50 protein-coding genes and 2 pseudogenes (2 of these 52 running past the window's edge) are annotated in these 57,671 nt (G+C 70.4%); 22 read left to right on the top strand and 30 right to left on the bottom strand.

Annotated elements, in window-relative coordinates; translation table 11 throughout:
- The 6 genes from DJ476_RS18350 to DJ476_RS18325 form a co-directional block, all read left to right on the top strand.
- Window positions 1-1,184, top strand: partial view of a helix-turn-helix domain-containing protein gene (locus DJ476_RS18350; protein WP_112491059.1) — the 3' portion only. 46 nt of this gene lie to the left of the window's left edge; the window shows 1,184 of its 1,230 coding nt (coding positions 47-1,230); the start codon falls outside the window, past its left edge; its stop codon occupies window positions 1,182-1,184.
- Between the two features lie 283 nt (window positions 1,185-1,467).
- A complete protein-coding gene (locus DJ476_RS18345) occupies window positions 1,468-1,686 on the top strand; it encodes a hypothetical protein (protein WP_112492562.1) in 219 nt (72 codons plus the stop codon).
- Complete coding sequence (locus DJ476_RS18340) at window positions 1,683-1,892, top strand: hypothetical protein (RefSeq protein WP_318294735.1); 210 nt, start codon at window positions 1,683-1,685, stop codon at window positions 1,890-1,892. The genes DJ476_RS18345 and DJ476_RS18340 overlap by 4 nt, the downstream gene beginning before the upstream one ends.
- 97 nt (window positions 1,893-1,989) lie before the next feature.
- Window positions 1,990-3,222 (top strand): SIR2 family protein, encoded by a 1,233-nt coding sequence (locus DJ476_RS18335; RefSeq protein ID WP_112492561.1) that lies wholly within the window; start codon window positions 1,990-1,992, stop codon window positions 3,220-3,222.
- Window positions 3,223-3,329: 107 nt separating this feature from the next.
- Window positions 3,330-4,652: a UDP-glucose dehydrogenase family protein gene (locus DJ476_RS18330; RefSeq protein WP_112491057.1), complete on the top strand. Its 1,323-nt coding sequence runs from the start codon at window positions 3,330-3,332 to the stop codon at window positions 4,650-4,652.
- Window positions 4,653-4,678: 26 nt separating this feature from the next.
- Window positions 4,679-5,008, top strand: coding sequence for a MazG-like family protein (locus DJ476_RS18325; RefSeq protein ID WP_112491056.1), 330 nt, complete (start codon window positions 4,679-4,681; stop codon window positions 5,006-5,008).
- Between the two features lie 412 nt (window positions 5,009-5,420).
- On the opposite strand, the gene DJ476_RS34570 is transcribed toward DJ476_RS18325, so the two are convergent.
- Window positions 5,421-6,893 carry a P-loop ATPase, Sll1717 family gene (locus DJ476_RS34570; RefSeq protein WP_162638749.1) on the bottom strand — a complete coding sequence of 491 codons (1,473 nt, stop codon included), beginning with the start codon at window positions 6,891-6,893 and terminating at the stop codon, window positions 5,421-5,423.
- Between the two features lie 452 nt (window positions 6,894-7,345).
- On the opposite strand from DJ476_RS34570, the gene DJ476_RS18320 reads away from it, so the two are divergent.
- Together DJ476_RS18320 and DJ476_RS18310 are read left to right on the top strand one after the other, a co-directional pair.
- Window positions 7,346-8,428: a hypothetical protein gene (locus DJ476_RS18320; protein ID WP_162638747.1), complete on the top strand. Its 1,083-nt coding sequence runs from the start codon at window positions 7,346-7,348 to the stop codon at window positions 8,426-8,428.
- Window positions 8,429-10,408: 1,980 nt separating this feature from the next.
- Window positions 10,409-11,089, top strand: coding sequence for a hypothetical protein (locus DJ476_RS18310; protein ID WP_112491053.1), 681 nt, complete (start codon window positions 10,409-10,411; stop codon window positions 11,087-11,089).
- 165 nt (window positions 11,090-11,254) lie between these two features.
- Here the strand turns inward: DJ476_RS18310 and DJ476_RS18305 are convergent, their stop codons facing one another.
- Window positions 11,255-11,950: a hypothetical protein gene (locus DJ476_RS18305; RefSeq protein ID WP_318294734.1), complete on the bottom strand. Its 696-nt coding sequence runs from the start codon at window positions 11,948-11,950 to the stop codon at window positions 11,255-11,257.
- A 77-nt stretch (window positions 11,951-12,027) separates the two neighbouring features.
- Window positions 12,028-12,303, bottom strand: a complete 276-nt coding sequence (locus DJ476_RS18300) for a hypothetical protein (protein WP_030595208.1) — start codon at window positions 12,301-12,303, stop codon at window positions 12,028-12,030.
- A gap of 988 nt (window positions 12,304-13,291) precedes the next feature.
- On the opposite strand from DJ476_RS18300, the gene DJ476_RS18295 reads away from it, so the two are divergent.
- The 7 genes from DJ476_RS18295 (at window position 13,292) to DJ476_RS18265 (ending at window position 22,784) form a co-directional block, all read left to right on the top strand.
- Window positions 13,292-14,419, top strand: coding sequence for an ABC transporter permease (locus tag DJ476_RS18295; protein WP_112491051.1), 1,128 nt, complete (start codon window positions 13,292-13,294; stop codon window positions 14,417-14,419).
- Entirely contained in the window at window positions 14,416-15,132 is a 717-nt protein-coding gene (locus tag DJ476_RS18290; protein ID WP_112491050.1) for an ABC transporter ATP-binding protein, read from the top strand. Before DJ476_RS18295 ends, DJ476_RS18290 begins: the two co-directional genes overlap by 4 nt.
- Window positions 15,133-15,192: 60 nt before the next feature.
- Window positions 15,193-15,804: a TetR/AcrR family transcriptional regulator gene (locus DJ476_RS18285; RefSeq protein ID WP_112491049.1), complete on the top strand. Its 612-nt coding sequence runs from the start codon at window positions 15,193-15,195 to the stop codon at window positions 15,802-15,804.
- A 384-nt stretch (window positions 15,805-16,188) separates the two neighbouring features.
- A complete protein-coding gene (locus tag DJ476_RS18280; RefSeq protein WP_103419353.1) occupies window positions 16,189-16,620 on the top strand; it encodes a hypothetical protein in 432 nt (143 codons plus the stop codon).
- Window positions 16,617-17,264, top strand: coding sequence for a hypothetical protein (locus tag DJ476_RS18275; RefSeq protein ID WP_103419354.1), 648 nt, complete (start codon window positions 16,617-16,619; stop codon window positions 17,262-17,264). The genes DJ476_RS18280 and DJ476_RS18275 overlap by 4 nt, the downstream gene beginning before the upstream one ends.
- 3 nt (window positions 17,265-17,267) lie before the next feature.
- Complete coding sequence (locus tag DJ476_RS18270; protein ID WP_112491048.1) at window positions 17,268-22,016, top strand: putative T7SS-secreted protein; 4,749 nt, start codon at window positions 17,268-17,270, stop codon at window positions 22,014-22,016.
- Between the two features lie 12 nt (window positions 22,017-22,028).
- Window positions 22,029-22,784 carry a hypothetical protein gene (locus tag DJ476_RS18265; protein WP_318294733.1) on the top strand — a complete coding sequence of 252 codons (756 nt, stop codon included), beginning with the start codon at window positions 22,029-22,031 and terminating at the stop codon, window positions 22,782-22,784.
- Window positions 22,785-23,074: 290 nt separating this feature from the next.
- On the opposite strand, the pseudogene DJ476_RS18260 reads toward DJ476_RS18265, so the two are convergent.
- Window positions 23,075-23,760 (bottom strand): annotated as a pseudogene (locus tag DJ476_RS18260) (DUF1932 domain-containing protein).
- A gap of 204 nt (window positions 23,761-23,964) precedes the next feature.
- On the opposite strand from DJ476_RS18260, the pseudogene DJ476_RS35650 reads away from it, so the two are divergent.
- Window positions 23,965-24,246, top strand: a pseudogene (locus DJ476_RS35650) (hypothetical protein); the annotation flags it as partial.
- Here DJ476_RS35650 and DJ476_RS18250 read toward each other — a convergent pair.
- Complete coding sequence (locus DJ476_RS18250; protein WP_318294732.1) at window positions 24,128-24,676, bottom strand: ATP-binding cassette domain-containing protein; 549 nt, start codon at window positions 24,674-24,676, stop codon at window positions 24,128-24,130. The pseudogene DJ476_RS35650 and the gene DJ476_RS18250 overlap by 119 nt on opposite strands.
- Window positions 24,677-24,726: 50 nt before the next feature.
- On the bottom strand, window positions 24,727-25,542 hold the full coding sequence (locus tag DJ476_RS18245) for a response regulator transcription factor (RefSeq protein ID WP_318294731.1): 816 nt from the start codon (window positions 25,540-25,542) through the stop codon (window positions 24,727-24,729).
- Between the two features lie 238 nt (window positions 25,543-25,780).
- On the opposite strand from DJ476_RS18245, the gene DJ476_RS18240 reads away from it, so the two are divergent.
- Both DJ476_RS18240 and DJ476_RS18235 read left to right on the top strand, forming a co-directional pair.
- Window positions 25,781-26,365 carry a TetR/AcrR family transcriptional regulator gene (locus DJ476_RS18240; RefSeq protein ID WP_103419362.1) on the top strand — a complete coding sequence of 195 codons (585 nt, stop codon included), beginning with the start codon at window positions 25,781-25,783 and terminating at the stop codon, window positions 26,363-26,365.
- An 89-nt stretch (window positions 26,366-26,454) separates the two neighbouring features.
- Window positions 26,455-27,213 (top strand): SDR family NAD(P)-dependent oxidoreductase, encoded by a 759-nt coding sequence (locus DJ476_RS18235; RefSeq protein ID WP_103419363.1) that lies wholly within the window; start codon window positions 26,455-26,457, stop codon window positions 27,211-27,213.
- Between the two features lie 28 nt (window positions 27,214-27,241).
- On the opposite strand, the gene DJ476_RS18230 is transcribed toward DJ476_RS18235, so the two are convergent.
- A complete protein-coding gene (locus DJ476_RS18230; RefSeq protein WP_318294730.1) occupies window positions 27,242-29,362 on the bottom strand; it encodes an AfsR/SARP family transcriptional regulator in 2,121 nt (706 codons plus the stop codon).
- A gap of 153 nt (window positions 29,363-29,515) precedes the next feature.
- On the opposite strand from DJ476_RS18230, the gene DJ476_RS18225 reads away from it, so the two are divergent.
- The 3 genes from DJ476_RS18225 (at window position 29,516) to DJ476_RS18215 (ending at window position 32,435) form a co-directional block, all read left to right on the top strand.
- On the top strand, window positions 29,516-30,460 hold the full coding sequence (locus DJ476_RS18225) for a UbiA prenyltransferase family protein (RefSeq protein WP_162638743.1): 945 nt from the start codon (window positions 29,516-29,518) through the stop codon (window positions 30,458-30,460).
- Between the two features lie 206 nt (window positions 30,461-30,666).
- Window positions 30,667-31,770 (top strand): sensor histidine kinase, encoded by a 1,104-nt coding sequence (locus DJ476_RS18220; RefSeq protein ID WP_112491044.1) that lies wholly within the window; start codon window positions 30,667-30,669, stop codon window positions 31,768-31,770.
- Window positions 31,767-32,435, top strand: coding sequence for a response regulator (locus DJ476_RS18215; RefSeq protein ID WP_112491043.1), 669 nt, complete (start codon window positions 31,767-31,769; stop codon window positions 32,433-32,435). The genes DJ476_RS18220 and DJ476_RS18215 overlap by 4 nt, the downstream gene beginning before the upstream one ends.
- A gap of 35 nt (window positions 32,436-32,470) precedes the next feature.
- On the opposite strand, the gene DJ476_RS18210 is transcribed toward DJ476_RS18215, so the two are convergent.
- The 23 genes from DJ476_RS18210 to DJ476_RS18100 form a co-directional block, all read right to left on the bottom strand.
- Window positions 32,471-34,027, bottom strand: a complete 1,557-nt coding sequence (locus DJ476_RS18210; RefSeq protein WP_112491042.1) for an MFS transporter — start codon at window positions 34,025-34,027, stop codon at window positions 32,471-32,473.
- Between the two features lie 95 nt (window positions 34,028-34,122).
- Window positions 34,123-35,301 (bottom strand): hypothetical protein, encoded by a 1,179-nt coding sequence (locus tag DJ476_RS18205; RefSeq protein WP_112492559.1) that lies wholly within the window; start codon window positions 35,299-35,301, stop codon window positions 34,123-34,125.
- Entirely contained in the window at window positions 35,298-35,450 is a 153-nt protein-coding gene (locus DJ476_RS34565) for a hypothetical protein (RefSeq protein ID WP_162638553.1), read from the bottom strand. The genes DJ476_RS18205 and DJ476_RS34565 overlap by 4 nt, the downstream gene beginning before the upstream one ends.
- Window positions 35,447-36,136, bottom strand: a complete 690-nt coding sequence (locus DJ476_RS18200) for a hypothetical protein (RefSeq protein ID WP_208853511.1) — start codon at window positions 36,134-36,136, stop codon at window positions 35,447-35,449. The genes DJ476_RS34565 and DJ476_RS18200 overlap by 4 nt, the downstream gene beginning before the upstream one ends.
- Window positions 36,136-38,517, bottom strand: a complete 2,382-nt coding sequence (locus DJ476_RS18195; RefSeq protein WP_112491041.1) for a beta-ketoacyl synthase N-terminal-like domain-containing protein — start codon at window positions 38,515-38,517, stop codon at window positions 36,136-36,138. The genes DJ476_RS18200 and DJ476_RS18195 overlap by 1 nt, the downstream gene beginning before the upstream one ends.
- Window positions 38,518-38,531: 14 nt before the next feature.
- Entirely contained in the window at window positions 38,532-39,569 is a 1,038-nt protein-coding gene (locus DJ476_RS18190) for an aminomethyltransferase family protein (RefSeq protein WP_112491040.1), read from the bottom strand.
- 28 nt (window positions 39,570-39,597) lie between these two features.
- Window positions 39,598-41,691: a GNAT family N-acetyltransferase gene (locus DJ476_RS18185; protein ID WP_112491039.1), complete on the bottom strand. Its 2,094-nt coding sequence runs from the start codon at window positions 41,689-41,691 to the stop codon at window positions 39,598-39,600.
- 83 nt (window positions 41,692-41,774) lie between these two features.
- Entirely contained in the window at window positions 41,775-42,293 is a 519-nt protein-coding gene (gene fabZ / locus DJ476_RS18180; protein ID WP_112491038.1) for a 3-hydroxyacyl-ACP dehydratase FabZ, read from the bottom strand.
- Window positions 42,290-42,586 carry an acyl carrier protein gene (locus tag DJ476_RS18175; RefSeq protein WP_112491037.1) on the bottom strand — a complete coding sequence of 99 codons (297 nt, stop codon included), beginning with the start codon at window positions 42,584-42,586 and terminating at the stop codon, window positions 42,290-42,292. Before DJ476_RS18175 ends, fabZ begins: the two co-directional genes overlap by 4 nt.
- Before the next feature lie 59 nt (window positions 42,587-42,645).
- Entirely contained in the window at window positions 42,646-43,398 is a 753-nt protein-coding gene (gene fabG, locus DJ476_RS18170; protein ID WP_112491036.1) for a 3-oxoacyl-ACP reductase FabG, read from the bottom strand.
- Window positions 43,395-44,441 carry a 2,3-diaminopropionate biosynthesis protein SbnB gene (gene sbnB / locus DJ476_RS18165; protein ID WP_112491035.1) on the bottom strand — a complete coding sequence of 349 codons (1,047 nt, stop codon included), beginning with the start codon at window positions 44,439-44,441 and terminating at the stop codon, window positions 43,395-43,397. Before sbnB ends, fabG begins: the two co-directional genes overlap by 4 nt.
- An 84-nt stretch (window positions 44,442-44,525) precedes the next feature.
- The gene (gene sbnA / locus DJ476_RS18160; protein ID WP_162638741.1) at window positions 44,526-45,617 is read right to left on the bottom strand and encodes a 2,3-diaminopropionate biosynthesis protein SbnA; all 1,092 of its coding nucleotides are present in this window, start codon (window positions 45,615-45,617) and stop codon (window positions 44,526-44,528) included.
- Window positions 45,614-48,013: a lantibiotic dehydratase gene (locus tag DJ476_RS18150; protein WP_112492557.1), complete on the bottom strand. Its 2,400-nt coding sequence runs from the start codon at window positions 48,011-48,013 to the stop codon at window positions 45,614-45,616. Before DJ476_RS18150 ends, sbnA begins: the two co-directional genes overlap by 4 nt.
- Window positions 48,010-49,308, bottom strand: coding sequence for an aminotransferase-like domain-containing protein (locus DJ476_RS18145; protein ID WP_167480388.1), 1,299 nt, complete (start codon window positions 49,306-49,308; stop codon window positions 48,010-48,012). Before DJ476_RS18145 ends, DJ476_RS18150 begins: the two co-directional genes overlap by 4 nt.
- Window positions 49,309-49,313: 5 nt before the next feature.
- Entirely contained in the window at window positions 49,314-49,580 is a 267-nt protein-coding gene (locus DJ476_RS18140) for an acyl carrier protein (RefSeq protein ID WP_053560497.1), read from the bottom strand.
- Window positions 49,561-51,147: a class I adenylate-forming enzyme family protein gene (locus DJ476_RS18135; RefSeq protein WP_112491034.1), complete on the bottom strand. Its 1,587-nt coding sequence runs from the start codon at window positions 51,145-51,147 to the stop codon at window positions 49,561-49,563. Before DJ476_RS18135 ends, DJ476_RS18140 begins: the two co-directional genes overlap by 20 nt.
- Window positions 51,134-52,216, bottom strand: a complete 1,083-nt coding sequence (locus DJ476_RS18130) for an ACP S-malonyltransferase (RefSeq protein ID WP_112491033.1) — start codon at window positions 52,214-52,216, stop codon at window positions 51,134-51,136. The genes DJ476_RS18135 and DJ476_RS18130 overlap by 14 nt, the downstream gene beginning before the upstream one ends.
- 49 nt (window positions 52,217-52,265) lie before the next feature.
- Window positions 52,266-53,078, bottom strand: a complete 813-nt coding sequence (locus DJ476_RS18125) for an ABC transporter permease (protein WP_103419379.1) — start codon at window positions 53,076-53,078, stop codon at window positions 52,266-52,268.
- Window positions 53,075-54,037: an ABC transporter ATP-binding protein gene (locus tag DJ476_RS18120; RefSeq protein ID WP_206608341.1), complete on the bottom strand. Its 963-nt coding sequence runs from the start codon at window positions 54,035-54,037 to the stop codon at window positions 53,075-53,077. The genes DJ476_RS18125 and DJ476_RS18120 overlap by 4 nt, the downstream gene beginning before the upstream one ends.
- A 223-nt stretch (window positions 54,038-54,260) precedes the next feature.
- Complete coding sequence (locus DJ476_RS18115; RefSeq protein ID WP_103419380.1) at window positions 54,261-54,680, bottom strand: RNHCP domain-containing protein; 420 nt, start codon at window positions 54,678-54,680, stop codon at window positions 54,261-54,263.
- A 26-nt stretch (window positions 54,681-54,706) separates the two neighbouring features.
- Window positions 54,707-55,081: an RNHCP domain-containing protein gene (locus tag DJ476_RS18110; protein ID WP_112491032.1), complete on the bottom strand. Its 375-nt coding sequence runs from the start codon at window positions 55,079-55,081 to the stop codon at window positions 54,707-54,709.
- Window positions 55,082-55,420: 339 nt separating this feature from the next.
- Window positions 55,421-56,104: a response regulator gene (locus DJ476_RS18105; RefSeq protein ID WP_112491031.1), complete on the bottom strand. Its 684-nt coding sequence runs from the start codon at window positions 56,102-56,104 to the stop codon at window positions 55,421-55,423.
- Window positions 56,086-57,426 (bottom strand): sensor histidine kinase, encoded by a 1,341-nt coding sequence (locus DJ476_RS18100; RefSeq protein WP_112491030.1) that lies wholly within the window; start codon window positions 57,424-57,426, stop codon window positions 56,086-56,088. Before DJ476_RS18100 ends, DJ476_RS18105 begins: the two co-directional genes overlap by 19 nt.
- A gap of 198 nt (window positions 57,427-57,624) precedes the next feature.
- Here DJ476_RS18100 and DJ476_RS18095 point away from each other — a divergent pair, with 198 nt between their 5' ends.
- Window positions 57,625-57,671 carry the 5' portion of a VanZ family protein gene (locus tag DJ476_RS18095; protein WP_103419382.1) on the top strand. It continues 517 nt past the right edge of the window, so 47 of the gene's 564 nt are visible here — the first part of the coding sequence; the start codon lies at window positions 57,625-57,627; the stop codon falls past the right edge of the window.

Raw genomic sequence — 57,671 nt, 5'->3', positions numbered from 1 at the left:
GGCTGCGACTGGGCATGCCGCAGGCCGACCTGGCGACGGCCCTCGGGAAGTCCCAGGGCTGGGTGTCGAAGATGGAGCGTGGCCTGATCGAGCTGGACCGGGTCGGCCTGCTCAACCAGGTGGCCGCAGAGCTGCACGTCCATCCGAACGACCTGATCGGACGCCCGTACAGCAGCTCCCCCGACGACAGCCAGTGGCATATCGCCGCCTCGTCGATTCTGCGCGAGCTGCGTCGCTACGACCTCGTTCCCGTCTTCGACGGGGATCCCCGACCGGCGTCACAGCTATGGCGTGAGGTGACCCGGCTGCACCGCCTGCGGGACACCGCCTCCAACGTCGCGATTCTCCGAGTTCTCCCGGACCTGTTCCGGGAAGCGCGCGCCCTGGCGGAGGACTCGGACGGGCACGAGCGGGAAGAGGCGTACGCCATTTACGCCGTGTGCTGCAAGTTCGCGCACACCGCCGCGCACGCCCTCGGGCACCCGGAGCTGGTGGCCATGGCGTGCGAACGGGCCGCGTGGTCTGCCAGGTTGTCGGGAGACCCGGTGCTGCCTGCCGTCGCCGACTGGATGCGCGTCTGGGACATGTGGGCGACGGCTGACTGGGCCGACGCTCTGACCCTCTCGGACAAGGCGATCGCCTCAGTGCAACAGCCGTACGAGCACGGTGATCCGCTGGCCGTACGGGCTTGGGGCACGCTTCAGCTTCGAGCAGCCATCTCCGCTGCTCGGTCCAACCGCCCATCGGAAGCGGAGGACCGGATCGGACACGCGAAGGACGCGGCGGAACGCATGGACGCGTACGTCGGCACACCGGTGTACGACCGGCATTCGCTGACGTTCTCCGCCGGGAACGTGCAGATCCACGCGATCAGCGTGGCCCTGGAAATGGGCAAGCAGGGCAAGGCGCTAGAGATAAACCGCCGCACCAGCCCGAGCTTGATCGGTTCACTGCCCAACTCCCGTCAGGGACACCACCACATGGACGTGGCGCGGGCCTGGCTGTGGGATGGAAACCGGGCAAAGGCCCTCACCGAGCTGGAGACGGCTGAGCGGATCGCGCCGCAGCTCGTGCGGAACCATCCCATCGCCCGTTCAACGCTTCGCAGCATCGTCTACGCGGAACGAGCAGCCACGAGGGAGAAGCTGCGGCACATGTCCGACCGCTTTCACCTGGACGGATAGGGGTCGTATTCCTCCGGCTCATATTCGAGGCTCGTCCTGTCCCTAACTTCGGGGCATGACGCGACGACGTTCTTCTCATCTTCCTTCGCAGGGAACCGAGTTAGGCACGGCGGCACCTTTCCGTCCACTGCTCGGCGACCTCGCCACGGACAGCGCTCGCGATGGCCGTGTGGGTGTCGTAGTCGCTCTCCCTGGTGAGGGCTCTGCGACGACGTTCCACCTGCGTCCGCCTGGTGGCGGGGCCCCCTGGTCCGCGCCCGCCGACGGATCGACGCTCCGTCCCGTGCCGGTGAGGGCCACCCACGCCACGCTCTCGGCCGGACGGGACGCGGTCTACGACGCGCGGGCCAGGCAGGGATCGGTTCCCATCGAGTTCCACTTGGATGACGGCTCGACCCTCGATGGCGCGCTCATCCTCACCTCTGCCGAGGTGGAGTGGCTGCACCAGCAGATCAGCCGCCTCGTCGACGTACACGAACGCGCCATCGGCAACACCCCGTGACCGAGCCTCGGCGACGCCACGCCCGAAAGGCCGCGCCGCGCTCCGCACGCTCCGAAGGCGGAGGCATCGCGCTCACGCTTCTGGCCGTCGCCGGCCTGGTGGGACCGGCCTGGGCACTGCGTGAGCAGGCCGCCCCGCTCCTCAACGGCCTCGGTCATCAGCCCGCCGCCGTCTCGGCGGACGCGAGCTCGCCCTCCGACCACTGACTCCGCTCCGCTGTCCGGGACGTTCACCCCACGTTCCCGGCAAACGGAGCCTGCCATGCACCCGGAACATCCAGGCGTGATTCTCCAGGGAGAGATCGTGGACATCCCGTACATCGTCATCGACCAGCTCGCCCCCGACCAACAGCAGTTCTGGAAGACCTACTTCGGCGACGCCGACCGACCCCGCTACATCGAGGAAGGCATCTGGCGTCGTACGCAGGAGAAGGCCACGGCCGAACAGAGCGGCTGGACGGCCGCCGACGACGCCCGGCGGCGGATCATCCACTACCGCTACCGGTACGGCCTGGTCCCCACCACCGCCGCGCCGGCCATCGGCCTGACCGACCTGTACCTCTACCACTCCGCTACCGCTCCAGCGGATGAGATCGACGCGCACCACGACGCCCTGTGGGACTCGCTCGCCACCGGCGGCTGGAAGGAGGCTCCTGGCGGATTCTTATGGACACGCCGGGATCTGAAGTGCCGGATCACCGAGCACGACGCCCACCCCCAGGACGTGGCGGCGGGCCGTACCCTCCCCGTCGGCTACCGGAGCCTGGACGTGCAGATCGCCTCGGTGTCCTACGCACCGCCGCCCGCTGTCCGGCAGCTGCCGTGGAACGTCCTCTCCACCGGGATCAGGTGCAAGGACCGCCCCGGTACGCCGACCCGCGTCCCAGACCTGTCCGTCCTCGCGGATCTGCTGCCGTTCCAGGTGGAGATCGGATGCGGTACGTCGGTCGAGGCGGGTATCCCGCCCCTGCACCGGCTCCACGAGATCTACCGGGTCACCGACCGCCAGGGCCACGAGCCTCGGGAACACCGCTTCACCCTCTCCCCGACAGCGGACACGCTCCTCCACGAGGTTCTGACGGAGCCGGAGGAGAAGACGGCGGAATTCGTGGAGATGTTCCGCGCCTGCTTCCTGGCCGAACCGACTCCGGCCATGTGGGCGCTCAAGGAACTGAAGGACGCCGGTCACCTCGTCGGCCCGGTCATCACCAACAACTTCGACGTGCTCGCGGCGCGCGCCGGGCTCGACGAGTGCTTCATGCGCCGCTACGACCAGGCCGTACCCGACGTCGAGTGGGTGGACGGCGCCAAGGCCCTCCTCGTCGTCGGCCTGCACGCCGACCGACGCAAGGTCCAGGCACGCGCCCGCGCTCGCGGCATGCAGGTCGTCTACCTGGACCCGGAGGGCTTCTGGAGCGACGGCCAGTTCATCCCGTACCCGCTGGAAGGCCCCCAGGACGGCGACCTGGTGTGCCGGGCAACCGCCGCCGAGGCACTGCCTGCCCTCGTCAACCTGCTCAAGCAGCAAGCTGGTTGATCCACCTGCACGAAGAGGGCCGCGCCGGGTGTTGGCGCTAGCGTGACGCACCCGGCCGGCCCGGATTTCCCTGGGCGGGCGAGGGATAAGAAAAGGAGCGTCGACCCATGCGCGTATCCGTCATCGGCTGTGGTCACCTGGGCATCCCCCACGCCGCTGCCATGGCCGAGATCGGCCACGAGGTCATCGGCGTGGACCTGGACCAGGCGAAGATCGACCGCCTCAACGCCGGCGAGTGCCCCATCTACGAGGACGGCCTGCCCGAACTCCTCAGCACCCACACCGCCACCGGACGCCTGCGGTTCACCACCAGCCTCGCAGAGGCGGCCGAGTTCGCCGACATCCACTTCCTGGCCGTGGGCACGCCGATCGACGCGGACGGGCGGAGCTACGACACCGGACAGGTCTTCGGCGCCGCCCGCGCCCTCGCCCCGCACCTGACCCGCCCCACGGTCGTCATCGGCAAGTCCACGGTCACCGTCGGCACCTCCCGCGACCTCGGTGCTCTCCTCACCCGGCTCTCTCCGGCCGGTGAGGACGTTGAGGTCGTCTGGAACCCCGAGTTCCTGCGCGAGGGCCACGCCATCGACGACACCCTGCGCCCCGACCGCATCGTCGTTGGCGTCCCCTCGGCCCGCGCCGAGGACGCGGTACGCCAGGTCTACGCACCCCTCCTGGCGAACGGCATCCCGCTGTTCGTGACCGATCCCGCCACGGCCGAACTCATCAAGGGTGCCGCCAACGCCTACCTCGGCATGAAGATCTCGTTCATCAACGGCGTCGCCGACATGTGTATCGCCGCCGGAGCCGATGTCCAGCAGCTAACCGAGGCCATCGGCCTGGACCCCCGCATCGGCCGTGGCGGGCTCAACGCGGGCCCTGGCTACGGCGGCGGCTGCCTCCCGAAGGACGTCCGAGCCTTCACCGCCTCCGCCCACACCCTGGGCGCTACCGAGGCAGCGACCATGCTGCGCGCGGCGGAGCAGGTCAACGAGTCCCGACCCGTCGCCGCGCTGAGGCTCATCGAGCAGACGCTCGGCCGACCCGTCGACGGCGTACGCATCACCGTCTGGGGCGCTTCCTTCAAGGCCGGTACCGACGACGTCCGCGAATCCCCTGCTCTGGCGATCGCCGCGCTCATGCACCAGCGCGGCGCGACCGTCACCGTCCACGACCCGCACGCCGTGCCCACAGCACTGCGCCGCCACCCCGAACTCGACTACTGCGAAACCCTCGAAGACTCCGTCGAGGCGGCCGAGCTGATCGTCCTGGCCACTGAATGGCCCCACTTCCGCGAGGCCGACCCCAAGGCCCTCGCCCCACTGGTCGCGGACCAGGTCCTCGTCGACCTCCGCAACCTCATCGACGCCGACGCCTGGCGCATGGCCGGATGGACCGTACGCCAGCTCGGACGACCCGCACAGGAATAGCCGAACCCATCGATCGGAGGTCCGACGTGGACACCCTGTGGGACAACATCGAGAAGCTCTCCGCCGTCTGCCGAGCGGCAGGCGCCCACCTCCCCGACGAGGAGCTCAAAGCCCTCCAGGTCGGCAAGGTCGCCGAGGAAGCCGGCGAGGCCATGCACGCCCTCCACGGTCTGAAGGGCCTCACCACCTGCGGCGACGACCACACCTGGTCCGAGGTCCAGAACGACCTGGTCGGCGCCGTCATCGCCGCCCTCCTGGCCATGCACTACATCGATCCCACGGGTGCCCGCGCCACCTTCGAGGAGATCCTCCACCGCCGCACCCGCAGGGGCCGCGAGGCCGCTGCGGCGGCCTGACGGCCTCCGGACGTGGCCGTCGATCGCTTCAGATGAGCGCGGTCGACGGCCACGTCCGGCATACAAGCTGCGGCAGGCAGCTCCCAGCGGGATAGAACTTTCCCTTCTTCATCAGGGCGGCTCGTCCGCTCGCCGCGCGCTCTCCTCCTACGCCGGTCGCGCGGCTGGGGCGAGCACCATGATGGGGAAGAATGCCGCTGTGGCTGGAGCGGTCGGCTCCACGGCTTTAGCCACCTCCCCGGTTAGGGTTCCGCGCCGAAGAAGACCAGGGGGCCACTTGTTCAAATTCCGGGCAGGGTCACAGCCGACCCGATTTGCCGGCCAGCGTACGGCCCCCTGATCATGCTCATCCCCAAACCGTGCAGGACACCGACCAAAGCCGCTCCGCCGACCGCCTGGAGGCGAGTAGCCTCTAAGCGCTCTGACGAGTCAAATCTAGCGCTTCCTTAAAGCCTGCGTGGATCCGGAACACTTCAGATGTCGCATTAAAGCGAGCACGCGGATCCCTATACCTCCATACATACTCAGAGCCACCCCCGCGCCCTCCCGGCTTCAAGTACCCAACAACCGAGAATTCGAACAACTGAGAAAGTCCAACCTTTGCCGAAATATCAGTCAAAGTCGAGCGCCGTGACCAAGCAGCACTGAAGTCGACTAGAGAGAACTGCATAGCGCCCAATTCTTTCACAACTTCCAGGTACTCCTTATACTGCGGAACATGTTTGGCGATTTCGTCGTCCAATTCATTCAGCAGATAGTCAGAATAACCCGACCTGGCTTCATGAACCGCCTCGTTGTCGAACTGCCCTCTCGCCGCAAAAAGAGGTGACTTATACTGCTCCAGAACTTCATTGCAAAACTTAATCACATCCCTAGGCCGCAAAAACGTTCGATCGCAAATGTGTTTGTATTTTGTCTGCCGACTCGGCATTTCCCGAGTCTCATCGAACACGTCCTCCCAGGGGATCACGGGATCCCCGCCGCTGCCAAGTACGTTGGTAAACCGACTCTCCATCAACTTCTTCAGCGTCAGCCCGGAACCAGATTCGTTCCACTGGACCAGGCTGGTGAAGTTTTCCGTGATCTTATTCTTATCCTCGAATTGCAGATCTTGGTAAATGTCGTCGCGCAGAAACACGACAACATTGAGCTTCTTGCCACGCTCCCGGGCGGCCAAAAAGAGATCGCGGGCAGCAAGGATGAGACCAACCAGTCGCTGCGAGTAAGACTCCTGGGACTTCACAAAGCCAAGGTCGAGCTGGTCGAAACAGATGTAATACGAATTATTCGGATTCAAGGCGCGCAAAACGTGCTCTTGAATTGCTCGATTCACTTCCTGAATATGCGGGGGCAATTCCCTAACTCGAACACGCTCACCCGACAACTCGAAGAACGGGACCTTTAGGACACTCTTCAGCCGCAACTCCTTCTCTGGACTAAAGAGCTGCCTAACGTCCGGGTCGCGCGACCCATAGGAATCAACAACAAAATCCTCAAGCGCTTGCACCGATTCGAAAGAATCATCGCTCCACGGCTGACTTTGATCTGAATTCAGGAGCACCTTGGCCAAACCGATCAAGGTCAAGTATTTCCAACTGTGAAAGTAACGCCTCTCCTCAGGAACTCCTACTTGGGCTTGCAGGTCGTGATGCTGCCAGGGGTAATCATCGAAGGAGTGGCCATAGGAGAACTCGTTCGGGTGACGCTCCGTAAGAATTCTTTTAAAGATGGCAGTTTTGCCTGATCCTTTCCTGCCAAGGATCAGGAATTTTTTCTGCTTCTTAGCCGCGACATAGGCTGGGTGATCCTGAAAACACTCTCGAAGAAGATCATCCGCATCAGCGTCGATAGCGCCAAAGTTTTCGACTTCAGAGATGCTGAGCACTCATTCCCCCGCTGGCGTAGTTGGTGGCACTCATGAGGTAAGCAGGGTAGCGAGCAACACTGGCATCTGGGGCCCATTCGTGGAAGCTCGCGCGCTCGATGACTGCGTTCACTGCCCCGCGCAGCGCGCTGATCAGGAACGAAGCATGCGATCGCGTCCCGCGATCCCTCAGTGCGACCGGTAGGAACCTGACTGACAGGCGTGGCTAGAGCTACGGAGCGGCACTAGCCACGCCAGAACCGTGTTAATGGGTGTGGTGAACAGCGTTCAACGACAGAGGCTGCTAAGGCCCATCCGGGTGTGGCATCCTCTGTCCGGGCCCCACAGCGGCCCTCACGGACCGTGTGGGAGGAGCGTGTGAGCCGCGAACGGCGGCGTCCTACGTCGCGCACCGAGGAGAGGCCCCCCATATTCGGAGGTTCCAGAGCCCTGGGGTTGGCAGAATGATCTCCATGGCACCACGGCAGCCCCCTATGTACGCCTGGCCCGGTCACCTAGTTCGACCCCGGACGGGACAGCGCCTCGTCTACCTGGATCTCAACCATTGGATCAGCCTGGCCAAGGCCGCTACGGGACACCGAGACGGGGATGCCTACCAGCCGGCGCTCACTGCGGTGCGAGCTGCTGCCAGTTCCGGGCTGTACCTCTTCCCCTTGTCTCTGACTCACTACATGGAAATGGCGGGGATCCGGGATCCCCGCCAGCGAGCAGACATCGGTGATGTGATGGAAAAGATCTCGGGCTTCACCACCTTGCTCTCTAGGACGCACATCATGCGGCTGGAGGTTGAGGCAGCACTGGACCGTGCACTCGACATCACTTCGCCGCATCTTGCAGATATCGATCTGCTGGGGCACGGCATCGGTCATGCCATGGGTATGCGGGGCGGCTTGTCTATCCGTTCAGCTTCCGGTGATGTCACCGACGAGGCTCGCGCCGCCTCGCCAGATGGGCCAGTCGCTTTTGATCTGATGCTCGCGAATGCCCGTGAGCAGCTTGAGCGCTCCATGCTGCGAGGGCCCACCGACGCCGAGGTGCCAGACCTAAAGGCAAATGGGTGGGACCCTACAGCCGCTAGGAGAAGTGCGGAAAACCGAGCGGAATCGGAACGGCAGCTAGCTAAACGCCTCGACGATCATCCAAAGTATTGGAACCGTCTGCGCGACGTAGTACAGGCCCGGTACATGTCTCTCGAAGTCATCGACATGCTCACCCAGGCACTCCTTGACCGGGGCAAGGAACTTGCTGAAGTAGTCACGGGCAGAGAGTCAATCAGGGCCTTTGCGGACTGCATGCCAAGCGCCGAAATCCATACGACCCTCACGACCGCGGCACATCGCAACCGGGAGAAGTCATGGGAGTCGAACGACATCTTCGATATTGATGCGCTAAGCATCGCGGTGCCGTACTGCGACATTGTCGTTACCGAACGCTACGCGTCCCATGTTCTGCACGCCGCCCACCTGCCGCGGTGGATGCAAACCGAAGTAGTAACCAGACTCAAAGACCTAACAGAATGGTTGGATCGCCAGTAAACACGTGGTAAGTCGAAAGTGCCGTCGCGCAACAATGATCTCTGAGCGCCACAGGGAGGGCGGTCACCGGCCACTGTTGACAGGCTGCTGCGTCCTGCTGTTGCTGTAGGTCATGACCAGTGCAGGCAGATGCCGTCACCCGGATCCGACGTCGTGCGGTGCGGGCCGTCGCCCACGGAAGAACTCGTATGGAACTGCAAGAACAATCGAGATCTTCCCAGGTGAGAGGTCTCATGAGAAGTCAGGTTTTTGCAGTACAGGTATACGTAACTCGCTGCAAGAACCGTCTGACGTGCTCGCGTTGGAGGTCGACACCACCGCATGCTGCATGCACAGCAGCGGTATCGCGACTCCGACCTGCTGCCAGAGCTAAGGAGGGTCTTGTGGGTACTGAGGCTGATGGTGGGCCCGAGCGGTGTAGGTGCGTACCTAGTGGTCCCGTCGGGCGTGGTCGACTCGTATCGGACCTGGCGTTGGTGGTGATCGTGCTCCTTGTCCTGCACGGCACACCTGCGGAAAACATCGAGTCGCTCTTGGTGATAGTAAGCCTTTTGGCTGCACGAACTGATTCTGCGTGGCCCCGTCGCGCCGAGTCGAGGTAAGCCTCAAGATGGGCCGGCCTGAGAAGCCGTTGCCAGCTGGTTCCGGACCGGAGCTCGACGCTGCTCGGTGGATGCGCACACTTCGAGACCGAGCTGAATTGACGAACCGCGAGATAGCTGAATCCCTTCGCATGTCAGAGTCGACTGTGTCGAGGGCCATGTCAGGCCAGGGTTCGCGACGGCTGCATAACCTCCTGTTAGCGATGGTCTTCATGGCTGACGGGAGCGCAGAGGAAGCTATGGATCTCATGGGACGCCTGGGACGACGCAGACGTGCACACCTGGGACAACCCAATGAGGGGATTCTTGGCTCTGACCCAGACCTGGTTTCGACGCCTGCTGAACTGGTTCGGGGGATGCGAGTTCTTCGAATCCAGGCCGGCCAGCCATCCCTCGCTGAACTGAAGCGTAGGTCGCCAGGTCGGGCGCTCGCTCCGACGACGATCAATGAGGTCCTTTTGGGGCAACGCTTCCCCTCAGCATTGGTACTGGCCAGATTCGTGGCGGCGTGCGGAGTGGCTCCGCCCGAATCTGATCGATGGGCCAGAGCCTGGCAGCGAGTGATGCTCCAGGAACAACAGAGAGGCTGGAGATCCAAGGCGCCATTCTCTCATATGGTGCGCTTTCATCTGGTGGAGATGAGAACTGAGGCCGGAGCGACGTTCGTTGAGCCATTCCGGGAGGCACATGAGGCCGTCAATTGCCATCTCGCCACCGAGCCCGAAGTTTGACCGGCTCGCTTTTCCCTCTGTTTCAGCCGCTTCCACGATAAAATCGGCTAATACAGTATCGCCGACACCGATGAAAGGCCGCTAACTGCCAACGGCACCTTCTGCGCACCTCTGCCAGACGTCCGCCCGTGCACCCCGGGCCTCGATGGAGCCACGGATGCAGTCATCCACGGAGTTCTCCGTGGATGACTGCTCCTAAACAGCTCTGTCATCTGAGCACGCATTGGCGGCTCCATCGACACGCCGCTCGTGCCCCATCCGTGCCCAGCAGAGCGGACAACAGCGGTCAGGTACAGCCTCCAGAGACCATAGCAACCCCAGCTTCCTCGCAGGAAAGTGCAGGTCAGAGCCCTTCCAGAGGCCCAAGCACCGCTGATTCCCAAGCTCAGAGCGCGAGTTCGATTCTCGTCACCCGCTCTTCCATGAGGCCCCAGGTCAGCGACCTGGGGCCTCATCGTTGTCTAGACCTGATCAGGAACCGCGCACCACCTTTGCACCACCTGGTCCCTCGCGCAGCGTCCAACAGCACCGGCTAACCATGGATTCGTCGACGCCACTGGTGCGTAGGCGTCGCCAAGTCCATCAACCGGGTAACGAGGTATCCCACCCCGACCGACGCCGGCAGTGCAGCCATTACGATCGCGCGCATGCCTCCGCACCCTCACCTTCCCGCTGTCATCGACGCCGCCAACGCCTTATCTGCCGGGCTGCAAAACCCTTCGCTGCTGGTGGGCCTTCACCGCGACATCGACGGCTTGACCGGGAAGGACGGCAAGTCGCTCGGGCGCTCGACGAAGCAGTACGCCCTGCGGTGGGGAATCTTCACGATGTCCTACGCGGCCGTCGAAGCCTTCTTCAACGACGTCCTTGCCCTCGATCCGTCCCAGACGCGGCATCTCCCGCTCAACCCGGACAAGCTCCGCCACGTAGGGCAGCAGCACGCGGTCCGGCTCTTCACCAACGACTGGGGAGTTCGTACGAGAATTCTGGGCAATGCCCCCGGCAACCGATCGCGTTGGACGGCTTACGTGGGCACCCAAGAGGTGCAGCTGTACCTCGCCGACATGAAGAACCTCCGCAACATCCTGAGCCACGGAGGGGACCCATACGCGGTGTCGAACCGCTCTGGAGCGTTGTGGCCCCTGAAGAGCGGCAGGCACTCGATGCGCCTCATGGGCGCTGAAGGCTTCATCCAAGCGTGCTGTGACCTCGCCTCGCAAACCGTGCTCGCCTTCGGTGGGGACTCTGCCGACCTTCCCAAGTGGCCAGAGCCTGAGCGGTCGGGACTTTCTGCGGAACGGCGTCCGTCGCTGCCGCTGTTGGACTGATCACATCCGCCCGGCTACCCGCTCCATCGCTCATCGTTGTCCAGTTCACTGACGGACGCCGCTGTCCGCTGCAGTACACGGTTCAGAGCGCGAGTTCGATTCTCGTCACCCGCTCTTTAATGAAGGCCCAGGTCAGTGACCTGGGCCTTGTTTCTGTTCCGGCTGCTACGGCTCTGCGTCGAGGACTCGGGCGGCTTCGCGAGGGTCCATCAGGTTGGACCAGGCTTGTTCGGCGGGGAGCAGGTCCCGCTCCGGCAGGGCGTATTCGGGGTACCAGCCGTCGGCCTCACAGCCGGGGACGTTGCGCAGGATCAAAGTGGCGAGGTTCGGCGGGACCGAACCCGTGATCCGCACCGTGAGGTAGGTTTCGTGACCGTCGTCGGCGCGGACCTGAAGGCCGATGGTGAAGGTGTCGAAATCCACCGTGTGCTCCTCGCCGTCCCGGAGGGTAGAACGGCTCAGGGTCAGAACCGTGGTCCGGAGCCGCCTGACGAAACGCACTCCCGCTTCGGCGCGATAGCGGACGTGGTCGTCGCGAGTGGGGAGCAAGTGGGCGGTGTACGTGGCGGACTTGAGTGAGTCGGCGTTGCCAGCGTTGTAGCGGGTTCGGGCGGTCTTGCCGTCAGCTTCGAGAGCGGCGTAGAAGTCGCCGGTGGAGCCGTCCTCGCGGCGGCCGGCCGCCACCAGCCACGGAAGATCGGCGTCCACCCAGACCGCCCCGCGCCAGCGCTGGACCTTCACCTTGAACAACACCTGGTCATCGACAGCGCGAATGCGCTCATGCTTGGCATCGTCCGCCGCGAACTGCTCGGCGGCCTTCGCCAGGATCGGGTGCTCGATCCCGTCGAGGGGGTCGGTCACCGCCGGCAGGGGGAGTCCGAGGTCATCGCATAGGCATCGCAGGGTGGGCCTGGCGGGACGCATCGCAGCGGGACCAGTCATTCGTCGATCCCGCCGACCGCGTCGATCTCCTCCGATGTCAGCCCGGTCAGGAGCATGACGTCCGACTTCAGGGAGCCGTCCAGGACGCTGAGCGCCTCCACCATGCCCTCACGCAAATCCTCACGCCTCTGGTCCAGATAGACCCGTACCGCCTCCGCGACCAGGTCCTTCTTCGTCAGGCCCAGGAAATGCGCGCCCTGGCTGATCAACTTGTCCGTCGCCGGGTCCACCTTGAGCGGCGACTGCCGGGGCGGCTTCGAAGCCGTGGTCATAAATCCCACCTCCACATCTACGGTACCTTAGTACCTCACATTGCCTCGCTGTTGACCGCAGTGAGACGCGGTCCGCCGACCGCCCGTATCGCCAGGGGTGAAATCGCACGACGGCAAGCGCCTGATCCAGCACGGTGACGCTTCCCCGCTCACGGCACGGCGGCATCGATCACCCTCGTGCCCCATCCGTGCCCTTCGGAGCGGATAGCAGCGGTCAAGTACGGTGGCCAGAGACCACAGCCTCGACCGATCCAGCCAAACATGCAGGTCAGAGCGACTACTGCCGTTCAAGAACCGTTGATTCCCAAGCTCAGAGCGCGAGTTCGATTCTCGTCACCCGCTCTTTGACGAAGGCCCTGGTCGGAGACCAGGGCCTTGTTTGTTGTCTGGACCCGTCTCGGTGTCGCGTGCCAGATGCCTGCGACTCCGCCGCCGTGCGCCGGGCACTACAAGCCGCTCGAGGCCGGTGGCCACCTCGCGCCGCCGGTCGGTGTAGGAGTGCTGTAGATCAGCGCGGCCCGCTCGGTAGACCGCCCCTGCGCGGAGCATCGTGCCCCCCGGAACGGGACGCGGGCATGTGCCCGGTGAGCCGGAATCGCAGGAGCGGAAGGTCTCCGCCAGGCCGACCTCGACCCGCACCCCGCTCCGTTTCACCAGTGGGGCAACGCCAGAACGGCTTCTCCTGCCCCCACGGACGGCAGTGCGTCCGGACCCTATTTCGCGTATCAGTCGAGATGCAGCCGCCGTGCGCCCCCGGCGGGGCGCACGGCGGCTGCCAGGGCTATGGCGCCCGACTCCGGTGCCGTGCAGGAGAGCCAGTCACCAAGCGACAGTTCTGCCGGGGAGCGGCCAACGCACTCGCCACAACGTACCGACAGGTGCGTCGATAACATTCGATAAGATGCCGACGCACCTGTCGTCAAGTTCCGGCAAAGGGCAGGTGAGTCCGGTCGTCGTGCCCCGTCCCTTCCATCGCTCGGAGTTCCCCGTGTTCCTTGCCCTACGCGATCTGCGCTTCGCCCGCGGTCGCTTCGCACTGATGGGCGCGGTGGTCGCGCTCATCGCCGTACTCGGTGTGCTCCTGTCCGGGCTTGCCTCCGGTTTGGCGGATGCCGGTGTGTCCGGTCTCCGCGCGCTGCCCGTGACGCACATGGCCTTCGACGAGAAAGCGACCAGCGAGCAGTTCTCCCGCTCGACCGTCGAGCAGGAGGACTGGCGGGCGTGGTCCGAGGCTCCGGGGGTGAAGCGGGCTGAGCCTTTCGGGAACACCCTGGCCAATGCACAGGTGACCCAGGGCGCCAAGAAGGGCGAACAGGTCAACCTCGCCGTCTTCGGCATGTCACCGGACTCCTCCCTCGCCCCCAGCCCCAGCAAAGGTGAGGGCCTGAGGGAGGGTGGTGCGGGCATCGTGATCACCCGGGAAATCGCAGAGCTCGGCGTGGAGGTCGGCGACATTCTGACGGCGGACAAGAGCGAGGTGCGACTGGAGGTCGTCGGGCTGGTCGACGAGACCGTCTCCTATGGCCACATCGGTGTCGCCTACGCCGACCTCGACACCTGGCGGCACCTTCACTACGGCCTGCCGGGCGACCTGCCCGCAGCCGCAGGCCGCCAAGCCACGGCCGTCGCCCTGACCCTGGAGCCGGGTACCGATGTCGCCACCGTGACGAAGGCGACCGGAACCCGTGCCGACACCAAGGAGGCCACCTTCGGCGCGTCTCCCGGTTACACGGCGGAGTCGAGCACCATGGCCCTGATCAAGGGCTTCCTCTACGCCATCTCGGCCTTGGTCGTCGGCGCCTTCTTCACCGTCTGGACCGTGCAGCGCAAAGCCGAGATCGCCCTGCTGAAGGCACTGGGAGCTCCCACGGGATACATCCTGCGCGATGCGCTCGCCCAGGTAGTCGCCGTACTCATCGGTGCCACGGCCGTCGGCACCGCTGTGGGCCTGGCCCTGGGCAGCACGATGATCGGCAAGGCGCCCTTCTCCCTCTCCGCTCCGGCCATCGCGACCTCCTCCGGCCTCCTCATCGTCCTCGGGACTGTCGGCGCAGCCGTCGCTGTCCGCCGTATCACCGCCGTCGACCCCCTGACAGCTCTGGGAGCCACCCGATGATCACACCCACCACCGGCCACCAGGCCACGGCCGCCACCGCGAGCTCCAGCGGACTGTGTCTGGATGACGTCACCCTCACTCTCGGTGACGGTGACGCTGCAGTGACAGCCCTCGACCATGTCGGCCTGACCGTAGCCCCGGGCGAGTTCGTCGCCGTCGTCGGCCCCTCCGGGTCTGGAAAATCCAGCCTCCTCGCTGTCGCAGGCGGCCTCCAGAGGCCCACCTCGGGCACCGTGCGCATCGCCGACACCGAGCTGACCGCCTTGCCGGACAAGGAACGCACCGCCACCCGCCGCCACCACATCGGCTTCGTCTTCCAGCAGTCGAACCTGCTGGCCTCCCTCACCGTCAGGGAACAGCTCCTGCTGCCTCTACACATCGACGGCCGTCTCGACGCCGCAGCTCGGGCCCGGGCCGACGAACTCATCGAGGCGGTCGGGCTAACGCCCCGGGCGGGGTCTCGCCCGCACCAGCTCTCCGGAGGTGAACGCCAGCGAGCGGGCCTGGCCCGGGCTCTGATGACCTCTCCCGCCGTCCTGCTGGTCGACGAACCCACCTCGGCGCTGGACCGGGTGCGCTCAGCCGAGGCGGTACGGTTGATCGCCGAGCAGACCCACGAGCGCGGCACGGCAACGGTCATGGTCACCCACGACACGGCGATAATGGACGCAGCCGACCGGGTCCACGAGATGGTCGACGGCCGCCTGTCCTGACCGGGGCCGCGGGCCGGGACCCTCCCCCGCAGTGCCCGCCGCTCCAGGAGCCCGCCCCGCATGCCGAAGATCAACGCCTCCACCGTCGCCGAGCACCGCGCCCAGCAACGCGAGGTGCTGATCGGGGCGGCGATCGACATCCTGGTCAACGAGGGCGCCACCGCCGTCACACCGGCGGCGGTCGGCGCCCGCGCCGGTCTGGCCCGCTCCAGCGTCTACCAGTACTTCGACTCCTCGGCCGCCCTCCTGTCCACCATCACGGAAGAAGCCTTCCGACGCTCCAACGAGGCACTCTCCCAGGCCCTGGCCGCTGCGGAAGGCCCGCTGGAACGCGTTGAGGCGTTCTTCCGGCAAAGCCTCCGCCTCGGTGCCGATGGCGCACACCGCCCCGCCGTCGCCCTCATGAACGTCGGCCTTCCTCCGGCCTGCCAACAGCGTCTGATGGAGCTCCACTTGGAGCAGGTCGAACCGTTCCGCGCTGCTGTCCGGGAACTCGGCGTTCCCGAGCCCGCACTCACGGCTGACCTGATCGCCGGAATGCTGCACACCGCCCTGGCCGCCGTCGACAACGGGACCCCTCTCGATACGGTCACACAGCGAACCCTCGCACTCGTGCGCCGCTGCCTCACCCCGGCCGACGGCACGATCAGCGCACCGGAGGAAGTGGCCTGAAGCTCTCCCGCCGGCCCACCCCCTGGCAGGGCCCGATTCACCGCTCCCCTCGTGCCCCATCCGTGCCCATCAGAGCGGACAACAACGGTCAGGTACAGCCTCCAGAGACCACAGCAGTCCAAGCTTCCTCACGGGAAAGCGCAGTTCATAGCCCTACTGGCAGCCCGAGCACTGCTGATTCCCAAGCTCAGAGCGCGAGTTCGATTCTCGTCACCCGCTCTTTCAGAAAGGCCCCGGTCTCCGACCGGGGCCTTCTTCGTGTTCGGCGGCGGTCCGTGGTGTGGGGCTGTGGGGACGGCTGGAACCGCGTGGTTGCGGGTGGGCGTGGTGTCCTAGCGTGTGCGGAAGTGAAGGGCGACGACTCGTGTACGGGGGAGGCTTCCAGTGGGTGACGGGGCAGCGCTGGTGGAGCGGATAGCCGAGCGGCGGGCCGGGGTCGGTGACCCGAGGGCCTTGGTGGGTGAGCTGCGGCGGACGTTGGTGCTGGTGCCGTTCGACCGCGGTGGGCTGTGGACCGCGGAGTTCGGTGGGGTGCGGTGGGTGTGCGGATTCACCGATGAGGCGGCGTTGGCCCGGTTCGCGGAGGAGCGGGCTGTGGTGGAGGGGGCCGGGGCCGCCTCGCGGAGTTGGGAGTATGCCGTGTTCCGGGGGGCTCGGTTGCTGGATGAGGTCATCCCGGCCATGGGGGTGCCGGCCGGCGTCGCGGTGAACGTGGCCGACCCGGACGGATCGATGCTGTTTCCGCCGGTGGTGGGGATCGTGCCGGATGCCGTCGCCGTCGACGCGGACGTCCCGGGCGCGGGGCAGCAGCGGTGAGCGGTGCGGGGGCGGAAGACCTCAACGTCGATCCCGTCAGTGTTCAGCAGATCACCAGCGGGCTGCGTGAGGCCGTTGCCGAGTTGAGGGAGATCGGTACCGGTACCGGCGCGGTGCTCGGCAAGGGGCTCTCGGACCTGTCGATGACCGGCATGGAAGCCGGTCACCACGGGCTGTCGGTGGACTTCGAGGACTTCTGCGAGCGGTGGGAGTGGGGCGTCCGCGCGCTGGTCCAGGACGCCAACGCCATCGCGGCGAAGCTGGGGCTCGCGGCGGGGATCGTGTGGGAGGAGGACCAGTACGTCCACGGGACGTTCAAGATCGCCGTGAACGCGGGCGTGGGGAATCCGCATGCCTCAGAAGACGAGATCGTCCAGCAGGACTGGGGCGATGTGTTCACCCCGGACTACCTGAGTCCGGACTACAGCCGCGAGTCGTTCGAGCGGGCATCGGACGAGGCCGGACAGACCTGGAAGGACACCGGGCGGGCGCTCGTCACCGAGGGGAACGGGGGGCGGCAGGCGGAGCAGCTGAACGAGCTGTTCGGTGTGGATCAGGAGGCGTTCGACCGGTCCGTGGACGAGGCGTTCGGGCCTTCACCGGAACAGCGGGCCCAACAGCAGGAGCAGGACGGGGGGAACTAGGTCATGGGGATCGGGGATTTCGTCCGGGACATCACGCCCGACGTCGTCGAGGACGTGGTCGAGGACGGTGTCGAGTGGGTCGGTGACCGGGTCGAGGATGCCGGGAACTGGACCGGCGACCGGCTGGAGGACGCTGGCTGGGAGTCCGGGGCGGACTGGGTCCGGGAGAAGTCCCGGTCGGTGGCGAACCGGATGGGCGCCGAGGTCGACGAGATGGACCTCGGGCAGACCGAGGACAAGACCAAGCTCATCTACGGCAGCCCGTCCGAGATCCGGTCCACCGCCACCCACCTGCGCAAGCTCCAGGGCGCGTTCGACAAGGTCGGCGGTGGGCTCAAGGGCGTGGACTCGTCCGCGCTCAAGGGTCAGGCGGCGGACGCGTTCCGGAACTCCGTATCGGTCGAGCCGCCCAAGTGGTTCAAGGCCGCCGACGCCTTCGAGAAGGCGGCCGCCGCGCTTGACGCCTTCGCGGGGACCGTGGAGTGGGCCCAGGGGCAGGCGCAGACCGCGATCGACAAGTGGAAGGCCGGGACCAAGGCGTCGGAGGAGGCCCGGGACGCGTACAACGAGAAGACGACCACGTACAACAAGGCCGTCGACGCCTACAACGCCAAACCCGCCGACGAGCGCGACCCCTCCACCCTGCCGCCCAAGCCGGGCACCTTCAGCGATCCGGGCACCGGGCGGATGAAGGAAGCCCAGGAGTTGCTCTCGGAGGCGCGCAAACAGCGCAACACCGCCGCCGAGACTGCCCGCAAGGCCGTGACCGCGGCCCGGGACGCCGCCCCGCGGAAGCCGCGCTACGCCGAGCAGGCCATGGACGGGCTCGCCGAGTACCAGGTCATCAAGACCCATCTCGCGGGCGGCGTCGTCAAGGGCGCGGCAGGCATTCTGACCTTCGCGCGCAGCGTCAATCCCATGGATCTGTACAACATCACCCACCCCGCCGAGTACGGGCTCGCGCTCAACAACACCGCCGCCGGGCTCGTCCGGGTCGCCAACGACCCCTGGGGCACCGGCAAGCAAATGCTCGACGACTTCATGAAGGACCCCGCCGAAGGCTTCGGCCGGCTTCTCCCCGACGCCGCTCTCACCGTCGCGACCGGCGGGGCGGGGGCAGGCGTGAAGGGGGCCCGGGTGGTGAAGGAGGCCGCCGATGTCGCCTCAGACGCGCGCAAGCTGGAGCGCAATGCGCCTGAAGGCACCCACAACCGTCGTGACGACGAGCGCATCACCGACGACACCGACCCGGTCGACCTGGCGTCCGGCCGTATGTTCCTCCCGCAGACCGACGTATCGCTTCCTGGGAACCTGCCACTCGCCTTCACCCGCCGAGTGGAATCGGGCTACACAGCCGGCCGGTTCTTCGGCCCCACCTGGTCCTCAACCGTCGACGAACGTCTGGAGATCGACGCCAACGGCGTCATCCATGTCACCGACGACGGACTGTTGATCACCTACCCCCACCCCGTCCCCAGCCTGCCCACCCGACCCCAGAGCGGGACATCACGCAGCATCCTGGAACGCGACGGAACCGGCGACTACACGCTGACCGACCCCGAGACCCAGCTGACCAAGCACTTCGCAGCACCTCTTGCGGCGGAACCTGGCGAAGACGGCACCGCCTGGCTCGTCCAGATCGCCGACCGCAACAACAACACCATCAGCATCGACCGCACCGACGATGGCACACCACAGGAACTCATCCACTCCGCCGGCCATCACCTTGTCCTCACCACGGCCGAAGCCCGGGTCACCGGGCTGAGTCTGTTGGACGGAGCAGGAACGGTCCAACCGATCAAGAGCTACGGCTACGCATCCGGCAACCTCTCCACCGTCACCCAACCGTCCGGAGCGACTCTGACCTTTGAGTACGACGAAGACCGCCGGATAACAGCCTGGGTCGACTCCAACCGGAGCCGATACACGTATGTATACGACGGGCGCGACCGAGTGATCGCAGCAGGAGGTGAGGCCGGGCACGTCAAGCTCACTCTCACCTACGGCGGCCCCGACCCCGTGACAGGCAACCGCGTCACCACCCTGACCTCTGCTGAGGGTGATGCCACCCGGCATCTGATCGACGCCAGGTGCCGCGTCCTCGCGACCACCGACCCACTCGGCCACACCACCCGATTCACATACGACATACACGGCAGACAGCTCAGCCGTACTGACCCGCTCGGCCGTGTCACCTCCTTCACGTACGACGATCACGGTCATGCGCTCACCGTCACACGGCCGGACGGCAGTCAGCTGACGACGAAACGTGACCCATCGGGAAGCCGGACGGAATCGCGAGGTCCGGACGGCGCGCGCCGTCTGCAGGAGTTCGACGAACAGGGCAACCTGATAGCGATCACCGACGCGGCCGGGCAGACCACCCGTTGGGTCCTCGACGGGCAGGGCCGGCCGACCTCGGTCACCGACGCGTTGGGAGCGACCAGCACCATTCGTTGTGACGCTGCCGGTATGCCGACGGAGGTGACCGACCCGGCCGGATCCACCACCCTGGTGCTGCGCGACGCCTTCAGCCGCCCGGTACACATCACCGATCCGACAGGCGCCGAAACTCGACTTGAGTGGGATGTGGACGGCCGCCTGAGCTGTCGGACAGCCCCGGGTGACGTGACCGAGTCGTGGACATACGACGGGGAAGGCAACTGCCTCACCTACACCGATCCGGTCGGCGGTGTCTCATCCTTTGAATACACCCACTTCGACCTGCCGGTAAGCCGAACCCATCCGGACGGAGTCCGGTACTCATTCCGGTACGACGCCCGGTTGCAGCTCACCCACGTCATCAACCCCCAGGGACTGACGTGGAATTACTCGTATGACGCAGCCGGCCGCATGATCTCGGAAAGGGACTTCGACGGGCGCACCGTGTCCTACCGCTATGACGCCTGCGGACAGCTCAGCTCCCGCACCGACGCCCTCGGTCAAACCATCTCGTTCAAGCGTGACCAACTCGGTCGAGTTGTCGAGAAGGACGCCGATGGACGAGTGACCACCTACTCCTACGATCAGGCCGGACGCCTTCTGCAGGCGTCCGGACCGGACAGCGAACTCCTCTACCGCTACGACCGACGGGGCCAGGTGAAAACCGAGCTGGTGGACGGACACGCCATGGCCTACGCATACGACGCCGTTGGCCGCCGCACCCGCCGAACTACACCCACAGGGCACGTAACCACGTATGCCTACGACAACGGTGGACGACCCGAGCACCTGACCGCAGGGGGCCGCCGAGTCGGCTTCACCCACGATGTCGCGGGGCGGGAGACAACGCGCGAGTACGGCGACTCCCTCACCGTCACGTCGGTGTGGGACGACGGGGGACGACTCTCTGCGGAGCACCTCAGCGCCGATGGCCGCGCGCTCAACAGCCGCAGCTACAGTTACCGTTCGGACGGACACATCACCACGTTCTCTGACCGGCTCTCGGGCCCTCGTACGTTCGGCCTCGACGCGGTCGGCCGCATCACCGCAGTGCACGCGCAGGGTTGGACGGAGCGTTACGTCTACGATGCCGACGGCAACCAGACCGAAGCCACCTGGCCCGCCACGCATCCGGGTACCGAGGGAGCTGGGATTCGGTCCTATGACGGCACGAAGCTCATCCGGGCCGGAAACACCCGTTTCGAGTACGACGCTCTCGGCCGCGTCACCCTGCGGCAGCGAACCCGGCTCTCCCGCAAGCCTGATACCTGGCGCTACGTGTGGGACGCCGAAAGCCGTCTTTCCTCAGTGATCACCCCGGACGGCACCCGATGGCGCTATCGGTACGACCCTCTGGGGCGCCGCACCGCGAAACAGCGTCTGTGCGCCGACGGCAGGACGGTCGTCGAAGAGGTCACATTCGCCTGGGATGGCCTCACTCTCTGCGAACAGACGGTTCGGGACCCAGATCTGCCGCATACCGTAGTCCTCACATGGGATCACCGCAGCGGCATTCCTCTCGCCCAGACCGAACGCATCCTGAGCGCCGACACCCGTCAGGAGGAGTTCGACCGGCGGTTCTTCGCCATCGCAACCGATCTCGTCGGCACCCCCACCGAACTCGTCGACGAGGCCGGCACCATAGCCTGGCGTACGCGCACCACCGTCTGGGGCACCACTGCCTGGTCCCGAAAGAGCACTGCCTACACTCCTCTGCGCTTTCCCGGCCAGTACTACGACCCGGAGACCGGACTCCACTACAACCTCTTCCGCCATTACGATCCGGAAGCAGGTCGCTACGTCTCTCCCGACCCCCTCGGCCTGGCACCCGGGCCCAACCCCGTCGCCTACGTCGACAACCCCTTCACTTGGTGTGACCCACTGGGCCTCATGCCCAAGTGCCCGAGAGAGAGGGCCCGGAAGGTTTCCGACCAGGTGGTCGAGCGGGCCCAGGGAGGGAAGATGAGGAAGTCCGCCAACTACCACGCGGACACGCGGCATGCGTTCAGCGACGACCGTGTGCTGGAGATCCTCAAGAATCCCGACGCGGTTTACCACTCCCAGGGGCAACGAGGGAACCTCACCTTCCGGCAAGGGGAAGACGTCGTGATCACCAAGGGGCCGGGGGCAGGCGCGGGCGACGTCATCACCGCGTACGGTCCGTCGGGAATCAGAGGAGAAAGCGGCGCCAAGGCATTCGGTGGCTCGGCTGACGACCCCGGCCTGCCAGTAACCCATGACGATATTGTGAACGGCAACATTCCGGACAGCCGGGGCGGCACGATGGCGCCCGCCGAGCAGATCCGGTGAGGGGGTACTCCTGTGGAAATCGCTCTGAACAGCCTTCGAGCCGTGGTGACGGACACGCCTCTCACAACCCCTCCGCGCCTCGCCCTGGATATCCCTCAGTTGCTTCTGGGTGAGTTCACCGACCGGGCGGGATTCGAGCAGTTGCTCCCCCGCACCTTCGGAAGCCAGGAGTGGTTGGGATCGGAGAACGACGACGTCCTCTTCGACAACACCAGCCGCGAACTGGTCGGCATGGGGCTGCACCTGCCCGCCGTGTCAGCCCCGCCAGAGGTCGGCGTCCGCCTGCCGGCCGAGACTCGGGCCGTCCGCGGCAGCCTCCGGGCTCAAGAGGTACGCGATTTCTCCCTCGCGCAGACAACGGTGCTGTACTGCGACCCCGAGGCGACTGAATTGACCTGCCTGCGGGATCTCGCGGTCCTCGACGATCCGCTGGACGCTCGGCTCGGCATCGCCCCCGGCCTGGCTCTCATGGTCCAGGCGGGTGCGGTAGTGGGCTGGAGTCTGAACGATCCCGTCCAGTACCTGACGACCGGGTACGCCGTCGCCGACCCAGCGCCGCCGGCGCCCTCCACCAGGCTGCGGCTGGCCGAGTGCCTCGCGCTGATCACCCGGCCCTTGGTTGACAACGTGATGGACAAGGAACCGGACGCCTGGCACCGACTCCGAACGACTGAGCAAGCCCTGCGCGAACAGCGGGAGGACCTGAACAGGGCAGCAATACTCCACCGGCTCGTGGCCCGCCTGATCGAGGACTACGAGAATTGGTGAGCGAGGCAGGTCTCTCGTTTGCCTCTCTGCCTCAGCGGCCGTGCCCCATCCGTGCCCAGCGGAGCGGACAACAGCGGTCAGGTACGGTTTCCAGAGCGCTTAGCCATACACCTCGTCCAACGGGAAAGCGCAAGTCAGATCCCATCTGGTAGCCCAGGCACCCCTGTATTCCCAAGCTCAGAGCGCGAGTTCGATTCTCGTCACCCGCTCCATGATGAAGCCCCGGTCGACGGCCGGGGCTTGTTCGTTATCTGGACCTGCCCGATGTCGCTCCCCTCAGCGCCAACGAGTCAGCTGTTCCCTTCCGTCCGGAGCCGGGAGAGGGCATGCGCAACCGGCAGGTCGTACTGGTCCTTGTCCTGCTCCCAGTAGGCGAGTACCCGAGCCGTGGCCTCGGCCATGTCCGTGGGCAGATCAGCCGCGCGAAGGGTGTCGGCGACCTCTTCCATCTCGGGTGCCCAGCGCCAGGCTCGAGCGGCCACGCTCGGCAGGTACTCAGGATCGGAGAGGATCGCGGAGATCACGACCTCGGCTTCGGCCGTGAGCTGATCACCGACTCCATGGGCGTCGGCGAGCGCGTGAGCGACTCCGGCGAGAGTGCGAGCGGCCTTCTGATAGCCGGAAAAGGCCATCTTCAGCGCGGAAGCGGAACCGGGGCGGATCTCGTCGGCGATGCGCCGTACGCGTTGAGGGCTGATGGCGTTGACATCGGCGTACACCCCCGCGAAACCGTGCGCGGCCACCGCCGCCGCAACGTCCTCCGCCGCCTGTGGTGGGCACACCGAGAGAACGACCGCGCTTCGGGACAGCGCTTCCGCGAGCGAGTCGCAGGGCGTGGCGCCGGCCTCCGTCGGGCGATGCCACGTGTCCTCGCCCCGGACCTCGGGCGCCACAGCACCTCGTGACCGCCGAGGACGAGTTCGGCGGCGACCGCCGCGCCCATGGCCCCAGGGTGCAGGACTGTCACGGTGGTCATGGGCTGCCTCCGACGGGATACGACGTGGCAGGAGTTCCTCATCCACATGATCCGCTGTCACCCGGCAGCACCGGCGAAGGGCTCGGCACCTGGTGGCGGCACGGCCGTGGCACTCCCTGCCCCGGCAGCTCGTCCCACGCGAACGCCGCGTCATGGGTACCGTGCAGGAGACGAACCCTGTACGGACAGACCGGCGGTCACGCCGGCCCGGCCGTCGGCTGCTGCCGCCGCCGCGGATCACGGCTCGTCCCGGCCTTGGCGAACGGCCCGCCCGCCTTCGGCCAGTACCGGCGCCGTACGGGCGGGACCGGCTACGAGCCCTGGGCGCTCCAGGTGGTCGAGTTCTCCGGCGACCGCATCGCGCATCTCACGGCCTTCCGTGGTACCGCGCTCCTCTTTCCTCTGTCCGACCTGCCGGAATATCCGAGTGATGAAGCCGGCCTCGGCGCCCGGCCTGATCACCTGCCGCTGCTGCGGCGCGGGTGACCGGCAGTCCGGCCCCTTTCGCGAGCATCCGCAGGTGGTTGACGGCCGTCCGGGCCGGGTGGAAGGAGCGGGCGTCGAGCATCGCCCCCACCCGGCGCGCGGGTTCGGCCAGTTCGCGGTAGGGGACACCGTCGAAGAGGGTTTCGCCCTCACCGGCGTCGAGTCCCAGCATGAGCCGCATGGTGGTCGACTTGCCGGCGCCGTTGGGTCCGAGGAAACCGGTGACCTTCCCCGGTTCCACCCGGAAGGACAGGTTCTCCACCGGGAGCAGCAGGTGCCAGGTGGCGACGGCCGGCAGAGTGGCGCAGAGCGCGGTCAGTGGGAGACGCCGACGCAGTGGCAGGGCGAGCAGGGCCGGGGCGCACACGGCCAGAGCCAGCACGCCGAAGTCGTCGAGTACGGTCAGCAGCTCGCCCAGCGCGCACGCCACGGCCACCTGCTCGGCAGAGAGTCCCGGCCGACGGCGGTGTCTCCTGCGGATCACGCAGTGCGTCGCATGCCTGCCGTCACGCTGCCCACCAGCCCCTGCTGGTGGGCCCGGACCGCCGCCTGCACCCGGTTGGCCACCCCCAGCTTCCCGAGCAGCACGCTGACGTGGTCCTTGACCGTGGTGGTGCCGATGTAGAGCCTCTTGCCGATCTCGGTGTTGGACAGGCCTTCGGCGAGGAGCTCGAGCACTTCCCGTTCCCGGGTCGTGAGACTCTCCGCCGCCGGTCGCACCGCGGCTCCCACCGGGTCGGCACCGCCACCGGTCCGCGCGGGAATCAAGGAGACCGGCCGGGCGCTCTCCGCCGCGGCGGTCGCCCTGCCCAGCGGGCTTTTCCGGTCCTCCAGGGTCTGCCTGTTCTCCCGGCCCTCCTGGTTCTCCCGGTTCACATAGCCGTGGATCACCGTACGGGCCGCCCGGGGAGCGATCACGCTGCCGCCCTGGACCAACTCCCTGATGGCGTACTCCAGTTGCTCCGGAGCCGTGTCCTTGAGGAGGAATCCCGTCGCTCCCCCGTGCAGCGCGGCCGAGAGATACTCCTCGACATCAAAGGTGGTCAGCATGGCCACCACCGGCGGATGTTCGAGCCGGCGCAGGTTCGTCAGTACGCTGAGGCCGTCGCAGTGGGGCATTCTGACGTCGAGCAGGACCAGGTCCGGCTGCCACTGCTCCGCCTGGTCGGCTGCCGCCTCCCCCGCGCAGACCGACACGACGCGTACGCCCGCGAACGCGTCGATGATCCGTCTCAGCCCTTCGCGGATCAGGGCCTCGTCGTCGACGATCATCACGCGTATGTCCGACTCGTTCACTCTTCCCCCGTTGTGCAAACTCTGCGCTCGCCGAGCCCGGTGGCACTTGCCTGGTCAGGGCGGTGCGCCGAGCTTGGATTCCACTATCCCATGACCAGTATCAACCGATTCAGAACATATCTGCAGGCAGAAGAGATTGATGGTGATATATGCGCCAGATCTGGCCGGATCTAGAGCACGCCGGGTCCACCGGGGAAGTTATTGACCGGTCGTTCTTGATTGGACTACGGTCCCCGGTGTGGCCAGGACCAAGGAGTTCGATCCGGATGCCGCGCTGCAGTCGGCCCTCGAGCTGTTCTGGCGGCGCGGTTACGAGGCGACGTCGATCGCCGATCTCGTGGAGCACCTCGGCATCGGGCGGGCCAGCATCTACGCCACCTTCGGGAACAAGCACGAGCTGTACCTGAAGGCGCTGGACCGCTACGCCGAGGGGCGCGACGCGGTGCTGCTCGCCGAGTTGTCGCAGCCGGGGGACGCGTTGCCCGCGGTGCGGGCGGTGGTGCGGCGGTTCGCGGCGGAGGCCGTAGCGGACGATGTGCGGCTGAAGGGGTGCCTGGTCACCAACACCGCCGTCGAACTGGCCCCGCACGAAACCGCGCCGGCCCGGCGGGTCGAGTCGAGCTGGGACCACTTCGAGACGCTGCTGCACTCCGCTCTCGTACGGGCGCAGGCCCAGGGCGAGTTGGCCGAGGGGCGTGACCCGCGGGCACTGGCCCGTATGGTGCTCGTCCTGCTGCAGGGGGTTCGGGTCGTCGGCAAGGCGTCCGGCGATACCGCCCGGGTGCGGGACGCGGTCGAGCAGGCCTTGAGTCTGCTGGAGTGAGGAGCGCGCCCTGGGGTGGCTTGCTTCTGTCTCGATAATGGATCGATCAGTCCAGTATTTTTCGCCGCAGTCAAAGGAGTTGTCGGGTCATGAACCGCTTCACCGGTAGGACCGTCCTCGTCACCGGCGCCGGGTCCGGTCTCGGCCGTGCCATCGCGCTCGCCTTCGCCGCCGAAGGTGCCTCCGTGGTCGCCGCCGGCCGCACCGCCGCCTCCCTCGACGAGACGGTCCGGCTGATCGAGGCGGGCGGTGGTAAGGCCGGTGCCGTCACCGTGGACGTCACCGACTCCGGGCAGGTCCGTGATCTCGTACGCGAGAGCGTCAGCCGCTTCGGCGGGCTCGACATCGCCGTCAACAACGCCGGGATATTCCGCGGCGCCGGGCCCGTCGGGGAGGTCAGCGAGGAGGACTGGGACGCGGTGCTGCGGACCAACGTCACCGGCGTCTGGCTGGCCATGAAGCACGAGATCGCCCATATGAAGGAGAACGGCGGTGGCGTCATCGTCAACATCTCCTCCAACCTCGGTGCGCATCTGCGGATCCCGAACGCCGCCGCCTACATCACCTCCAAGGCCGCCGTCTCCGCCCTGACCCGCGCCGCCGCCCTCGACCACATCCACCAGGGCATCCGCATCAACGCGGTCAGCCCGGGGGCCTCCGCCGCGCCCATGTCCCTGATGCCCGGCGAGACCGAGGCCGACCGCGCCGAGCGGGTGAAGTCGGAGAACCCGCTCGGGCGGGTCGCGGAGGCCGAGGAGGTGGCGGCCGCGGTGCTCTACCTCGCCTCGGACGGTGCCGGTGCCGCCGTCGGGACCGATCTCGTCGTCGACAGTGGGGCGTCCGCCTGAAGGCCCGGCCTCGATGGAGCGCCGGCAGTCAGGCCACTACCGTCAAGAGGCGTGCGGTTGTCTGGAGTTGGGGCTCTGTCGGGGGTGTCCAGGATTGGGCGCAGTCCCGTACCAGGAGAGGGAGCGCTACGTGGGCGGGGGCCGGTTCGTCCGCCAGGTTGTGGTCCAGGAGCGTGTCGAGCAGGTGCTCCACCAGCGGGGCTGCCAGGCCTGTGATCGCGCAGACCGCCGCGATGTCGTGGGTGGTCGACGGGTGGAGGGCCAGGAGGTGGGCCAGCCGCTGCGCCTCGGCGGGCAGCCGGGTGCGGGAGAGGGCCAGCACCGGCATCAGGCCCCGGTCCGCCGTGCGCAGCAGTGCCGTACGGCCCTCCGGGGTGCTCAGGCGGTCCGCCAGGTCCGGCACCGTCCACGAGGGGCGGTCGCGCAGGCGGGTCGCCGCCAGGCGTAGCGCCAGGGGGTGGTGGCCGCAGAGGGTGACCGTTCGGGCCAGGGAGGTGGCTGGGCGGGGTTTCCCTGCGGGCCCGGTCGTACGGGGCTCCCCTGCGGACGTGCCCGTACGGGGTTTCCCTGCGGGCCCAGTCGTACGGGGCTCCCCTGCGGATGCGTCTGTACGGGTCTTCTCCTCGGCCGTGTCCGTACGAGGGTTCCCCTCAGCCTCGTACGTACGGGACTCCCCCGCCACCCGGCGGAACAGCGTCTCCGCCTCCTCCTGCCGTAGCGCCCCCAGCGTCAGCCTGCGCGCGCCGTCCGGGGCCGCCGACTTGCGGCGGGTGGTGATCAGGGTGAGCGTGTCGCCCGCGCCGGGGAGGAGCGGGGTCACCTGGGCCGCATCGGCGGCGTTGTCGAGGACCAGCAGGGCGCGGCGGCCGGTCAGGCGGGAGCGCCAGGCCGCGCCGCGTTCGGCCGGGCCCGCCGGGATCTCCTCGGGGGTCGCGCCGTCGGAGCGCAGCAGGATGCCCAGCGCCTCCTCGGGGGTGAGCGGGTCGCGGTCCGGGGTGAAGCCGTGCAGGTCGATGTAGTGCTGGCCGTCCGGGTGGTCGGGCGTGCGGCGGTGGGCGAAGTGGATGGCCAGGGTCGTCTTGCCGATGCCGCCCATGCCGTCGATCACGATCGTGCTCGGTGCGGCGGGGGACGTAAGGGGGGTGGTGCAGTGGTGGGCGTCCGTCTCGCTGTTCAGCAGTGCCAGTTCCGCCGTACGGCCCGTGAAGTCGGGGAGGTCGCGGGGGAGGTGATTGCCGTGGTGACTGTGGTGCCCGTGGTGACTGTGGTGCGTGGGTCGGTGGTGGTCTTCGATCGCCTGACGGGTGGGCGTGGGGGCGTCCGTGGCGGGGGTGGTGTCTGTGGTGGGGGGCTTGGGCGTTCTTCGCTCCTCCTGGGCGTCCGTCAGGATCTCCGTGTGCAGGCGGCGCAGGTGGCGGCCCGGTTCCAGGCCCAGTTCGTCGGCCAGCAGGCGGCGGCCCTCGTCGTAGACCGCCAGCGCGTCGGCCTGGCGGCCGCTGCGGTGCAGGGCGAGCATCAGGTGGCCGCGCAGGGCGTCGCGCAGGGGGTGGGCGGCGGTCAGCGTCGACAGTTCGGCCACGAGCGTCGCCGACTCCCCTGCGGCCAGGCGTAGGTCCGTCAACTCCTCGATGGCGGTGAGGCGTTCCTCCTCCAGGCCTGCCGCCGCCGCGGTCACCCCCGGGCAGTCGATGCCCGCGAAGGCCTCGCCCCGCCAGAGGTCCAGCGCCGAGCGGAACAGCCGCACCGCCTCGGCCTCCCGGCCCTCCCGTCGGGCCGCCCGCGCCGCGCGGGCGGCCTCGGTGAAGCGGTGCGCGTCCACCGCTCCGGGCGGGACGTCCAGGCGGTAGCCGGTGGCTGTCGTCGCCAGGACGCCGCTGCCCGTGGTGGACCCGGCGCCGCTCCCCGCAGTGGCCGGGGTCGCCGTCAGGGCGGCGCGCAGGTCGCGGATCGCGTTGTGCACCTGCTGGCGGGCGGAGGCGGGTGGCGTCTCCCACAAGGCGTCCACCAGGGATTCCCGGGCCACCGCATGCGGGAAACGCAGCAGAAGAAGGGCCAGAAGCCGGCGGCGGCGCATTCCGGTGAGCCGGATCGGCGCCCCCGAATCCCGTACCTCCAGCGGCCCCAGAACCGCGAACTCCAATTCCCTCACCCCCGGCGTTCCGCGTCGTACAGCGTGGTTGCGACGCTGATGACGCTAGGTCGGCGGGTCGTACGTATTCAATGCGCGTACCCCTGAGGGAACACGTCGTACCTCCAAAGACACACGTCGGAACCGGATATTCCAGCCTTAGGTTCAATGCTTATGAGCCAGGTTCTCGTACCGCAATCCTCTCCCGCCCCCGCTCCTACGGATCTCGGCCGTCTCGGCCAGCTGCGTCCCGTCGCCCGTACCGTCCGGAACTGTCTGCGCGAGGCGCGTCCGCTCGTGCAGGTCATGTTCGTGCTGCGGTTCGTCACGGGGGCGCTGCTGACCGCCTCCGCCGCACACCACCGCGTCGACCTCGTGCATCTGCTGCTCGGGGCGGTCGCCTGGTGGGCGGCGACGGTGAGCGTCTACATCTTCAACGGCGTGAGCGACCTGCGCGAGGACCGGGCCAACCGGTCCGGGAGACCCCTCGCCAGTGGGCAGTTGGGCGAGTCGGCCGCCCGGCGGGCGGTGGCCCTGACCGCCCTGGCCGGGCTCGTCCTCGGCTGTGCCGCCGGGTGGGAGGTCGCCGAGTCCGCCGCCGTCTTCCTGGTCCTGGGGTACGTCTACTCCGCCCCCTCCATCGCTGCCAAGTGCCGCTCCTGGTCCGCCTCCGCCGTCACCTGCGCCGCCGCGGGGACGACGTACCTCGCCGGAATCGCCGCCTCCGGCAGTGCGCTCACCGCCGAGGCCGCCGTCTTCGCCGTGGTCCTCTCGCTCGGCGTGGGGCTGATAGCCGCCGTCGCCAAGGACCTGGGCAGCACCCGGGGCGACTCCCTCGCCGGGCGGCGCACCCTGGCCGTCGTCCGGGGCGAGCACACCGCCCGGCGGTTCTGCGCCTCCTCCGGAGTGGCGCTGACCCTGATCCTCACGGCGGGCGCGGTGTGGGTACGGGAGCTGCCGCTGGAGGCCGCGGCGGTCGTCTTCGCCGTGGGGGCCCTGTGCGTCGCCGGGCACTGCGTCACTGTACGGAGGGACCGGCCCCGGGCCCCGTACCGGAGCTGGATGGTCACCCAGTACGCCGTCCATCTCACCGCGCTGGGCGCGCTTCTGTGGGCCTGAGTGCCTGAGCATCCGAAGGGGCCGTGAGGCTCTGTGGAGTCGCTGTGCGTTCCCTATGGGGTCAATGTTCTTTTCTTGGCCATATCGTCATATTCGAAGTTCGTTGTTATGATCTCGCAGGGCGGGTGAGCGTGGGGAATCACGCCGTCCGACCACCCGACCGACCGTTCCCCCGATGAGCGTGTGAGCGTGAGGGGGCGCGTGCCGTGGCACTTCCGGCCGATGCGGCTGCCGACCGGTCCGGTCTCGTCGAAGCCGCCGTCGCCCGGTACGCCCACGGTCTGCGCGAGGCCGGCAACCCGCTCGTGCTCCACCCGGAGCTGTGGGCCTCCTGCGAGAGGCAGGCCCGGCAGATCCTCGGCGAGTGCGTCGACGCCCTCCACGGCGCGCCGGTGGAGGTCGCCCAGGAGGCCGAGCTGGCCTCGATGGCGCTCGGCGTGCAGCGCTCCTCCGAGAAGGTCCCGCCCATCGACTCGGTGCACGCGGCCCGCGTGCTGTTCGACGCCGGCGTCGGCACCATGACCGAGGCGGCCGCGCGCCTCCCCGCCGACATCACGCTCCCGCGCTGTCTCAGCGCCGTACGGATGCTCCACGAGGCGATCTTCACCCGGGTCAGCGCCGCCGCCATCGGCTACGAGTCGGCCACCCTGCGCGACGTGGGCGAGGTCTCCACCGCCCGCCGCCACCAGCTCGCCCGCGATCTCCACGACCACATCGGCAGCAGCATCAGCCTGGCGCTGCGCTGTCTCGATCTGTACGAGGCCGAGCGGGCCAAGGGCGTCACCTCGACGCGCGACCGGCTCGCGGACGCCCGGCACGCGCTCCGCGACGTCTTCGGCTTCACCCGCTCCATGGTCAGCGGGCTGCGGGTCAACGAGCTGCACGACGGGCTAAAGGAGGAGATCGACGCCTACAGCGCCGCCGCCTCCGACCGGCCCGCCGAGGTCAGCTCCCGAATCGACGGCGACGAGTCCTGGCTGCCCGAGCAGGCCCGCCAGGAGCTGTTCCTCGTCGTACGGGAAGCCCTCCGCAACGCGTTCACGCACGCCCGCGCCCGCCATATCGACGTCCTCGTCAGCATCTTCCCCGACGCCGTCCACGCCACCGTCACCGACGACGGGGTCGGGCTGCCGCACCGCCGGGACGGCAAGGGCACCGGCCTGACCGCCATGCGGCAGCGGGTCACCGCGCTCGGCGGCACCCTGGAGCTGATCGGCGGCCCGGGGCGGGGGACCCGCGTCCAGGTACGGTTCCCCCTCGACGGCGACCGCGAGAGTGGTGCCGGGGGCGCGGTCGGGGGTGTGCGATGAGCACGGGCGCGGAGGCGGGAGCCGGGGCCGGGCCGGGCGGGGACATACGGGTGCTCGCCGTGGACGACCACCGGCTGCTGCGCGAGGCACTGTGCGAACTCCTGGAGCTGTACGACGGGCTGACCGTGGTCGCCCAGGCCGACGACGGGCCCGGCGGGGTCCGCATGGCCGGGCTCCACCGGCCGGACGTGGTCCTGCTCGACGTCGAGATGCCGGGGCCCGGGCCGCTCGCCAACCTGCGCGCCATCCAGCAGGCGGCGCCCGACGCCAGGGTCATCGTCCTGACGATGCACGACAACCGCCGCCTCATCGACTCCATGCTCTCCGCCGGAGCGGTCGGCTACCTCCACAAGGAGGCCGAGCGCGAAGTCCTCGTCGCCGCCATCCGCAGCGCCATGGCCGGCGGTACGACGATGTTCCTGCCCCGTACGTCGAACGGCCCCGGCCCCGAGCAGGAGCCCGACCCCGCCGCCTCCCTCACCCTCCGTGAGCGGGAGCTGATGGAGCTGGTCGCCCAGGGGCTCAGCAACCGGCAGATCGGCACCCGCCTCGGCATCACCGAGGGCACGGTCAAGCGGCATCTGCGGAACATCTTCGACAAGCTCGGCGCCTCCTCCCGGCTGGACGCGGTCAACCGGGTGCAGCCGCTGCGGCGCCGCTACTGAGCCGCCGTTGCCAACTTGCCGTCACTGGGCCGTCGTTACTGGGGTGCCGCCGACGCCGCCCGCAGGGACCGTTCGCGGCGGTCGGCGAGCAGCAGCGCCACCGCGGGGATCAGCGTGAACGCGTAGACGGCGAGCAGCCAGCCGAAGGAGTCCGCGAACGCGGCCGGTACCAGACCGTGGTGGGCGTGTGCCGCCCGGTCGAGCACCACCGTCACGACCGCCAGGGCGAACGTCCCGCCGATCCGCTGGACCAGGTTGAGCTGGGCCGAGGCGTCCGGGATGGAGCGCGGCTCGATCGACTCGAAGGCCCGGGTCATGGCCGGGACGATCGTCAGCCCCGTGCCCAGGCCGCGTACGGCGAGACCCGCGCAGAGCACGACGTACGACGTCGTGGCCGACAGCATCGTCAGCGGCACGGTCGCCATCATGGTCAGCACGATCCCGATGACGACGGTCGTGCCGCCGCCGATCTTCCGCATGATCGGGCGGCAGGCCAGCCCCGCGACGACCACCCCCGTACCGCCCGCCGACATCAACAGCCCTGTGGTCACGGCACTTTCACCGCGCGCCGACTCGAAGTACAGCGGGATCAGCATCATCGGGGAGAAGAGGACGAACCCGAGGCAGAAGATGTTGGTCGCGGCGGTCCGGTAGACGCGGTGCGCGAAGAGCCGCAGGTCCAGCAGCGGTGCGGCGGTGCGGAGCTGGTGGCGTACGAAGACGGTCCCGCTCAGCACGGACAGCGCCGCCGGCACGAGGAAGGCGCGATCGGTGAGCAGGCCCGTGGCCCCCGTACCGCCCGTGCCCGCGAAGGCGTGCACCGCCAGGACCACGCAGACCGTGCAGGCGGCGGCGGTGATCAGGCCGAGGACGTCCAGGGGACGGCGGGCCCCGCCCTGTCCGCCCTCTCCGGCCGGTCCGCCCGGGGCGGCCGGGGCGGCCGCGGCGGCCGGGGCGGCCGGGGCGTCCACGGGCACCTTGCGCACCGCCACCAGCAGCAGGACCGCGCAGAGCGGGAGGTTCACGGCGTAGACCGCCCACCAGCCCAGGCCGTGGACGAGCAGGCCGCCCACGGTGGGGCCGAGCAGGGGGCTGATCAGCATGACGCTGCCGTTCAACGCCTGGACCTGGCCCAGCCGTTCGCGGGGCATACCGCTCGTGAGCAGGATCGTCGCCACGGGCGTCAGCACCCCCGCCGCCGCGCCCGACAGGCCCCGGGCGGCCACCAGTTCGGGGAGCGTACGGCTGAGGGCACAGGCCGCGGAGCCCAGGGCGAAGACCGCGAGGGAGACCAGGAACGTCCGGCGGGGGCCGAAGCGTGAGGCCAGCCAGCCCGCGGCGGGCATCAGGGCGACCAGCGCCAGCAGATAGGCCGTGACGATCCACTGGACCTGGGCGATGGGGCCGAAGCGGGCGGAGGTGTCGGCCAGCGAGACGTTGACGATGGTGGTGTCCAACTGGGCCAGGAAGGCTCCGCCGATGGACACGGCGATGGTGAAGACGGCGGCCGTACGGGTGGCCGGCCCCGCCCCGGAGGCCGGGCCGGGGGCCGCCGGGGGGACCGGGGGGTCGGTGCGCTGGGTCAGGGACACGCGGGATCGCCCTTCGGGTGGAGGGGGTGGAATGAGGAGGTGGGGAGGGGAGGTGGGGTGACCGTGCGGGGTTGGGGAAGGATGCGGGGCCGTTCCTACTGCCCCAGCGCCTCCGCCATGTCCGTCAGCAGCTCCTCCGCCTTCTCCCTGGCCCCGGGGCGGTTCCGGCAGGACAGCGTCAGCTCCGTCGTGACGCCGACGCGGCAGGCGCTCAGGAACATCTCGGCGTACGGCACCAGCATCGGCAGCGTGGCGAAGGACGTGGCCCGGAAGGCGGGCGTCGAGTACGTACGCGGGTCCACCTCGCCGTGGTCGGAGATGATCGCCGTACAGGGGAAGCGGCTGCCGTCCAGCTCCCGGGCCTCGCTCAGGTTGTTGGCGAAGGGGTTGCCGCGCAGGAAGTCCCGTTCCAGGGCCGCCACTTCGTCCTTCGCGATCAAAGCGCGGACCAGGGTGGAGTGGATGCGCTTCCAGCTGTCGTCCCGGTGCAGGCCGAGGACGAGCTGAGAGGTCAGGTTGGCGGTGGAACGTACCGTCGGATCGTGGCGGCGCAGGTCCACCGGAACGATCAACCGGCCTTCCTCCGTGGCCAGATGGCGGGAGAGCGCGGCAGCCGCGCGGGCCGTGACACCCGACGGCACCGCCGCCACCCGGCGCCGCAGCCAGAGGGGGCGTTCACCTGCCGGGCCCCGGCCGACGACGGCGGGCAGTCCGGTCAGGCGGGTGGCCGCGGGCGCCGGGAGTACGGGGCCCGCCATCGTACGGAAGTGGCCGTCGTCCACCCTGTCCGGGCAGCCGGCCGGTTCCTCGCCGCGCAGGGACCTGAACAGGTCCGCGATCCACTGGCGCAGGCCCCGGCCGTCGGTGACGATGTGGCTCGCCCGGACGGCCAGCTTCGTCGACTGCCCCTGGATCACCCCCAGTTCGCAGACCGGGCCGGTGACCACGGAGAGGTCCCGGTGGAAGAACGGGTGGGCGTCCGGGGCCGCGTCGGCGGGGAGTTCCACCACCTCCGGTACGGGGCCGTCGGCCCGCCACAGGGCGCCCCGGCGGCGTACCGCCAGCCCGGGGCTCGCCAGGGTCGCCGCACGCGCGGCCTGCCGCAGGGCGTCCGGGTCGAGCGTGCCCTCGCCCTCGATCACCATCTGGATGAGCTGGGGGGTGCCCGTGGCGGCGGCGTTGAGGTAGCCGCGCTCGATCGGGGAGATGCGGCGGGTGTACGGCCGCGATGGGGTGGTGGCGGTGGTGGGTGGGGTGGTGGTCGTGGAGGTCATTCCCGCTCCAGGTGGTGGAAGCGCACCGGGACCGGTGCGTCGCAGGCGAGGGCGAGGTGCAGGGGTGGGGCGCCCTCGGGGCGCAGGACGAGCGAGCGCACGTGGTAGGTGGGGGTGGGTCGGGCGGATTCGGGGGTGGGGGCGGTCACCTGGGCCCCTGGGGAAGCCCCTGTTCCTGTTCCGGGTCCGGGCCGGGTGCCCGTGACGGTCTCCGCGCCCGTACCGCTGCCGGGGCCGGACCGCGCGCCCGTGCCGGGGCCTGTCCGGCCCCCGTAGCGCCCTCGCCGCTCGCCCGCTCCGCCATCGGCCGCCACCCCGGGCGCCACTCCGGCAGGCGGGTTCCCGCGAAGGTCTCCTTCGTCAGGTGCGATGCCTTGATGAGGGCCTCGCACTCCGCGAAGTCCCTTATCGTCGCCGGTTCCTCGCGGGCCAGCAGGTCTCCCAGCCAACGCAGCGCGTACGGGCGGTCGCGTTCGTCCTGGACGTCCACGCCGATCGCGTGGGCGGCGGGGGCGAACGCCACCGCGCTGAACTCGCCGCAGTGCGCGACCGACGCGTTCAGCCCCAGGGACGGCACCGACCAGCGGCGGTGGGCGTCCCGGACCAGGGCGCCGGGGGCGACTCGGGCCCAGGGGCCGTACGTCGTGGTCAGCGCCTGGCCGATCAGGGAGCGGCCCGAGGCGCTGAGCCGGTGCCCCATCCGGTCGCGGGGGAGCCGGTGGTGCCGGGCGACCAGGACGTCCACCGTGCGGCGGCCCGGGGACGTCGGACCGTCGGGGGCCAGGGTGTACCCGGTCAGGCCCGGGTCGAGGAGCAGTCCCATCAGGGCGCCCATCACCCCTCCGTGTCGAGGACCGCCGCCGCGTAGCTTCCGCCGAACGCGAAGCTGGACAGCAGCAGCGGGCCGGGAGCCGGTGCGCTCGGTCCCGTACCGGTCAGGGCCGCGACCAGGCCCAGCGCGCCCGCGCTGCCGTACGTCTCGCCGAGCACCGCCTTCGGGGCGAGGACCGGGCGGTCCGCCAGGCCCGCCCGGCGCAGCGCCGACCGCTGGGCCGCGTCGACCAGCGGGTGGCCGGAGGCGGCCGAGACCACCGTCGCGACACGGGACGGGTCGAGGTCGGCGTCGGTGAGGGCGGTACGCAGCGAGCGCGCCCACGCCTCGCCGTCGCGGGCGATCCCGCCGATGCCCACCGATTCGCCGGTCGCCCCGAATCCACTCACGCGGGCCAGGACTTGGGCGTCCCGGGCCTCGGCAGCCTCCCGGCTCTCCAGCAGGATCGCCGCCGCCCCCTCGCTGAGCACGGTCCCCGTCCGGCCGCCGGGCACGATGTGCGCGGAGCGGGCGTAGCCGGGGAGCGCCGCCTGGGTGGCGAGGGCCTGGGCGGGGAACTCGTCGGCCACCACGACCATGATCCGTTCGGCGGCGCCCCGGGCGATGACCCGGGCGGCGAGCTGGAGTGCGAGGACGGAGCTGGTGCCGCCGTTGGCGATGGTCGCGGTGTAGCCCCGGTAGCGGTGGAGCATCGCCACGTGGCCGGCGGCCGCGTTGACCACGGTGTTGGCGAACAGGGACGGATTGGCTCCGGTGATCCCCGAGTTGACCACTCCCTGGTGGAACTGGAGCACCGAGGTCACCGGCCCGTACCCGGTGGCGAAGACGATGCCGGTCGACTCCGCCTCGCCCCGCGACGGTTTGCCGTGCCGCCCGTACAGGTCGTTGACGGCGGACGCGGCGAGCAGGCTCAGCGGGTCCATGCGGCGGGCCCGGCTGGGGTTCGTCCCCCGGGCGGCGGCCTTGAGGTCGGCCCGGCCGACGGGCACCTCCCCGACGCCCGCGACCTCCTCGTACGCCTCGAAGCAGGGCCGCCCCTCGGCCAGTGCGGCGGCCAGCGCCTCCGTACCGCCCGCCGCTCCGGCCAGACCGGCCACACCCGTGACGACGACCTCCTGGACCGCCTCGCGGCGAGCCCGTCGCGAAGTTCCGCCGTGGCCCGGCCTGTTGAGGACGACCGAGGCGTTGTTGCCGCCGAACGCGAAGGAGTTGGACACCACCACGTCGGGGTGGGCCGTGCGGCCGGTGTCCGGGATGACGTCCAGCGCGAACGGCGAGGTGACACCACGGGTGTTGATGGTGGGCGGCAGCGTGCCCCGGTCGATGGCGAGCGTGCTGACCACCGCCTCCACCGCGCCGGCCGCGCCGAGGGTGTGGCCGAGGATCGACTTGGTGGAGCTGGCCGGGGGGATCTCCTGGCCGAACAGCAGCTTCAGCGCCTTGGGTTCGGAGGCGTCGTTGGCGGGGGTACCGGTGCCGTGCAGGTTGAGGTAGTCCACGTCGCCGGGTGCGAAGCCCGCCGTGTCGAGCGCCTGGGCCATCGCGGCGCAGGCGCCCTTGCCGCTGGGGTCGGGCGCGGTCTGGTGGTAGCCGTCGCAGGACAGCCCGTACCCGCCCAGCTCCGCCAGGACCCGGGCCCCCCGCGCTGCGGCCCGCTCCCCCGGCTCCAGGACCATGAACCCGGCGCCCTCCCCGAGGGTGAGGCCGGTGGAGGCGGAGAGCGGTGAGCAGGGCTCGGCGTCCAGGGCGCCGAGGGCGCTGAAGCCGTACGCGGACAGCTCGGCCAGCGGGTCGACGCCCCCGCACACCACGTAGTCGACGTCCCCCTTCCACAGCAGCTCGGCCGCGTAGCCGAGGGCCACGGCGCTGGCCGCGCAGGCGTTGGAGAGGACGACGCGCGGGCCGCGCAGATCGAAGGTGGTCGCGATGTAGTCGCCCACGCAGGGGAGTTGGGAGGCCACCGCGCGGGCGGTGTCCAGCCGTCCCTCCCGTACGAAGGTGCGGTGGGCGGCCTCCAGGGTCGGCATCGCGCCGAGGCTGGAGCCCACGACGACGGCCACCCGGTCGCGGTCCACGGTGTCGAGGTCGAGCCCGCTGCCCTCCAGGGCCTCGCGGATCGCGGTGGCCGCGAGCGCGTAGCAGCGGTCCAGGGCGGCGGGGGCGGGCTGCTCGGCGGTGACCATGCCCGCCCAGTCGGTGAGGAGTTCGGAGGTGTCGAAGAGGGTGTTGGTGCGGATGCCCGTGGTGCCGGAAGCGATGGACGCCCAGCCCTTCTCCACGTCGTCACCGGCTCCGGTGATCAGCCCGATCCCCGTCAGGGCGATGACCGGCGAGGAGGAGCGCGAGGAAGTCTGCGGCGGGGGCGGTGTGTTCGGTGGGGTCATGGTGTCGTCCGTCCTCAGGCGATCTTCGTCGTCAGGGAGCGGGCCACGACCCGGGGCAGGCTCACCGTGCGCAGCGGACGCTCGGCGCCCGATCCGTCCACGGCGGTCAGCTCCAGGCCGGGCACCCAGAACGGGGCGTCGAGCAGGGCCAGGAGCAGTTCCTCGGCCGGGTTGGCGGCGGGCGCCCGGTGCAGGACCGTGCCGACCTGCCGGCCGCCCGCGAGGACCGGCTCACCGGCGGCGAAGGCGCTCCCGGCCGGGGCGACGAGGGCGGTGAGCCGGGCGTCCGCCTCGGTCGGCGCGGCCAGGCCGTCCGAGCCGTGGAACTCCCCCGTACGGTTCCAGTCGATCATCCAGGCCAGGTCGGCCCCGGCGATGGACAGGCCGCCGAACCCGGCGCCGTACACGCCCATCCCGGCCTCCGCCTGCACCCGGGCCAGCCCCTCGCCACCGACCTCGGCGCCGCCCTGCTCCACGACGGCGGCGAGCACCGCCTCGTACGCGGCCTCCGGGGTGTCGGACAGCAGCAGGTAGCCGTACTCACCGGTCGTGCCGACGCGGGCCAGGTGGGCGGTGGCACCGGCGGTGCTCGGCTTCACCTGGGTGACGGCGTGCAGGGTCAGGCCGGAGATGTCGAAGTCCACGAAGCCCGCCGCGACCGACCAGGCGACCGGGCCCTCGAAGGCGGTGGCGCCCCAGCCCTGGGGGGATATCTCGACGGTGACGCCCGAGGACACGTCGAACTGGCCCAGGTAGGCGGCGAGTTCGGTAGCCGTGACGGCGGTGCGCGGCAGCAGCCACGACTCGTCGCCGATCTCGAAGTGCAGCAGGATCGCGAACGGCGTCCCGTCCTCGTTCAGCGCCAGCGCCTCGCGGACCGTGTCCGGCTCCACATAGTCGGCCGACTTGGCGAGGAAGCCGTCGAGGAAGGTCAGCCGGTCGTCCCCGGTCAGCCGGACCAGCGGGGCGGTGACGCGGTAGGCGCCGACGGTGGTGCGGAGGGTGGCGTAGTCGGCGGTGGGGGTGGAGGTGGTCAGGGTGGTCGTCGTCATGGTCGGTGCTGCCTTTCGGGTGAGCGGTTCAGGTGGTGGGGGTGAGGGCGGGAAGGGGGGTGTCGTGTACGGAGAGGAGCCAGGCGCTCTCCCGCTCGGCGGAGACTCCGCCGAGGAGCAGGCCGGACGGGGTGGCGCGGAGGACGAGTTCGTCGTACGGGGACGGGGTGGCGGCAGCGGACGCGAGGTGCAGCCAGCGTCCGTCGGTGAGCCGTACCGAGGCCCGCCTCGCCCAGATCTGGCGGAAGTCGGCGGCGGCCAACTCCCGGCGCTCACCGGCCGATTCGATGACCACGGCCGCCTTGGGCGCGGTGTGCGGGGTGAGCCAGAGGACGTTCTCGCGGTCCGTGTCGGGGGCGTGGACGTCGACGCGTACGCCGTCGTCGGTCGTCGCGATCTCCCAGCCGAGGCCGGTGTGCGGGGCGTACAGGCCGAGCGGGTGCTTCGCCTCCCAGGCGCCGGGTGCGGGGACGCCCCAGCCGAGCCCGGCGGACCGGTCGTGGCGGCTGTTCTCGCGGGTCGCCCAGAGGCCGGCGGACCAGCGGGGGTGGTAGCCGTACGAGCGGACCCGGGGGTACGGGCTGCGGAGGACCTTGGTGGCGCCCTCCTGCCAGACGGTGACCCCGCGCGCCGCCGGCTCCACCTCCAGTCGGCGGAGAGCCCCCGTGCCGGGGGTGGCGGACTTACGCCCGGTGCTGGTGGCAGTGGGCGTACGTTCCGGGGGCACGGGCCCCGTACCGATCTCCGTACGCATCCGGGACACCCCGTCCGCGCCCGGTTCCAGGCCGCGTTCCAGGAGCGTGCTGTGGACGAGCCGGAGCCGTCCGTCGGCCGGCAGGGAGACCCGTACGGCGCTCCCCTGCCAGGTCAAGATGGATCCGGCCGCCGGGACTTCGGACGCGGCCACGATCTCCGACGCGTCCCGCACCCCCACGCCGAGGCCGATCGGATGCGTACGGCCCTCGGTGTCGGTGAAGGCACCCTGGCGCAGGCCCACGGTCTGGAAGACGCGGCCGGTGGCGGAGCCGGTGCGGGTGAACTCCTGGAGCAGCGAGCTGCCTTGGAGGGTGAACGTGCCGGTGACCGTCGCGTCGCCGTCGCGCTCCGTGACCCGTACGCCGCCCTCGACCGGTTCCAGGGTGATGGCGCGCGGCTCGCCCTCGCGCCAGCCCGCCGGGCGGTCGGCCCGGCAGCTCGGCCAGGTCGAGACGAACACCGGGCCGTGGTGCCCGGCGGCCAGGACGCTCACCGTGCCGTCCTCGCCGTCCACCTCGCAGGTGAGTGGGCCCTCGGTGAACCGGTACGGGGGCACCCCGCGCGGCGTCCGCACCCGGTAGGGCGGCTGGGCGATCCGCAGTGCGCGCACCGTGCCGTCCGGCTCGGTCAGGCGCGCCTCGCGCACCGTGCCCCGGTCCACGTCGACGGTCGCGTCGAGCCGGAACGCGCCGAGCGCCAGGCAGTAGTCGACGGTACGGATCCCGTCCACCAGCGCTACGTCGGAACGGAGTTCGTCGTCGCGCGACGCGGTGACGGAGGCGAAGCTCGTCAGGCTGCCGAGCGCCGCCGTGGCCTGCTCGCCCAGGTCGGCGAAGACGCTGCGCAGCACGAGCGGGATGTAGTTGTACAGCTCCACGTTGCCGTCCTCGCCGGGGACGGCCCGGCCCACCGAGACGCAGCCGACGCGCCGGTAGAGCCGGAACGCCACGGTGTTGGCCGGGTTGACGGTGAGCCGCAGCACCAGGCAGCCGGAGCGCATCATCCACTCGACGGCCTCGGTGAAGAGCCGGCCGGTGACCATGCCGCCCCGGTGGGCGGGGTGGACGAAGAACATGTCCGCGATCAGCTCACCGGCCCGGGCCGAGCGCCGGCCGGTGTGGTGGAACAGGCCGAACGTGCCCACGAGCCGCCCGTCGTCCAGGGCGAGCAGGAACGTCGCCGTCTCCCGCTCGGCCAGTTCGCGGGCGAGCTGGGCGGCGTCGATGCCTCCGGCGACCGGGTTGGGGTTGTCGCGGTGGCGGTTGTACAGCTCCGCGACGGCCTGCGCGTCGCCCTCCCCGTGGGGGCGGATGCCTTCTCCGTGGGGGCGGATGCCCTCCTCGTAAGGGCGGATCGTGAGGGCCATGGTCGGACACCTCCTTCTGGGATGTGTGGGGTGGTCGGGTCGGCAGTGGGCCGGGGGGCAGGTCAGCCCTTGTGGCCGGTGGTTCAGCCCTTGCGGCCGGTCGTGACGACGAGCGTTCCGGCGGCGGCGAGTTCGCTGCCGACGCTCGCCCGCACCTTCACCTGGCGCAGACCGCCGAGCCGCTGGCCGAGCGTGGCCTGGAGGGTGAGCTGGTCGCCGGGGACGACGAGCCGGGAGAACTTCATCGTGCTGATGGAGCCGAGGTAGCCGACGTTCCGGGAGGCGTCGGCCTCCCCGGCTGCCGTGTCGTTCCCCGTGCCGTTCTCGACGATCTCCGCGACGTAGACGACCGCGACCAGCTGGGCCATCGCCTCGACGATCATCACGCCCGGCATGATCGAGTGATCGGGGTAATGCCCCGCGAAGAACGGCTCGTTGACGGAGACGCTCTTGATGCCACGGCCCGAGACCCCCGGCACGACGTCGTAGGCGCGGTCGATCATCAGCATCGGCCAGCGGTGCGGCAGCATCCGCTTGATGTCGTCGGACGAGTAGCTCAGGGCCTTCCCCGCGACGGCGGCCGCGGCCGGGGCCGGGGTCACGCGGCCGCCTCGCGGTCCTCGATGAAGTCGACCAGGGCGTTGATGGAGCCGAACGCCTCGAAGTCGTCGTCGCTGATCAGCACGTCGTACTCGTTGTTGACCATGACGACGATCTCCAGCGTGTCCAGCGAGTCCATCTCCAGGCCCCGGCCGAACAGCGGCTGGTTGTCGGAGACGACGGCCGCCTCGACCTCGAGCCCGAGCCGGTCGATGATCATCGACTTGATCTTCGTGTTCCTGGCGAGACGGGCCTCGGCCCGGGTGCGGATCTCCTCGAAGGCGGCAGTGGGCATGGCTGACTCTCCTGATGGGGTGAAGGGAGTGAAGGGGGTGAAATGGAGTGAATATGTGGCTAGTTGGGGATCATTCCGCCGTCGACCGTCAGCACCTTGCCGGTGATGTACGAGGCGGCGGGCGAGGCCAGGAAGGTGACGGCCGCGGCGACCTCGGCCGCCGTTCCCGTGCGGCCGAGCGGGATCGCCTGGACCGCCTCCTTCAGCCGCGCCGGGGGGACCTTCCTGGTCATGTCGGTGTCGATGAACCCGGGGGCGACGACGTTGACCCGGATGCCGCGCGGCGCCACCTCGTGCGAGAGGGTCTTCGCCAGCGAGATCACTCCGCCCTTGCTGGCCGCGTAGTTGGCCTGTCCGGCTCGGCCGGCGATCCCGCTGGTGGAGGCGATCAGGACCAGGGCGCCGCCGTCCGCGTACATGTGCTTGGTTGCCTCGCGGGCGGTGAGGAAGGCTCCCGTGAGGTTGGTGCCGATGACCTCGTGCCACTTGCCGCTGCTCATGGCGGCGAGATGGCCGTCGGCGGTCACCCCGGAGTTGAGGACGGCCACCTGGACCGGGCCCCACTCGGTGCGGATCCGCTTGAACAGGGCGGTGACCTGGTCCTCGTCCCCGACATCCGCCCGGACGAGCAGCGCCCGGCGGCCCAGGGCCCGGATCCGCTCCGCGACCTGCTCCGCCTTGTCGGCGCTGGAGTGGTAGTTGAGGGCGACATCGCACCCCTGCTCGGCGAGCGCCAGGGCCGTGGCCGCGCCGACACCGCGCGAGGCTCCGGTGACCAGCGCCCGGGTGCCTTCGGGGAACCGGAAGCTCATGCCGTACCCCCCGCCGGGGCGGCGGTGACCCCGTGGCGGCCGGGGTCGAAGCCCTCGGCCTCGCCTCCGATGCCCGCGCGGTCGGCGGCGGCGAGGACCGTACGGGCGACGGCGAGATCGAGGATGCCGAGGCCGAACGGCGAGAAGACCACGGTCTGTCCGGGCTGCGGTGCCGGTGCCTCCCCCGCGAGTACGGCGGCGATCTCGGCTGCCACGAAGCGGCGGTGCCCGGCCTCCTGCTCGGCGCGGTGCAGCGAGGTCCGCTCGCGCATCACATGGTCGGTGTCGTCGACCACGTTGTACGCGTCCAGGACGGAGTCCGTGGTCAGGTCGCGCAGCGACAGATGCAGGACCACCTGGTGGGCGGGGCGGTCCGGGTGGGCGGCGAGGTCGAGCCAGTACGTGGAATCGGTCGTGGCGATCGAGACCGTGTCGGCCGACAGCGCCTCGGCCAGGCCGCCAGGGGTGCAGCGCAGCCCCGACCGCTCGGCCCCCAGCTGTTCGCCGAGCTGGGCGGCGAGGATCTCGGCCCGGCCGGGCACGGCGTCCTGGAGGACCACGGTCCGCAGCTCGGGATGGGTCAGGAGCAGGAAGTCCAGGACCCGGCGGTTGATGGTGCCGCAGCCGATCAGGCCGACGGTGTGCACCGGACGGGCCTCGCCGTGCAGCGCCCGGCCGGCGAGTGCCGCCGACGCGGCGGTACGGGATGCCGAGATCTGGCCGCCCTCCAGGACGGCGAGCGGGTAGCCGGTGTCGAGATCGTTGAGGATCTGCACCGAGGAGGCCCGCTGGAGCCCCTTCTCGACGTTGGCGGGGAAGGACGAGATCCACTTCAGGCCCACCACGGGCTCGGGCCCGCCGAGGTAGGCGGGCAGGGAGATGATGCGGGAGCCGGAGTCGCCGGGCGGGCGCAGGAAGCCGGAGAACGGCACTTCCGAACGGCCCTGGCCGTGCAGTACGTACGCGGTGCGGACGGCGTCGAGCACGGCGGCGTCGAGGCCGGCGAGCGCGGCGGCGACGTCCTCGCGACCGAGGATTCTCATGGTGGGTCGGTTCCTCTGCAGGTGGGTGGATGGCAGGGCTTGCCAGGGGATTGCGGGGTCGTACGGGAGTGGGCCCGGCGGAGGTCAGCCGAAGCGGGACTCCACCCACGCGTCGCTGTAGATCGTGTCGAGGTAGCGGTCGCCCGCGTCCGGGAGGATCGCCACGCAGGTGGCGCCCGGCCCGATCCAGGAGGCGGCGTCCAGGAGGGCCGCCACCACCGCGCCGGACGAGCCGCCCGCGAGGATCGACTCCTCGGCCAGCAGGCTGCGGCAGCCCCGTACGCAGTCGCGGTCGGTCACCTTGACCACCCGCTCCGCGAGGCCGGGGCGCAGCAGCGGCGGGACCACCGCCGCTCCGTGGCCGGGGATCGTGCGCCGGTGTCCGCGCTCCCAGGGCTCGGGCGGGCCGAAGATCACGCTGCCCACCGCGTCGACCGCCACCACGCGGGTGGGCAGCCCCTCGGCGGCGATGTACTCGGCGCAGCCGCGCAGGGTGCCGGTGGTCCCGGCGGCGAGGAAGAGGTAGTCGGGGGCCTTCGGGAGCGCCTCGCAGATCTCGCGCATGGTGTGGTGGTGGGCGAGGGCGTTGTACTCGTTGCCGTACTGGTCGGGCCAGTGGGCGTCCGGGACCGTACGCAGCAGCTCCCGGACCCGCCTGAGCCTCGCCGGCAGGTACTCCCCGGTCTCCGGATCGCGGTCCACCACCTCGACCGTCGCCCCGTACGCCCGCATGATCGCGGTGTTGTGGGCGGTGGTCCGGGGGTCGACGACACAGATCAGGCCGAGCCGGTAGAAGTTGCAGAGCTGGGCGAGGGCGATGCCCAGGTTGCCGGAGGAGGACTCCACGACGGTGGAGACGCCCGGGACCAACTCCCCGGTCGCCAGCGCGTGTTCGATCATCGAGCGGGCGGCGCGGTCCTTGATGGAGCCGCCCGGGTTGAACCGCTCGCACTTGCCGTGGACCTGGAAGCGGTCCGGTGGGAAGAGCCGGTCCAGGGCGACCAGCGGGGTGGCGCCGATCGTCGCGACGATGTCCGGGGCGGCGGCCGTGCCGGGATCGCGGCCGGCGTCGGCCGGGGTGGCGGTGAGGGGGCGGGGCGCGGGAGTGGGGGCGGGAGTGGGCGGAGGGGCGGGGGCGGCAGCGCGGGGCGCCGCGGCGGAGGAGGCCACGGTCATTCCGGTACCTTTCTGCTGATCTGGAGCCGGAGTTCACTGACGTAGCGCTCGCCGTCGGCGTCCGTCAGCCAGGAGTCCTCCGGGTGGGGCAGCGGCTCGCCGAGGATCACGGTGGCGTCCGGGGAGAGGCGCTGGGTGCGGCGTACGAGGTTGGCGAAGGTCAGCACGAGGGTGGGGCTGGTGAAGTCGACCAGGGACGGCTTCGTCTCCTGCGGGAACTTCACGAAGGCCCGGTCGGGCAGCCCGGTGGCGCGCAGCCACCTCCGTACGGCCAGGTAGTCGCCCTCCCGGTCCGGCTTGGCGGCAAGGGGGACGTCCCCGGCCCGCACCCGCCAGGTCTCCCGGAACAGGACGAGCCCGTCGAGGGTGACGCGGGGCGCGTGCGGCCGGTCGAGCCCGATCTTGAAGGCGTCGGCGGCGATGATCGAGACCGGGACGGCGAGCAGCTCGGCCATGTTCCACGCGCGCCCGTCGGGGGTGGTGGCGGTGACCGTGCCGTCCCGTTCGGCCAGGGTGATCGCGACGGCCGCGTCGATCCGGGAGCGGTCGTCGAAGGGGGCCCGGGTGAACCCGATGAGCCGGTCGCCCGCGCCGATGGGGGCGGGGACCATACGGCCGCTGTTGCGCTTCCAGTCGACCGGGAGCAGCGGCACCAGGCGCGGGGCGTCGATCGCGGCGTTGACCTTGTCGCGCAGGGAGCCGGTGTCGGGGCGGGTACCGGTGCCGGAGGGGGAGCCGGTGTCGGTCGTCCAGTCGAGGAAGGGCAGGTCGCAGGTGGCGAGGGCGGCGTGGAGTTCACCGAGGACGGTGGTCAGCGAGCCGTCCGCCGCCCGGACCACCTGGAGGTCCGGGCTGTGCAGGGCCAGGTGGGGCGAGCGGACCGGGCCGGTGGCGAAGGCGGTACGGGCCGCCTCCTCGATGTCCTCGACCCGCAGGTGGACCGGAAGGCCGGCCACCGGGTCCAGCACGGTCCGCCACTTCTCGGAGAGTTCGCGGGTCGCCGTCTCCACGGGCGCGGCACCCTCGCCCCAGAACAGCCCGAGCACCTGCGGCCACACGTCCGCGAGCGTGACGGGGGTACGGCGCGTGGCGGCGGCCCGTACGAGAGTGGCGATCTCCGCCTCGACCAGCTCCACCAGCCGGTTGCCGAACCAGTCCGCCGCGTCCGCCACCAGGGCGAGCGGGCGGGCGATGGCGTCCAGGAAGCCGGTGCCGATCTCGACCCGGCAGTCCCGCACCGCGTCCTGGTAGCAGAGGGTGCGGCCCGCGTACGCCTTGCCCTCGTCGCGGGAGGGGTCGCGTCCCGTCGTACGGACGAAGAAGTCGTCCAACTCGTCCAGTCGCGCAACCAGTTCATCGGACGACTCCGCCGCCTCGATGGCCTCGCGGTGCCGGTCAAGGGTCGCGAGGACCGTCTCGAACCGGACGAACAGCTCGGGGTCCCCGACCCCGGCCACCCGGCGCCGCAGGATGCGCTCGGCCCGCACGTCGACCGGGATGTTGGCGTCCCAGGTCAGCACGCGCTGCCTGAGCAGCCGGGTCAGGGCCTTCTCGACCCGCTCCCGCGCCTCCTCGGCCGCCCGACTCCCCTGCCGTACGAAGGCGTCGGTGATGGCCTGGCCGTTGCGCTCCCCGTCGGCGTACCGCAGGATCTCGCGGTCCTCCGGGCGCAGCCGCAGCGTGCGTCCGCCGGGCAGGAGGAGCCGGTCGCCGTCGGGGTCGACGTGGACATCGGGGCGGAGCAGCGGCGGGAACCACCAGCGGGCGCCCGGCCGGGAAACCATCCACTCCGCGAGGGCGGCCAGCGCCCAGCGCTCGAAGAACGTCCGGCTCTCCGAGACGAGTTGGCGCCCGTGGTCCACGGCCAGCTCCCCGTCCTCCCGCCCCACGGAGATCCAGGCGGCCGGGCCGAAGAAGCCGATCGTCTCGGCCTTGGCGCAGTAGCGCAGCCAGTACATGGCGAGGGTGCGTTCGCGCTGCTTGCGCTTGGACTCCTTGCCGGTGCCCGCGGCGAGCGCGTCGAGGATGCGGTGGACGGTCCGGTTCTGCCAGGCGATGGCCGTACGGACCTTCCCGTCGCGGGCGAGCGCGGCCAGGCGGCGTGACTCGGCGGCGCTGTCGGCGCGGTAGGCGGCGGCGAAGCCGTCCGGGTCGCCCGCGTCCCCGAGGTCGGCGGCGGCTGCGGCGGCCGGGCCGCCGAGCAGGGCGACGCCCGACGCCGGGAACCCGGCGCTGCGCAGCAGCCCGACGCCCCAGACATGCCAGGGGCTGTCGCCGAGTCGGCGGAGGGGCCGGAAGTCGGCCCAGTCTTGCGCGCGGACTGCTTCGTGCGTACGGCTAGGCGTACGGGTGTCGGTGCTGGTGTTGGTGCGGCTAGGGGTACGGGTGCCGGTCACGCGGCCCACCCCCCGCCGGCGGCCCCGGCCTCGGCACCGGCAGCCCCGGTCTCCGTACCGCCGGACCCGGTCTCCGTACCGGCAGACCCGGCCTCCACGCCGACCGTCCCGGCCTCCGCGCCGCGCAGCACCGACGCCAGGCGCGCCACGCCCTCCGCGATGCGTCCGCGCGGCACGTTGCTGAAGCAGAGCCGCAGCGCGTCGTCGCACTCCCCGTCGAGCCCGAAATGGCCGCCGGGCACGAAGGAGACGCCCTGTCCGGCGGCGGCGGATGCCAGGCGCCGGGTGTCGGCGCCGCCCGGGTTCCGCAGCCAGAGGTAGAAGCCGCCCTCCGGCCGCCGCCACCGCCAGGGCCCGTCCGTGCCCAGCTCGGCGTCGAGCGCGTCGGCCATCAGGCCGCACCGCTCCGCGTAACGCTCCCGGTAGGCACCGATCAGCGGGTCCCACCCGCCCCGGGTGTGGAACGCGGCGAGCGCGGCCTGGGTGAAGGCCGACGGGGAGAGGGCCATCACCTCGGTCGTGCGGCGCAACCGCTCGGCCAGCGGCACCGGCGCGGCGATCCAGCCGCAGCGCAGGCCGGGGGCGAAGACCTTGGAGAAGGTGCCGAGGTACAGGACGTTCCCCGGGTCGATCCCCCGGAGGCTCTCCACGGTGCGCCCGTCGAAGCCGAGCAGCCCGTACGGGTTGTCCTCGACGATCAGCAGCTCCAACTCACGAGCCACTTGAAGGAGTTGGTAGCGGCGCTCCAGGGGCAGCGTCGCGCCGGTGGGGTTCTGGAAGGTCGGGTTGACGTACAGCATCCGCACCCGCTGCCCCTCGGCACGCAGCCGGGTCACGGTGGCGCGCAGCGCCTGCGGGTCGAGCCCTTCGGCGTCCTCGGGGGCGCCGTACGGTCGCAGTCCCGCCGTACGGAAGGCGGCGGCCGCGCCCGGGTAGGCGGGGGTCTGGCAGAGCACGGTCTCGCCCGGGGTGCCGAGGGAGAGGGCGAGGGCGAGCAGCCCCATCTGGGAGCCGGCCGTCGGCACCAGGCCCTCGGCGTCGGCCCGGCCGCCCTCGCGGGCCATCAGGTCGGTGATCGCGGGGACGAGGGCCCTGGCCACGTGCGGGGTGCTGTACTGGAGCGCGACCCGGCCGCCGATCCGGGTCAACCGGGCCAGCTGCTCGGAGAGTTCCTTCAGCGGGAGCAGGTCCAGGTCCGGCAGGCCGCCCGCGAAGGAGATCAGGTCGCCGCCGCGCTCGAAGAGCTGCGGCATCTCGGCGGAGGGTCTGCTGTCGGCCCCTGTCTCGGTCCACATGGCGCTCACCGCTCCGCGGGCACGGCGGCCGGGGCGGGCTCGGCGCCCTGGCGCTGTTCCCGTACGGCCCGCAGCAGACCGGCCGACGAGAGGTGCGAGAGGTCGGCGAGCGCGTCGGGGTCCAGCTCGATGCCGAACCGGTCCTCCACGGCCATCACGAGGGCGACGGTGTGGAGCGAGTCCACGCCGAGGTCCACGAGCGGCGTGGCGGGGTCGGTGACCTGCACGGCGCAGATCTCCTCGACGAGCTGGTCAAACTGCGACTGATCCATGGGAGTTCCTCGTGGGTGCGGCGGGGATGACGGTCTCGGGCCCGGGGGCTGGGGCGGGGGCCGGCGCGGGCGCGGGGGGAGCCTGGAGCAGGCGGGCGACGGCCGGGCGGTCGGGTTTGCCGTTGGCGGTCAGCGGTACGGCGGAGAGCGGGACGATCCGGTCGGGGAGCCGGGCCGGGTCCAGGCGGGCGGCGAGGGCCGTACGGATCTCGTGCGGGCCGAGGTCGCTCTGCACGGCCAGCAGCAGGGGGGCGTCCTCGTCGGCGGGGCGCGGGGCGACGGCCGCGTACACGCCGGGGACGCGCTCGGCGGCGTGCTCGATCTCCGAAAGGGCGATGCGCACCCCGCGCCGCTTGACCATGTCGTCGTCGCGGCCGAGGAAGTACAGCAACCCGTCGGCGTCCAGGCGCCCTTGGTCGCCGGTGCGGAGTTCCAGGGTGCCGTCGGCGCGGCGCACGTACCGGTCCTGCGCCTCCAGGGGCACCCCCCAGTACCCGGCCATCACGGTCGCGCCCCACACCACGATCTCGCCGGTCTCCCCCGGGGGCAGCGTCCGCCCGTCGGGGCCCACGATCCGTACGTGGTCACCGGGGATCGCCCGGCCCACCGCGTCCGGGTGGTCCGCGTACAGGGCGGGGTCGAGCACCGAGATGCGCTTGCACTCGGTCATCCCGTACATGGAGGCGAAGGCGGAGCCCGGGAAGGCGTCGAGCAGCTCACCCATCACCGAACGACTGGGCCGGGCACCGGTGTTGGTGAAGAGCCGGACCTTGGTGGGCGGGCCCGGCCGCTTGCGCAGGAGGGCGAGGATCCGGGCGAGCGAGGGGACGAGGGGGACGACGGTGACGCCGTGGCGTTCGACGGCCCGGAGCAGCCCGAGGTCGCCGCCCCGGTCCGCGAGGACCAGCGTCGAGCCGGTGAGCGCGCACAGCAGGGCCTGGTAGAGCCCGTAGTCGAAGGAGAGCGGCAGCCGACAGAGCACCACGTCGTCGGCGCGGTAGCCGAGCCGGTCGTTGACGGCCCGGACGGCGGCGAGGACCTGCCGGTGCGGGCAGACGACACCCTTGGGGCGGCCGGTGGTGCCGGAGGTGTAGATCAGCAGGGCGATGGCGTCGTCGGGGACGGTGACGTTGTCGGGGGCGGTGACGTCGTTGGGCGCGGTGACGGCCACGGCCTCGGCGGGCGCCTGCGGTATCTCCCGTGCGGCCCGCGCCACTTCGACGGTTGCGCGGGCGTCGGACCCGGCGGCGGGCGGGCAGATCGCGAGGGCGGCCCCGCAGTCGCGCACGATGTGCCGTACGGCGTGATCGGTCAACTCCGGGTGTACGGGGACGAAGACGGCCCCGATCCGGAGCGCGGCCCACAGCAGGGCGAGGAAGGTACGGTCGCCCGGGCCCGCGTGGACGACCCGCTCCCCTTCCCGTACGCCCTGGCTCCGCAGCCACCCGGCGGCACGGTCGGTCGCGGCGCCCAACTCGGCGTAGGTGAGGGGCCCTTCGGAGTCGATGACGGCGACGTGGTGCGGGCGCTCGGCGCGGGCCCGGTCGAAGAGGTCAGAGACGGGCATGGGCGCGGCCCTCCTCGGATGCGGTGGCGGAGGCGGTCCGTGAACCTGCCGCGTCGAGCCGTTCCCGTACCGGGGCGGGCCGTTCCGGCATCGCGCCGATCCGCTCCCGTACCGCGTCCAGGCGCTTCCGTACCGTGGCGAGATCGCGCGGGCCGTTGGCGGACACCGCTGTCAGCTCCGGCAGTTGGCGGCGGAGGATGGCCGCGAGGGTGCGGGCGGGCGGCAGGCAGACCGTGACGTCCGGGGCGAGCCGGCCGAGCGTGTCCAGGCAGCGGTCCCAGCGCACCGGTCCGACCAGCTGCTCGACGAGACGGGTGCGGAGGTCGTCCGGGTCGCTGACGATCCTGCCGTCGGCGTTCGACAGGAGCGCCCCGGTCGGCCGCAGGAACGGGGTCCGGGCGGCCGCCGCCGCGACGGTCCGCCGCGCGGACTCCATGTACGGGGTGTGGAAGGCGCCCGCGACCGGGAGCCGCTTCACCGTGGCGCCGGGCGGGGGTTCGGCGGTGAGCCGGTCCAGGTCCTCCACCGCCCCGGCCGCGACGATCTGGCCGGGCCCGTTGAACGTGGCCGCGTACAGGCCGAGTTCACCGATCCGGCCGAGGACGTCCGGCTCGTCGCCGCCGACCACGGCCGCCATCGAGGTGGGGGTCTCGGCGCAGGCGGCGGCCATCGCCCGGCCCCGTACGGCGGCGAGGCGCACGGCGTCGGCGGGGGCGAGCGCCCCGGCGTACACGGCGGCGGTCAGCTCACCGACGGAGTGCCCGGCGGCAGCCACCGCAGGCCCGGGCGCAGCCCCCGCAGGCCAGGGCGCGGCCACCGACGGCTCCGCGGGCCCGGCGAAGGTCGCGAGCGCCTCGTGGGCCAGGAGCCCGGCGGCGACCAGGAGCGGCTGGGTGTTCTCCGTACGGGCGATCTCGGCGGCCGACGCCTTGGTACCGAGGTGGACGAGGTCCACGTCGGCGGCCTCGGACCAGAGGCGCAGCCGCTCGGCGTGGGCCGGGTCGCGCAGCCAGGCGGCGAGCATGCCCGGGGTCTGGGAGCCCTGGCCCGGCGCTACGAATGCGTACATGAGTTCGAATCTCCTTTCATGGGGAGCCGTCGGCCGGGAACGGGAAGCTTCAGTTGCGGCCGGTGCTCTTGCGGAACCGGCGGACGGCCATGAAGGAGAAGGCCGCGAACCACGCCACGGTGTTGACCACGGCCATCGCGAGGCTGGAGTGCTCGCCGCTGAAGGAGTAGCCCTCGGTGAGGCTGTAGCGGGCGAGCGTGGAGACGCCGAACATCGGCGAGTAGCGGGAGATCTCCAGCATGGTGCCGGAGAGCGGGATGAAGAGGTTGCCGAGGAAGGCGAGCGCCGTCATGGTCAGGCCCGGCATGTGCATCACGGTCTCGGGCTTGAGGGCGAGCCCCAGGGTGATGCCGAGCGCGGCGAAGACGGCCGCGCCGAGCCAGGCCACCAGCAGCGAGGTCACCCACACCGTGGCGGTGGCCTCCACCCCCGTGAACGTACCGAGCAGGCCGACGATGGCCACCGGCACCGCCGCCATCAGCACGGAGGAGAGCACCTTGACGAAGAGGTAGCCGGGCGGGGCGAGCGGGCTGAGCGCCATGGTCCGCATCCAGCCGGACGCCTTCTCCACGGAGATGGTGGCCGCCGAGCTGACGGCCGCGGTGGCCGCCCCGTACACGGCGATGCCGCTCATCATCCAGGCCGCGAAGTTGCCGTGCGGGAGCGTGGCCCCGTCGGGCGCGGTGCGGAAGAGCGCCAGGTAGAGCACGGCGGGGAGCAGGAGGGTGAAGATCGTGGTCTGCCGGTTGAAGCGGCGGCGGAGTTCGTAGCCGATGAAGACCGCGTTCACGCCGCTGAAGGGGGAGTTGCGCGTCTCACGGGTGCCGGTTCCGGTGCCGGGGCCGGTCGTGGTGCTGCTCATGAGGTGCCCTCCCCGGCGGTACGGCTGTGGCGGCCGGTGATGGTCATGAAGGCCTCTTCGAGGCTGCGCGGGGTGACCTCGATCTCGGTGGCGGCGGTCCGCCCGATCAGCAGGCGCAGCAGCGCGTCGGAGTCGGTGGTGTCGAAGTGGTAGCGGCCGCCGCGCAGGGTGCACGAGCGCACCAGCGGGGAGTCGGCGAGGGTGGCGGCGGCCTGCTCGTCCAGGCAGGCCGAGACCGTGCGGCCGCTGAGCGCGGACCGTACGTCGGAGACCGAGCCGTCCGCGACGACGCGGCCGCCGTCGATCATCACGACCCGGTCCGCGAACCGGTCCGCCTCCTCCATGTAGTGGGTGGCGAACATGACGGTCATCCCCCGCGCGGCGTCCTCGCGGACCGTGGCCCAGAAGTCCCGGCGGGCGCCGACGTCCATCCCGGCCGTCGGCTCGTCGAGGACCAGCAGTTCGGGCCCGGAGAGCAGCGCGAGGGCGAACCGCAGCCGCTGCTGCTCGCCGCCGGAGCACTCCGCGACCCGGCGGCTCCGCAGCTTGTCGAGCCCGGCCCGCACCAGCACGGCGTCCGGGTCGGAGCCGGGGTGGAGCGAGCCGAGCATCCGTACGGTGGCCTCGACGGTCAGGTCGGGCAGCAGCCCGCCCGTCTGGAGCACGGCGGCGACCTGCCCGGAGCGGACCGCCTGCTGCGGCTCGCGCCCGAACAGCTCCACCGTCCCCTCGTCGGGCCGGGTCAGCCCGAGCAGCATGTCGATGGTGGTGGTCTTGCCGGCGCCGTTCGGTCCGAGGAAGGCCAGGATCTCGCCCCGCCGGATCCGCAGATCGATGCCGTCGACGGCGCTGAAACGGTTCCCCTTGGCGTCGGTGAACCGCTTCACCACCGCGCTGAGCCGGACGGCGTCCGGGGACATCACCCCCTCGGACACCGGGTGCGGTCGGGATGTGATCATTTTCGATTCCTCACCGTCTGAACCATCCGCACCACCTCAACCAGCTGAGCGGGGGGGCGGCCTGCCGGGAACCCACTCTTCCCGGGCCGGCTATCGGCGCCCGACCGCCCGGATATCCGGCCGCTATCCGGTGGCCATCCGGCCGCTCACGACCGCTGTCGGGCCGCTTCCGGCGGGGCCCGGGCGTCCTCGGGGAGGCCACGGGCCCCGCCGGGTGCCCCGCTCACAGGGTGAGCAGGGCGCGCCCGGCGGCCTTGGGGTCGGCGAGGGGGCGGAGGGCGAGGCGGACCAGGGCGAGCGGGTTGTCGTCACCGGCGATGCGGTTGACGCTCAACTCCCCGCAGGCGGCGCACTCGTGGATGATCATCCACTCGCCGTCCGGGCGGACGGACAGCCCCAGCGCCTCCATCCGGCCGCGGCAGTCCGCATCCCGGTCCCCGGGTATCCGGCGGTCGACGTGCAGGCTGGCCAGGCAGGTGGGGCAGTGGTTGCGGTGGGCGGTGCCGGGTGCGGTCAGGGGGACGTCCAGACGGCAGGACGCGCACCGGAAGTCGTCGGCCCGGTGGCCGCCCCGGGCGTGCAGGACGTCCTTGTGGCGTTGCGGGCGCCGGGACCGGCCCCGGCTGTTGTTGCGGCGTGACATGGCGGTGTTCCCTTCCGGTCGGGCGGTCAGAGAGTTCCGAACGCTTCGAGCGGGAAAGGGGGTTGGGCCAGCGGCCGGACCGCCATGCGCATCAGGATGAGCTGGTTGTCGTCGGTGCGGACCGGGTTCGAGGTCAGCTCGTCGCAGCGTACGCAGCGGTGGATCACCATCCAGTCCCCGGTGCGGAGCACGGCGATGGCGATCGCGGACATCCGGCCCTCGCAGTCGCTCGGGCCGCCCTCGACGTGGTCGAGGACATGCAGGGAGTGCAGGCAGGACGGGCAGTGGTTGCGCGGTTCGCCGTCGGCGGCGTACGCGGACACGGTCAGCCCGCACCACGTGCAGGCGAAGGTGGTCAGACCGAGAGTGTTGGTGGTGGTGCGGTCGGTGTGGCTGGACACCCGGGGTGCTCCTTGCTGGGAAACGGGTCATGACAGCAAGAGCAGGCCGAGCGGCCTCGGTTCAGGGCACCGGAAAGCACGTCCGGCAGCGGCCCTCCGAAAGACGGGCGGGCAGCGGCCCCCGGAAAGGCGGGCGAGCAGCGAAAGGCGGCGGACGGTTACGCGGTGCGGTGAGGCGCACTCGGCGCGGGCCGGGTCATAAAACACCCTCTCCTCCGGGACGGAGAGCCCGGAGATCTACGGAATCCAGTGGAACGAGGTCCGAACGCTAACAGCGTGCCCCTCGGCAGCGTCAACGCATTTTCCGGCGCCCGGCACCACGGCCCGCACCCGGCCGGCTCAACCCCCTTGCCCCGCAACCCCGTTGCGCCACGCCCAGGCCGCGATCTCCACCCGGTTCCGCGCGCCGAGCTTGGCCTGCACGTTCGTGAGGTGCGTCTTGACCGTGCCCACGGTGATGGAGAGGGCGGTGGCGATCTCGGCGTTGGTCAGCCCCTCGGCCAGCAGCACGACCACCTCCCGTTCGCGCGGCGAGAGCTGGGTGGCGCCGGGCCGGGCGGCAGCGGTCCCGAGGGCGGGACCGGCCGTACGGAGCCGCCTCAGCAGCCGTACGGTGATCGACGGGCTCACCAGGGAGTCACCGGCCGCCGCCGCCCGGACCGCCTCGGCCAGCAGGCGGGGGCCGGAGTCCTTGAGGATGAACCCGGCGGCCCCCGCCGCCACCGCGCGGGTCAGATAGTCCTCGTCGTCGAAGGTGGTCACCATCACCACCTGCGGCCGGTACGCGGCATGGGGCCGGGTGAGGTGGCGCAGGGCGTCCAGCCCGTCCAGGCGGGGCATGCGGATGTCCATGAGGACCACGTCCGGCCGGTGCGACTCGGCCAGCTCCAGGGCCTGGAGGCCGTCCTGGGCCTGGGCCACCACCTGGATGTCGTCCTCGGCGGAGAGGATCATGGCCATGCCGGTGCGGACGATCTCCTGGTCGTCGGCGAGCAGTACCCGGATCACGGGCCGTCCCTCCACGCGCTCTCCAAGGGGATCCGGGCGCTCACCCGCCAGTGGCCGCTGCTGTCCGGGCCCGCGTGGAAGACGCCGCCCTCGGCGGTGACGCGTTCCTCCAGGCCGATGAGACCGTACCCCGCCGTGGCGGGTGCCTCCGTACACGATCCCGCGTCCACGCCCAGCTCCGTGCCCGGCCCCGCGTCCACGCCCGGGAGCACGCCCGGTGGAAGCGCGTCCGCACCCGCCCCTCCGCCCCGGCCCGGGCCCGAACCGTCGTTGACGACGTCCAGTTCCACCGTCCCGGCCAGGGCCCGCAGCGTCACGGTCACCTGCCGGGCGGCCGGGGCGTGTTTGCGTACGTTGGTCAGCGCCTCCATGGTCACCCGGTGCACGGCCGCCACGGCCGCCGTCGGCAGCCGGTCGACGAGGCCCTCCTCCGCCAGGCGGGCCGAGCCGCCACCGGGCAGGGTGAAGGCGGCGACCAGGGTACGGAGCCCCGCCACACCGCCCGCCGCGGCCTCGCCCCCCGGTGCCAGCCCCGGCACGAACACCGCCTCCGTGCGGAGCCCGCTCACCATGTGCCGCAGGGCCCGCAGCGCCTCGGAGCCCGCCCGCTCGATCTGCCCCAGCGCCGAGACGGCCAGCTCCGGCCGGGACTCCGCGACGACCTGGGCGCCCTGGGCCTGCACCACGATGCCCGTCACATGGTGGGCCACGAAGTCATGCAGGTCCCGGGCGAAGGTGAGCCGCTGCTCCAGGCGCACCTGCTCGGCGTGGCGCCGGCGGTCGAGAGCGGCCAGCCGGGCCACCAGCGCACCGATCAGCCCGGCGCAGACGGCCACGGTGCAGAACATGGCCAGGATCAGCCCGTTCTCCGTCACCCGCACGGCCACCGGCCGCAGGACCACGGCCAGGCTGAGCAGGACGGCCGCCCCGGCGGCGGGCCGGGCGGCCCCGTACCGGACGGTGAGGACCAGCACCACGATGAGCGCGGCGAGCTCGAACAGGGTGTAGGCGTCCGCGTGCCCCGCCGACGACCCCGGCCGCTCCGCCACCACCCGCATCCACGCATCGCACCCGAGGGACCAGGCCCCGGCCAGCGCCCCGGCCGCCGCCACCACCCGTGGATCGCCGCGCCACCGGCGTACGGCCATGAGCGACAGCGCCGCCACGGGCGCGAGCGCCGAGAGCCGGACCTGGGGCGCGAGGGCGGAGTCGAAGACACCGGTGCGGCGGTCGGCGGCCAGGGCGAGGACCAGTGCCGCCCCGACGAGGACGACACCGACGCGGGACAGGGCACGGCGCGTCCGGGAGGAGCCGCGGCCGAAGTGCGGGGAGTGCATGCCCGCAGCGTACGTATCCGGGGTGAGCACGCCCCTCTGCCGAAAGTCGTAGGGCGGCGGCTCCGGCTCCGTCCTTCGGCAGATCCGCGGCCGTGTCCCGCGCGGACAGGATCGCCCCAGAACAACCAGAAGAGCAGCCAGAACGGCCAGAACGATCCGCCCGGGGCCGGCAGGTCCCCCACCTCACACGGACTCCCCATGGACTTCCAGTACAAGATCCCCGCCGCCGCCGTCCTCGGACCGGC

Source organism: Streptomyces bacillaris (assembly GCF_003268675.1).
GTDB lineage: Bacteria > Actinomycetota > Actinomycetes > Streptomycetales > Streptomycetaceae > Streptomyces > Streptomyces bacillaris.
Note: the sequence above shows the minus strand (reverse complement) of the source record. Positions and strands in the feature narration are given on the sequence as shown.

Excerpts from the sequence above, each read along its gene's own strand:
- DJ476_RS18235 (WP_103419363.1), top strand. The coding sequence starts at position 26,455 with ATGAACCGCTTCACCGGTAGGACCGTCCTCGTCACCGGCGCCGGGTCC.
- DJ476_RS18120 (WP_206608341.1), bottom strand. The coding sequence starts at position 54,037 with ATGATCACATCCCGACCGCACCCGGTGTCCGAGGGGGTGATGTCCCCG.
- DJ476_RS18320 (WP_162638747.1), top strand. The coding sequence starts at position 7,346 with ATGGCACCACGGCAGCCCCCTATGTACGCCTGGCCCGGTCACCTAGTT.
- DJ476_RS18190 (WP_112491040.1), bottom strand. The coding sequence starts at position 39,569 with ATGACGACGACCACCCTGACCACCTCCACCCCCACCGCCGACTACGCC.
- DJ476_RS18310 (WP_112491053.1), top strand. The coding sequence starts at position 10,409 with ATGCCTCCGCACCCTCACCTTCCCGCTGTCATCGACGCCGCCAACGCC.
- fabG (WP_112491036.1), bottom strand. The coding sequence starts at position 43,398 with ATGAGCTTCCGGTTCCCCGAAGGCACCCGGGCGCTGGTCACCGGAGCC.
- DJ476_RS18175 (WP_112491037.1), bottom strand. The coding sequence starts at position 42,586 with ATGCCCACTGCCGCCTTCGAGGAGATCCGCACCCGGGCCGAGGCCCGT.
- DJ476_RS18125 (WP_103419379.1), bottom strand. The coding sequence starts at position 53,078 with ATGAGCAGCACCACGACCGGCCCCGGCACCGGAACCGGCACCCGTGAG.
- DJ476_RS18330 (WP_112491057.1), top strand. The coding sequence starts at position 3,330 with ATGCGCGTATCCGTCATCGGCTGTGGTCACCTGGGCATCCCCCACGCC.
- DJ476_RS18100 (WP_112491030.1), bottom strand. The coding sequence starts at position 57,426 with ATGCACTCCCCGCACTTCGGCCGCGGCTCCTCCCGGACGCGCCGTGCC.
- DJ476_RS18115 (WP_103419380.1), bottom strand. The coding sequence starts at position 54,680 with ATGTCACGCCGCAACAACAGCCGGGGCCGGTCCCGGCGCCCGCAACGC.
- DJ476_RS18200 (WP_208853511.1), bottom strand. The coding sequence starts at position 36,136 with ATGGGCGCCCTGATGGGACTGCTCCTCGACCCGGGCCTGACCGGGTAC.
- DJ476_RS18205 (WP_112492559.1), bottom strand. The coding sequence starts at position 35,301 with ATGACCTCCACGACCACCACCCCACCCACCACCGCCACCACCCCATCG.
- DJ476_RS18145 (WP_167480388.1), bottom strand. The coding sequence starts at position 49,308 with ATGTGGACCGAGACAGGGGCCGACAGCAGACCCTCCGCCGAGATGCCG.
- DJ476_RS18140 (WP_053560497.1), bottom strand. The coding sequence starts at position 49,580 with ATGGATCAGTCGCAGTTTGACCAGCTCGTCGAGGAGATCTGCGCCGTG.
- DJ476_RS18300 (WP_030595208.1), bottom strand. The coding sequence starts at position 12,303 with ATGACCACGGCTTCGAAGCCGCCCCGGCAGTCGCCGCTCAAGGTGGAC.
- DJ476_RS18290 (WP_112491050.1), top strand. The coding sequence starts at position 14,416 with ATGATCACACCCACCACCGGCCACCAGGCCACGGCCGCCACCGCGAGC.
- DJ476_RS18130 (WP_112491033.1), bottom strand. The coding sequence starts at position 52,216 with ATGTACGCATTCGTAGCGCCGGGCCAGGGCTCCCAGACCCCGGGCATG.
- sbnB (WP_112491035.1), bottom strand. The coding sequence starts at position 44,441 with ATGAGAATCCTCGGTCGCGAGGACGTCGCCGCCGCGCTCGCCGGCCTC.
- DJ476_RS18225 (WP_162638743.1), top strand. The coding sequence starts at position 29,516 with ATGAGCCAGGTTCTCGTACCGCAATCCTCTCCCGCCCCCGCTCCTACG.
- DJ476_RS18195 (WP_112491041.1), bottom strand. The coding sequence starts at position 38,517 with ATGACCCCACCGAACACACCGCCCCCGCCGCAGACTTCCTCGCGCTCC.
- sbnA (WP_162638741.1), bottom strand. The coding sequence starts at position 45,617 with ATGACCGTGGCCTCCTCCGCCGCGGCGCCCCGCGCTGCCGCCCCCGCC.
- DJ476_RS18135 (WP_112491034.1), bottom strand. The coding sequence starts at position 51,147 with ATGCCCGTCTCTGACCTCTTCGACCGGGCCCGCGCCGAGCGCCCGCAC.
- DJ476_RS18215 (WP_112491043.1), top strand. The coding sequence starts at position 31,767 with ATGAGCACGGGCGCGGAGGCGGGAGCCGGGGCCGGGCCGGGCGGGGAC.
- DJ476_RS18185 (WP_112491039.1), bottom strand. The coding sequence starts at position 41,691 with ATGGCCCTCACGATCCGCCCTTACGAGGAGGGCATCCGCCCCCACGGA.
- DJ476_RS18270 (WP_112491048.1), top strand. The coding sequence starts at position 17,268 with ATGGGGATCGGGGATTTCGTCCGGGACATCACGCCCGACGTCGTCGAG.
- DJ476_RS18285 (WP_112491049.1), top strand. The coding sequence starts at position 15,193 with ATGCCGAAGATCAACGCCTCCACCGTCGCCGAGCACCGCGCCCAGCAA.